Below are 57,671 nucleotides of genomic sequence, written 5' to 3'. Positions count from 1 at the left end.
GGACGCAGCCGGACGGCACGACGAAGGCGAAGCCGGTGGCCCAGGCGCTGTAGCCCTGTACGACCTGCCAGAACTGGGTGAGGAAGTAGGCCAGGGCGCCGAAGGTGGCCATGAACAGGAAGGTGATGACGCTGCCGGTGGACAGGTTGCGGTTGGCGAAAAGGCGTAGCGGGACCAGCGGGGAGCGGGTCTTGGACTCCACGGCGAGGAAGGTCGCGAACAGCGCGGCGGAGACCAGCAGGGACGTGACGATCAGCGGGGAACCCCAGCCGGAGGCCGGCCCCTGGACCAGGGCGAACACCAGCAGGGTGGCGGCCACGGTGGCGCTGAGGGCGCCCGGCAGGTCGAAGGAGCCGTTGCGCGAGGAGGACGTCTTGGGCAGCAGGAACAGGGCGGCGACGGTCGCGGCACCGGCCAGCAGGACGTTGACGTAGAACACCGAGGACCAGCCGAAGGTCTCGGTCAGCAGGCCGCCGAGGATCGAGCCGAGCACCATGCCGGAGCCACCGGCGCCGCCCCAGATCGCCAACGCCCGGTTGCGCTCGGCGCCTTCGGCGAACAGGGTCGTGACCAGGGAGAGCGTGGCCGGGGCGAGGAAGGCGCCGCCGAGGCCCTGCACGGCGCGGGCCGCGATGAGCAGCCAGGGCTCGGTGGCGAGACCGCCGGCCAGCGAGGACGCGGCGTACAGGAACAGGCCGAGGACGAACATGTTCTTGCGGCCGAAGAGGTCGGTGGCCCGCCCGCCGAGCAGGAGGAAGCCGCCGAACGCCACGGCGTACGCCGACACGATCCACTGGAGGTTCTGGGCCGAGAAGCCCAGGTCGCTGCCGATCTCCGGCAGGGACACGAAGACGATGTTGTAGTCGATCGCGATGATCATCTGGGCGAAGGCCAACAGGGCCAGTACGGCTCCCAGTCGGCGCGGCTTGGTGGGCACGCTGAGGGTGGACACGCCGGTGTTCCTTACTGCGGTGGGGTGGGCGGGCTCGGAGGTGTGCGGGGGTCAGTAGCGCAGGGCGTAACCGATCCGTCGGCCCAGGGACTTCTGCCGCTGGGCCTCGTGGAACCGGGCGTCGGCCTTCAGGTCCTCGATGTCGGCGGTCACGCGCCGCTTGGCCTCCTCGATCGCCTCGTCGATGGGAACCACCACGGGCAGGTCGAAGAGTTCGACGATCTTCTCGATGCGCTCGGGGACCGGTCCGCCGACGACGTGGTACGGGATTCCCATGTCGGCGAGGGCCTTGATGAGCAGGTCGTCGGAGAGGCGGCGGAACTTCTCCGAGACGGGACGGTGGCCGTCGGGCTCCATGTCGAACTCGACGGGCAGGTGCACATAGGCGTCGTAGGTGCGCTTGGCGCGGTCACGGGTGATGTCGCCGAGGGTGTCGGTGTAGCGCTGGTAGAAGTGCTTGACCGGCAGCCCCATGACCTGCTTGATGGCCTTGAACCACCAGGTGGCGCCGGGGTTGATGCCCACCTGCATACGGGCTTCGAAGTAGACCCACTCGTGGAAGACACCGCCGTCGGAGATGAAGGCGCCGGTACCGGACTCGTTGGCGACGCGTTCCTCGAAGCGCCGCAGCCCGAGCTTGACCAGCTCCATGGCGTTGAGCTCCATCACCGTCTTGCCGGGGACCAGGTCGACGAGGAGCTCGCGCGAGGTCTTGGCGTGGGTGCGGGGAATGCCGGTGGCGATCGACAGGGCCTCGGTGGTCGTGGACTTTCCGGTCGAATACGTTCCGGATATCGCCAGCTTGAGATTCGGGTTGTCGCTGAACTTCGGAGTTTCCAGCATGGTCGGTCTCGCCTCGTCTAGGGGGAAGTTCGGGGGCAGTCAGCTGTGCGCGGCGCGGATGGCTTCTTCGGTGTCCATCACGGGCGTGAGACCGGTGAGGGCGACGACCTTCTCAAGCCGCTCGGCCAGTGGGCCCGTCACCGTGTGCACGGGAATTCCGCTTTCGTGCAGGGCGGGCAGCATGAGTTCGTCGGACAGACTCCGGAACGCCTCGTTGACGGGCGGGTTGTCCTCGGCCAGGCCGAACTCGATCGGCAGGTGCACGAAGTGCTGGTAGGTCCGCTTGGCGTGGCGTGCGGCCAGGCGCCCGATGTGGTCGGCCACGTCCTCGTAGGCGCGGGTCACCTCGTTGCGGTAGCGCCGGCGCAGGTCCTGGGCGGTGCCGGGGTAGGAGCCGACGACCAGGCGGAGCTTGGCGTAGACCCACTCGTGCAGGACCGAGCCGTCGGAGATGAATCCGGTGGCGCAGGCCTGTTCGCCGAGCAGCCGCTCCGCGTAGCGGTTGACGGTCAGCTGGAGGACTTCGCCGTCGGTCCAGTTGTGGACGGAGTGGCCTTCGCCGCCGATCGGTTCACGCATGGGAGTGCCCTGCGTGCGGGGAATTCCGGTCAGGTGGGAAAGCGCGAGGGACAGGGCCGTCTTGCCCGATCCGTAAGCGCCGGTGATTGCGATCTTTGAACTCACGAGATGATCGTTGCAGTCGCACGCACCTGTTCCCAGACTGCGGTGACCACATGACCAGCCACCATATGACCGTCACCAACAGCCAGTTCGGGGCGGCCGCCGGGAAAACACCGGTACCCGCATCAGGAACTCCTGATGCGGGGAAAATGAACAACCGGCGGACGAGCTGAATGCGCGAACTCGTCACATGACCAAGGTGAGTCGAATACGCCAAATAAAGGGGGCGTCCCGTCAGGTGAGGGGTTCCCAGTTATAGGTGGAGCCGTCCGCCGTCAGCTGTCCGAAGGGGACGTCGGCGAAGTGGTTGGCGAAGGCGAGGGTGCCGGGCCGGGCCAGTTCCGTGAGCACCGCTCGGCGCGTGTCGACACCGGCCTCGGGTCGGGCGTCCATGGTGACCCGCCAGTGGGGGTTGGCCAGTTGGGCCGGGGTGTGGAAGACGTCTCCGAAGGCGATCAGCCGCTGGGGGCCTGCGGAGATCACGTAGCAGGTGTGGCCGGGGGTGTGCCCCGGCGTCAGCCAGGCGGTGACCCCGGGGAAGATCTCCTCGCCGTCGCCGATGCGCCGGATGCCGGTGGTGGGCCGCGTGGGCCAGGACGCCCACTCGGGTGCCGAGGCGATGAGCGTCGCCGAGGCGAGCAGGGCCGGCCGCGGCCGGTCCCGGCTCAGGGCCCAGCCGAAGTGGTCGTCGTGCAGATGGGTGAAGGCGACCGCCTCGATGTCGGCCGGGGTGCGTCCGGCCGCCTCGATGGAAGCGGCGAGACCGCCGCCCGCCAGCCGTCCCAGGCTCGGGTGGGTGTGGGCGGCGGGGATGTCGTACGGGCCGAAACCGGCGTCGATGAGTAGACAGCGGCCGCGGTACTCGACGAGCAGGGCGCCGATGGAAGCGCTGAGGAACCCGGCGCCGTCCAGCAACTCCCCCGCCGGCGCCGACCAGTGGGCGGACCCGGCCTCGGGGAACCAGGCACGGGGGTCGAGCTGTACGGCTCCGTCGGGCAGATAGGTGAGCCGGTACTCGCCCAGGCGCAGGGTGTGGGCGGTGGTGGCCGCGCTGTTCCAGCGGGTCGCGGGGATCGTCTTCATCAGGCCGCCACCTCCAGGGCGGACGCGTCGCGGGCCGTCAGGGGGAGCCGGAGGTTCTTGAGTGCCTCCGCGGTCCCCGATCCCGCGATCGGGTGGAAGACCGTCAGGCGCAGGGCGATGCGGTCGGTGAAGTCGAGGGTGGTGCGCTTGAAGTGCAGTTCACCGGTGTGCGGGTGGTGCAGCAGGGCCGGTCCGCAGGCGTCCTCGGCCACCTCGCGCAGCTCCCACAGACGGGCGAACTCCGGGCTTTCGTGGGTGAGTTGGCGCAGCAGCGTCTTCATGCGGGGCTCTTCGAGATGGTTGACCGCCTGGCCCCGGAAGCGGGCGACGGCCTCCTGCGCGTCGGTGTCCCACCGGGGGTGGCGTGCGGGGGTGTCCGTGCTGGTGAAGAGCTCCCACAGCAGGTTGTCCGAGTCCTGAATGCCCAGCAGCGCCTCGGCGGCGACGTTGGCCACCACGATGTTCCACTGGCGGTCGGCGATGTACGCCGGGTAGCTCCCCCAGTTGTCGACGAAGGGCCGGAACGACTCCGGGTCGGTGATCTGCTCCCGGGCGGTGTACGAGGCGTCGACCCCGGCGAGCTGGCGCAGATAGACGCGCTGGCTCTCCGGCAGGCGCAGGGTGCGCGCGATGGCGTCGAGCACTTCGCCGGAGACGTTCTCCGCGCGGCCCTGCTCGATCCAGGTGTACCAGGACACGCTGACCCCGGCGAGCAGGGCGACCTCCTCCCGGCGCAGGCCCGGCGTGCGGCGGGTACCGGCATCGGGGAGACCGACCTGGCCCGGTGTCACTTCCGCGCGCCTGGCAGCGAGGAACCGGCCGATTTCGATGTGCTGGGGCGACAGTGGCTCAGGGCCCGAGGGACGCTGCTTCATGCCGAGGACGGTAGGGAGACACCGGCGCACGCATCAACGCCCACACCCGCCCCCCGGCGGCTCAAGCCGGCCTCGACCGCCGGTCGACTCCCCCGTACGACTGCCCTGACCTGCGGTGATGCGGATCCCCTTCGGCGACATCCAAGAGTTGCCGCGATCCCTGAGCGTGGTGATTGTGGCAAGTCCGCCGCGTGGCAGCGCTGTTCGCCCGCACACGCCCACCGGCCGGCGAGGGGCGCCGTGGGTGGTGGCAGCACACATATGTCCGGTGCGCACTGGTTGGTCCGGGCGCCCTGTTCGACAGTGAAGTCACCAAGGAAGCCACCGAGTTGAGAGGACTTCGCGGTGACCCCAATCGTCGCTGAAAAGGCGCCCAGCGCGTTCGTGGACTTGCAGGACACCCTGGACCGGCTGAAAGCGGACGGCCTGTACCGCGAGTTCATCCCCTGCTCCTACCTCGCCGAGGACCGCGGGCACGCCCTGCACCAGGGGCGCCGGATCCAGGTCTGGTGCACCAACGACTACCTGGGCATGAGCCAGCACCCCGACGTCATGCAGGCGCAGATCGCCTCCACGCTGCGCCACGGCACCGGCAACGGCGGCTCCCGCAACATCGCCGGCACCAGCGAGGCCCATGTGGAGCTGGAGCGGCGGCTGGCCGACTGGCACGGCATGGCGCGGGCCCTGGTGTTCACCAGCGGTTACGTCGCCAATGTGGAGACGCTGTCCACGCTGCTGAAGGCGGTGCCGCAGACGGTCGTCTTCTCCGACGCGCTCAACCACCGCTCCCTCATCGAGGGCGTCCGGGCGTCGGGCAACACCAAGCACATCTTCGCCCACAACGACCTCGCCGACCTGGAGCAGGCCCTCGCCTCGTACCCGTCGGACCGGCCGAAGCTGATCGTGTTCGAGTCGGTGTACTCAATGGACGGCGACATCGCGCCCATCGCGGAGATCTGCGACCTCGCCGAGCGGTACAACGCGCTGACCTACCTCGACGAGACGCACGCCATCGGAGTCAACGGCGCCACCGGGGCCGGGATCTGCGAGGAGATCGGCGAGAGCCGGGTCACCTTCGTGCAGGGCGTGTTCGGCAAGGCCGTGGGCACCACCGGCGGCTATGTCGCGGGCCCCGACACGGCCCTCGACTATGTGCGCTCGCACGCCCCCGGGTTCATCTTCACCACCACGATCCCCCGCTCCAGCCTGGACGCCACCCTCATGAGCCTGAGCGTGCTCCAGGGCCCGGAAGGGGTGCGGCTGCGCCAGGAGTTGCGCGCCAACGCCGACCTGATGCGCCGACGGCTGCGCGAGAGCGGCATCGACTTCGTCTCCGCCCCCACCCACCTCGTCCCCGTCCTGGTGCCGGGCGGCGAGCGGGTCAAACGGATCTCGCAGCGGCTCCTGCACGAGTTCGGCATCTACGTCCAGCCCATCAACTTCCCCTCGGTGGCACGGGGCGGTGAGCGCTTCCGCGTCACCGTCGCCCCCTTCCGCACCCCCGAACAGATCGACCGGTTCGTCCAGGCGCTCGCGCTGTGCCTGGCCGACGACTGACCCCCTGAAGGAGACATCCCATGCAGACCGCCCACCTGACCCCGTTCATCGGCACCGAGCTGACCGGCGCCACCTATGAGGACCTGCTGCGCCCGGAGGTGTGGGAGGAGATCGTCCGGCAGCTGCACGAGCGTGAGCTGTTCGTCGTACGCGGCCTGGACATCACCCCCGAGCAGCAGATCGAGCTCGCCAGCCGCCTCGGCAGGCCCAAGCCGTTCCTCATGGCCAAGTACCGCCACCCCGAGCACGAGGAGATCATGATCTCCTCGAACGCGACCAACAAGGGCAAGCCGGTCGGCGTCGCCCGCGTCGGCAACTTCTGGCACCAGGACTCCTCGTACCAGAAGGACGCGGCTCCGTACACGATGCTCCACGGCGTGCAGGTGCCGGGCACCAGCGGCCACACCCTCTACGCCAACGCCTGCGACGTGTACGACCGCCTGCCCGAGGAGTGGAAGGCCAAGGTCGAGGGCCGTACCGCGGTCCACACCGTCACCAAGCGCCAGCGCATCGCCCCCGAGCACGCGGGGCTCTCCATCGCCGAGTTCAAGGCGCTGGTGGAGTTCGAGCACCCGATGGTCGAGCACCCGCTGGTCAAGACGGACCCCGGCACGGGACGGCGCTACATCTACGGCGCCCCGGAGTACCTGGACCGCGTGATCGGTTTCGACGCCAACGAGAACGAGGCGTTCTTCGCGGTGCTCGACCAGCTCATCCAGGACCCCGCGCACGTCTACACCCACCGGTGGACCCCCCGCGACCTGGTGATCTGGAAGACCGAGACGACGTATCACGCGGCGACCGCGATCGAGCCGGGCGTCGACCGCACGGTGCACCGCGTCAGCATCGAGGCGAGTGGCTCGTGGGAGGCATAGTCGACTTCGACGTGTGCTTTCCCTCCGCGACGGCCGACATCCACGACATGCATGTCGCCTCGGGTGTCGCCGTCGCGGACCTGGCGGCCATCACGCACACGGAAAGCTTTCCCGTCCTCGCCCCCGACGAGCAGTCCTGGCAGCTCGCCCACCGGGCCGCCGTCCGGCTCCTGGACCGGGTGGAGGTGGAACGCGGCGCGATCCGTCAGGTGATCTACGCGGGATCCGGCGAATGGGACGCCCCGTTCTGGTCGCCGGCCGCCAAGGTCGCCCATGAACTGGGCATCGAGAACGCGCACTGTTTCGAGATAACGAACTTCTGCAATGCCGGCCTCACCGCCATGTGGCTGGCGACGGAGAGCCGAAACCTGAAGCCGGGCGAATACACCTTGGTCCTCATGGGAGACCGGCTGAGCCAGATGTTGGATTACAGTGACCCGGATTCCAAGGCCCTGTTCAATTTTGGCGATGCGGGCGCGGCGGTTCTGCTGGCGCACCACGATCTCTCTTTCCGGCTCCTCCACTCCGAGATGCGCACCGATCCGAGCTGGGTGGACTACTACAAGGGCGAGACACGCGAGGGCCGGGTCGTCATCCGGCGCGGCCCCCACCGGCGGGGCCTGGCCGACGCCTACGTAGAGAACTTCACGAGGCTCGTCGGCGAAACCCTGCGCACCCTGGAACGCGACGTATCCGACGTCTCGTATTTCCTCATCAACCAGGGCGACAAAAGCATGCACGAGCGGATGCTGGACAACCTGGGAATTCCGGCGGACCGCAGCGTCTTCAATTACGACCGGCTCGGCCACATGGGCGGAGCCGACACCCTCATCGCCTTGCAGGACCTCGTCGAACAGCGCCGGCTGCGACGTGGCGATCTGATCCTGCTCGCCACCAGCTCCATGGGATTCACCTGGGGCATCACCGCCTTGGAGTACTCAGGATGAAGATCCTCATCATCCACCAGGTTCCTTATCGGAAGATCGCCTATCACCGCGGCGTCGACCACGACCGGCACGAGGTGACCTACATCGGCCGGGCCCGGGACATCCGGGAGGTGCCCGACGAACTGCGGTGCGTACGCCTGGTCCTGGACGACGGCGAGGACCTGGTGGCCGGGATCACCGCCCGCACCTCACCCGCCGACGGCTACGACAAGGTGCTGTCGCTCTCCGAGTTCGGCATCCTGGAGGCCGCGCGGGTCCGGGCGCACCTGGGCCTGCCCGGCCCCGCGCGGGACGTCCTGGAGCGGGTCCGCGACAAGGTGGCGATGAAGCGGGCACTGGCCGGCTCCGGCATCCGCCACCCGCGCTTCGTGGCCGCTCCGCCCGCCGACGGGGTCCTGCCGTGGAGCGGACGTACGGTTCTGAAGCCGCGTCAGGGAGCGTCCAGCGAGGGCGTGTTGGTGCTCGACAGCGCCCAGGAGGCGGTGTCCGTCCACGGCGCGCTGCCGCGGCCCGAGGAGTACCAACTGGAGGAGCACATCGATGGTGCGATCCTGCACGCGGACGGACTGCTGAAGGACGGCCGGCTGTTTGAGCTGTCGGTGAGCCGTTACGTCAACAAGCCGGTGCAGTACGCCGACGGCACGCCGCTCGGCTCGCACCAGATCCCCGTGACCGAGGAACACCGCCGTTTCGTCGACGGGGTCGTCGAGGCCCTGGGCATCGACGAGGGCTGCATCCACCTGGAGTTGTTCCACACCGCGGACGATTCGTTCGTCTTCCTGGAGATCGCCAACCGGGTGGGCGGCGCCGGCGTCGTCACCGCCCATGAGCGCCACACGGGCATCCATCTCCCCTCCCACGAGATCGCCGTGCGGCTCGGTACCGACCGCCCCAAGTCCCAGGCGCCCAGCGGCCGTTACCACGGCTGGCTGGCCTTCCCCGGCCACCATCTCCCGCAGGATCACGGCCACCGCATCGAGGTGCCCCGCGCCCTGCGCGAACACCCCTGTGTGGAGCGCGTCCACGTCCTGGCCCCGGGGGACCCGCTCCCGGACCACATCACCTACCAGGAGTGGGAGGTGCCCGTCTTCATCGAGGCCTCCCACCCCGATCCCGAGGTGCTCGGCGCGTTCCTGCGCGCGTGCGCCGAGGCCGTCACCGTCCACTCCGCCGCCGTCCCGACCGGGAGCCCGTCATGAGGTTCTACCCCACCGACCTGCTGCTTGCCGTGGAGCACGCGGAAGCCTCGCTGCGCACCGACCCGGCCTCGGCGCTCGGCCACCTCCTTGAGGAGTCCGGCTGGAGCGAGCTCTCCGTCCTCTTCGACAGCACCGCGCTCGCGGCCGCCCTCGACGAGGCGCTCGGCGGGTTGAGCCAGTTCCCCTGGCGGCCGATGACCGACACCGACGACGTGTGGCGTCACGACCCGGCCGGTCTGGTCGCCCTCGACGACGACGCGGCCGGCCCCACCCTGCGTGGGCTCCTGCTGGCCTGGGCGCTCGGCAACGACGTGGTTCTGCGCACCGCGCGGCCCGAGCCGTGGGAGGCGCTGATCGCGCTGCTGCGGGAGGCGGGCGTGCCGCTGCCGGGCGCCCGCACCGCGCCGCTCGACACTCCCGTGGACGGCGCGCGGCACATCCGGGTGCCCGACCTCGTGGTGGAGGGCGACGGCCCGGCCGCCGACGGCGAACTGTTCGTCCGGGCGCCCCGGCCGGGCAGCGCGGCCATCCGCATCCAGGGCGCACCGGGCCTGGACGGGCTGCCGAGCCCGGTCGCCGCACTGGACTGCCGCTCCCCCTGGTTCCAGGAGCTCTTCACCGCCACCTATCTGGCCGGCACCACCTTGGCCCGGGCCCGCGACGACGACCCCCAGCGGGCCGCCCGCCTCGACGCGCGGCTGCGCTATCTGGTGGGCCGGGCCCGCCGCACCCCGCACTACCGCGACCTGCCCCAGGTGAACGGCACCGCCGACCTGGTCCGGCTGCCGATCCTGGACAAGCACACACTGGAGAAGGTCTCGCTGCCGCGCGACCGCGGCCTGTCCAGCGGCGCCCTGCCCTCCGGCGAGGTCCTGCGCAGCGGCGCCTCCAGCGGTGAACCGCGCTACATCGTGTACTCCCGTACGGACTGGGAGAACATGGTGCGCGAGGCGATCCCGCTGATGCGCTCGCTGGGCGTGCGCAACGGCGACCGGGTCGTCAACACCCTGATGGGCGGCGGCCTTTACGGGGGCTTGATCACCACCAGCAGCGAGCTGACCCGGATGCCCGTGGAGGCCTACTCGGCCGGGCAACAGATCACCGCCGACCTGCTGCTGATGCTGGTGCGCGACTTCTCCGCGAACGTCCTGCTCGGCATGCCCGCGCTGATCCTCCCGCTGCTGCGGGAGGCCAAGCAGCTCGACCCGGCGCTGCGCATCGAGAAGGTCGTCTACGGCGGCACCCCGATGACGGAGTCCGACAAGCAGTGGCTGCGCACCGAGCTCGGCACCGAGGTGATCTCCAGCATCCTGGCCGCCAACGACGGCGCCCAACTCGGCCACCAGTGTGCCCACATGGGGCGCACCCTCCACCACATCAACGACGACTACAACCTGATCGAGGTCGTCGACGACGACGGCCGGCCGGTGCCGGACGGGCAGAGCGGCCATCTGCTGATCACCAGCATGCAGAAGTTCGAGGGGCCGCTGATCCGCTACCGCATCGGCGACGTGGGACGCGTCAGCCAACGCGACTGCGCCTGCGGGGTGTCGGGGCGGGTCCTGGAGTACCTCGGCCGCAGCGACGGGCAGATCAAGGTCAAGGCCTGGACGGTTCACTACGGTGAACTGCTCGACGCACTGGAGAAGTTCCAGATCTCCCAGCTCCAGGCGGAGATCCAGACCTGTGACGGCACGGAGACCCTGATCGTGCGCACCGAGGCCCCGCACGAGCTGGACCCCGACGCCCTGCACGCGTTCCTCACGGGGGCGCTGCCCGTCCTCAGCCACCTCCAGGTCTTCGACGACGGCCTGAAGGTCTTCGAACTCCGCGTCGAGTGCCACCCCGAAGGCGCGCTGGACCGCAACCCGGTCAGCGGAAAGATCAAGACGGTGATCGACCGCCGCCTCGACTGACCTTCCCCCCGGCCTCGCCCACCCGCCGTACCGCGCCCGACCGGCGCCGCTTGGAGCCCCCCATGTCCCTTGCCCCTCGCAACACCCTCGTCCACCAGGTGCGCCGCCCTAACGGCCGGCCCACCCCCCAGGACTTCGCCTTCGTGACGGAGGCCGTCCCCACGCCCGGCCCCGGCACCGCCCTCGTCGAGAATCTGCTGCTCTCCGTCGACCCGTACATGCGCGAGTGCATGGACGGCGACTGGGAGCTCGGCGTCCCGCTGGAGGGCCGTTCGATCGGCCGGGTCACCGCCTCGGCCACCCCCGAGTACCGCGAAGGCGATCTGGTCCTGCACCGGCACGGCTGGCGCACCCATGCGCTGATCGCGCCGGGTGAGGCCCGGGTGCTGCCGCAGGTCGACGGCGTGGACCTGTCGGCCTTCCTGGGCATCCTCGGCGGCACCGGCCTCAGCGCGTATGTGGCGCTGACCCGGGTGGCCCGGCTCCGGGCCGGGGAGAGCGTGTTCGTCTCGGCGGCGGCAGGCGGAGTGGGCAGCGCGACCGGTCAGATCGCCCGCCTCCTCGGCGCGGCGCGGGTCGTCGGCAGCGCCGGTTCGGCCGCCAAGGTGGCTTATCTGACCGAGGAGTTGGGCTTCGACGCGGCCTTCGACTACCACGACGGGCCCCTCGCGGAGTCGCTCGCCCGGGCCGCACCCGACGGCTTCGACGTCTACGTGGACAACGTGGGCGGCGACCACCTGGAGGCCGCGATCGGCGGGCTGCGCGAGTACGGCCGGATCGCCTGGTGCGGGGCCATCTCACAGTACAACGCGACCGAGCCGCCCGCCGCCCCGCGCAATCTGTTCGACCTGGTCGAGAAGAGCATCCGGCTCGAAGGCTTCCTGGTCCGCAACCACCGTGCCGTACAAGGAGAGTTGGAGGAGTTCCTCATCCCCCACCTGATCAACGGGACCGTCGTCGATCCCCAGACGGTCACCGACGGGTTCGACGGGATCGTGGACGCCTTCCTCGGCATGCTGGACGGCCGCAACCTCGGCAAGGCCACCGTACGGCTGGGGCTCGCATGATCTGGCGGGACGGCATCGCGCGCACCATGCTCGGCTCGATGCTCATCTCCAGCATCGGCATGGGCCTGTACACCCTGGCCCTGGGGCAGACCCTGTTCCATCTGACCGGTGACGCCCAGGCGTTCGCCGTCATCTTCGCCCTCCAGGGCCTGGGCGCGGTGCTCGTCCTGCCGTTCTCCGGCCCCCTGGTGGACGCCCTGGACTCCCAACGGGTCTACCTGGCGTGCAGCGTGCTGCGCTCGGCGACGGTCGCGCTGATCTTCACCGTGTCGACCCTGCGGATCGGCAACCCGGTGGCGGTGATCGGCACGGCCGCGGTCTTCCTCGCCGTCTTCGACAACGTCCAGCGCACCGCGTTCTTCAAGTTCACCGCCCACCGCATCGACAGCACCCGCGCGGTGGCCTTCAACAGCATGATCGGCATCGCGATCCAGACCGGGCGGCTCGCGGGCATGGCCGCCCTCGGCCTGGTCCTGCTGGTGGGCACCCCCACCCAGGCCCTTCTGGTCGACGTGGCGATGTCCCTCGTCGCGGCGGGGGTCGTCTCGACCCTGCCCCGCGACACGACCGCCTCCGTGGGCGGCGCGCAACTGCCTTCACTGCGCGGGGCGTTGGGCGGGATGGTGGCGGACTGGCGCCAACTGTTCCGCCGGCACCGCTCGGAGCTGGTCGTCTTCGGCATGATCGCGATGTGCGCGGGCGACTTCGTGTTCTCCTACAGCCTGAGCACCCTGGTGGTCCCCCTCGTGGACGCCCACTACGGCGCGGCGTCCTGGGTGGTGTCCGCCCTGGAGGCCACGTTCGGCGCCGGAATGATCACGGCGACGTTCTTCACCCGCTTCACCGTGCGGCAGGCCCTGTTGCCGGGGTGGGTCGCGCTCCAGGGCCTCCTGGCGGCCGCGCTCGCCTTCTCCGGTTCGCCGTGGCTGCACTTCCCCGCGTACTTCCTGGCGGGCTACGCCAACCTCAACACCATCACCTGGCTGTTGACCTCCCTCCAGCAGCACGCCGCGGCCGGTGACAAGGCGAAGATGGCCTCCCTGCGGCTGCTGGCGATCGGCATCGGCACGGCCGCGCTGATGCCCCTGCTGGGCGCCGCCTCGCGCGTCTCCCTGACCGCGGCCTACCTCACCGCGGCGGCCACCTCGGTGCCGTTCCTCGTCTGCGCCGTGTGGGCGGCCCTCCGCTTCCGCCCGGGCACCAAGACACCCGCCCCGGCGCCCGCACCCGCCCTGTCCCGCACCTGAACTCCCATGACCCGCACGGCAGTTGGGCACCCGACCTGAACTCCCGTCGCCCTCACGCCGAAGGAGCCGTGATGTCCCCGCAGACTCCCGCCCCGCAGACCGACCCGCCCCGCTGGGCCGGCGCGTTCGCCGACCGCACCCGGCGGATGGTGCCCTCCGAGACCCGCGCCCTGTTCTCGATGGCCTCCCGCCCCGACGTGGTCTCGCTGGCCGGTGGCATGCCCAGCCCCGAGGCCCTGCCCGTCAAGGTCATGGGTACGGTCCTCGGCGAGGTCCTGGAACGGTACGGAGCCGACGCCCTCCAGTACGGCTCGGCGCAGGGAGAGGCGGGTCTGCGCGAGCGGATCTGCCAGGTGATGGCCGCCGAGGGCATCGCCGCGACCCCGGACGAGGTGATGGTCACCGTCGGCTCCCAGCAGGCCCTCGACCTGGTCACCCGCATCTTCGTCGACCCGGGCGACACCGTGGTGGCCGAGGCGCCCACCTATGTCACCGCCCTCAGCACCTTCGCCGCCCACCAGGCGCGCGTCGTCCAGGTGCCCGTGGACCACGACGGCGTGGTCCCCCAGGCCCTGGAGGAGACGTTCGCCCTGCTCGCCGCCGAGGGCAGGCCCGCGAAGTTCTTCTACACCGTGCCCACCTTCCACAACCCCACCGGCGTCGTGCTCTCCGCCGCCCGGCGGCCCGAGGTCCTGGAGATATGCCGGCGCGCCGGGGTGCTCGTCCTGGAGGACAACCCGTACGGGCTGCTGCACTTCGGGGACCGGCCCGAGCGTGCGCTGCGCGCCGACGACCCCGACGGCGTGGTCTACCTCGGGTCGTTCTCCAAGACCCTCGCCCCCGGTCTGCGCGTGGGCTGGGTGCTGGCCCCCCGGGGGATCATGGACAAGCTCGTCCTGGCCGCCGAGAGCGCCATGCTCTCCCACTCCCTCCTGGCCCAGCGCGCCGTCGACCACTACCTGTCCACCCAGTCCTGGCAGAGCCACCTCACGGCGGCCCGGGACACCTACCGCGAGCGCCGTGACGCGATGCTGCACGAGCTCACCGCCCTGATGCCGCACGGCGTGCACTGGACCGTGCCGCAGGGCGGGTTCTTCGTCTGGATGACCCTGCCGTCCGGGATGGACAGCAAGGCCCTGCTGCCCCGCGCCGTCGCCGGCGGCGTCGCCTACGTCCCGGGCACCGGCTTCTCCACCGCGGGCGGCGAGCGGCACCTACGGCTCTCCTTCTCGCATCCCACCCCGCGACGCATCCGCGAGGGCGTACGCAACCTGGCGGCCCTGTTGCATGCGGAGACGGAACAAGTTCCCCTGAGAGCACGGCAGTTGACGCCCTGCTGAGCCATCACGTCTCAGTACGCCCCGCTGAGCCATCACCTTTCAGTACGCCCCACCTCCAACGCCCCCCGACGGCGCCACCCACCCGGACCTACCCGCACCCATCCGCACCCCGAGGAGCTTCGAACCCATGCATCTGGTCGAGGACGCGCACGAACTCCAGGACGATCTGGTCCGGTTGCGCCGCACCCTGCACGCCGCCCCCGAGACCGGCCTCCACCTTCCCCGTACGCAGGAGACCGTGCTGCGGGCCATCGACGGACTCGGCCTGGAGGTCACCACGGGCCGCGGTCTGAGTTCGGTCACCGCGGTCCTGCGCGGGGCCCGCCCGGGCCCCACCGTGCTGCTCCGGGGCGACATGGACGCGTTGCCCCTCGCCGAGAGGACCGGCCTGGACTACGCGGCGCGGGGCGACGCCATGCACGCGTGCGGGCACGATCTGCACACCGCCATGCTGGCGGGCGCGGCTCGGCTCCTGGCCCAGCACCGCGACCGCCTTGAGGGCGACGTCGTGTTCATGTTCCAGCCCGGCGAGGAGGGGCACGACGGCGCCCGACTCATGCTGGAGGAAGGGGTGTTGGAGGCCTCCGGCACCCGCCCCCGGGCCGCCTACGCGCTGCACGTCACCAGCGCCGGCCACCCCCTCGGGCAGTTCGCGAGCCGCGAGGGGCCCACCATGTCCGCGGTCGCCGTCCTCACCGTCACGGTCCACGGCTCCGGCGGGCACGGCTCCGCGCCGCACCGGGCGAAGGATCCCGTCCAGGCCGCCTGCGACATGGTCACCGCGCTCCAGACGTGGATCACGCGCAGCTTCGACGTCTTCGACCCGGTCGTCCTGTCCGTCGGCACCTTCCACGCCGGGACCCAGCACAACATCATCCCCGAGACCGCCACCTTCGAAGCGAGCATCCGTTCCTTCTCGCCGCAGACGCTGGCGCGGCTCAAGGACGGCACGGTACGGGTCTGCGAGGGCATCGCCGCGGCCCATGGCGTCAGCGTCGACGCCCACTTCGACGAGCTCTACCCCGCCACCGTCAACGACCCCGGCGCGGCGGCCACGGTCGCCGCCACGGTGGCCGAGCTGTACGGCGAGGAGCGCTTCAGCCGGCTTCCCCATCCGCTGCCCGGCTCCGAGGACTTCTCGCGGGTGATCGCCGAGGTGCCCGGCGCGATGGTCTTCCTCGGGGCGCCCGCGGTGGGAAGCGACCATCGCAGTGCGCCCAACAACCACTCTCCTTACGCGGCGTTCGACGACGGTGTCCTGGCGGACGGGGCCGCGCTCTACGCGGCGCTGGCGGTCGAGGCCGTTGCCGCGCCGAACTGAGCCTCAGGAGTCTCTGTGACCCAGATCCACACGGACCGCATGTGGGCCCTGACCGCCTGGCTCTCCCCGCCCGACCCCCCGAGCCGACCCGGGGCCCCCACCCCACACGCACCTGATCGCGCAGTTCCCCGCGCCCCTAAATACCCTCTGCGTCTGCTGACCGTGCGTGGCTGGTCGCGCAGTTCCCCGCGCCCCTAAAACTTTCCCGGCCCAGGACCGTGCAACGTGGCCCGTCCCGCACGCCAGCACTTACCGCCCAGCGCAGCCCGAACCCCCTAAGGGGCGCGGGGAACTGCGCGAGCAACCCACCACGGCCCGCACCCAAAAACGGGGTTAGGGGCGCGGGGAACTGCGCGAGCAACCCAGCACGGCCCACAGGCAAAAGCGGGGTCAGGGGCGCGGGGAACTGCGCGAGCAACCCACCACGGCCCGCACCCAAAAACGGGGTCAGGGGCGCGGGGAACTGCGCGAGCAACCCAGCACGGTCCGGATCTGCCGCGCGCTCAAGCGCTACGTCGTGAGCCCCGCCACCGCCGCCCGAGCCAAATCGTCCAAGTACCCCTTCGGCAAAGGGCCCTTGACCACGACGAGGCGCCAGTACAGCGGACCCACGATGAGGTCGAGCGCCCGCTCGGGATCCGCCCCGGGGGGCAGCTCGCCGCGCGCGACCGCCTCGCGGACGACCACCGCGGCAACCCCCTGCTGCCCATCGAGCAGCGCCGCTTTGATCGCGTCCGCGATCTCGGGGTGGCGTACCGACTCCACCAGCAGGTCGGGAATGACCTGCGAGGCGATCGGGTGGCGCAGGGCGAGCGAGGCGACCGCGAGGAGCGCGCGGATGTCCCCGTACAGCGACCCGGTGTGCGGCACCGGCAGTCCCTGTTCGGCGAAGGCCGACACCAGGTCGAGGACCAGGGCGAGCTTGGACTTCCAGCGCCGGTAGACCGCGGTCTTGCCGACCCCCGCCCGGCGCGCGATGCCCTCGATGGACATCCGGGCGAATCCGACCGCGGCGAGCTCCTCGAAGACGGCCACCCGGATCGCGTCCGTCACGTCCTCGCGCAGCACGGCCGCCCCGGCGGGCGCGCGGCGCGGCCGGGGGCGGCTCGCGGGGGTCTCCGGGTCCTTCTTGGTCATGGCTTGAGCATAGCGTTGCGACGAGACGGTTGCGTTGCGACGTCGAAACGCCCTACTCTCCCCGTAGCGACGATACGGGTCCGTTCCGTCGCGAGTGATCCCCCGACCCGGGAAGCCTCCCGGGACCCCCCGGCGAAAGCGACCGTTGTGAGCCAGACCGCAGCTGCGCGCCCGACCGCAGCACCACCGGCCACGTCGGCCACCATTCCGGCGCAGTCCCGCCGGCCCTCGGGCGACCAGGCCCTGAGCCCGGCCGAGCTGGCCGCCAAGTACGGCCTGAAGGTGAGCGGCGCCCGCCCCTCGCTCGGCGAGTACGTCCGGCAGCTGTGGGCGCGGCGGCACTTCATCACCGCGTTCGCCACCGCCAAGCTGACCGCCCAGTACAGCCAGGCGAAGCTGGGCCAGATCTGGCAGTTGATGACGCCGCTTTTGAACGCGGCGGTGTACTACTTCATCTTCGGCATCCTGATGGGCAACAAGAGCAGCACGCCCGACTACATCCCGTGGCTGGTCACGGGCGTGTTCATCTGGACCTTCACGGCCAACTCGATCATGGCGGGCACCCGCGCGATCACCGGCAACATCGGTCTGGTGCGGGCGCTGCACTTCCCGCGCGCCTCGCTGCCCGTCTCGCTCGCCCTCCAGCAGCTCCAGCAGCTGCTGTTCTCGCTGGCCGCGCTGGCGATCATCATCATGAGCTTCGGCCAGCTTCCGGGCGTCTCCTGGCTGCTGCTGGTTCCGGCGCTGCTCCTCCAGTCGATGTTCAACACGGGTCTGTCCCTGGTGATGGCCCGGGTCACCGCGAAGACCCCGGACATCGCCCAGGTGATGCCGTTCGTGCTGCGCACCTGGATGTACATGTCCGGCGTGATGTGGAACCTCACCCCGCAGCTGAAGAAACTCCCGCACCTGGTGGGCGACTTGCTCCAGCTGAACCCGGCCGCGGTCTACATCGACCTGGTGCGGTTCTCGATGATCGGGAGCTTCCGCGCGTCCCAACTGCCGCCGCACGTATGGCTGGTGGCGGGCGGCTGGGCGTTCGCCGCACTGGCCGTGGGCTTCGTCTACTTCTGGAAGGCAGAGGAGCAGTACGGACGTGGCTGAGACCAGCACCCTGAGCGCGCCGGACACGAGCGCCTCCCTCGGCGAGCCGACCGTGATCGCCGACGACGTCCACGTCATCTACCAGGTCAACGGGACCGGCTCGCGCGGCAGGGGCGGGGCGACCGCCGCGCTGAACCGGCTCGTCTCGCGCAAGCGGCAGAGCCCGGGGATGCGCGAGGTGCACGCCGTCAAGGGCGTCACCTTCGTGGCCCGCCGGGGCGAGGCCATCGGCCTCATCGGCTCCAACGGCTCCGGCAAGTCGACCCTGCTCAAGGCGGTCGCGGGGCTGCTGCCCGCCGCCCGCGGCACGATCTACACCCAGGGCCAGCCCTCGCTGCTCGGCGTGAACGCGGCGCTGATGAACGACCTCACCGGCGAACGCAACGTCACCCTGGGCGGCCTCGCCATGGGCATGACCCGCGAGCAGGTGCGCGAGCGCTATGACGACATCGTCGACTTCTCCGGGATCAACGAGAAGGACGACTTCATCTCGCTCCCCATGCGCACGTACTCCTCCGGCATGAGCGCCCGGCTGCGGTTCTCCATCGCGGCCGCCAAGAACCACGACGTACTGCTCATCGACGAAGCCCTGGCCACCGGCGACGCCCGGTTCCAGCGCCGCAGCCAGGAGCGCATCAACGAGCTGCGCAAGGAGGCCGGCACGGTCTTCCTGGTCAGCCACAGCAACGCCTCCATCAGAGAGACCTGCGAGCGCTCGCTCTGGCTGGAGTCCGGCACGCTGCGGATGGACGGCCCGACGGCCGAGGTGCTCGCCGCGTACGAGCGGTTCACGAAGAAGAAGTAGCCGCCCCGCGCCGCCACCCGTCGCGGCGCCTCGCGAAATCGGGACAAACCGCGCCTAAACTTCGCGCGATGACGCCCTCTCAGACGCCCCCGCCGACCGCCCGGGTCCGCATCCCGGCCCCCGCGCCCGCGCCCGACCCGGGCGCCTTCGGCCGCCGCACCCGGTACGCCGCGCTCGCCGCGAGCTGGCTCGCCACCCGCGCGCTGATGCTCCATCTGCTGGTCACCGACCGGCTCGGGGTGGGCGGGGTGAGCGGCGAGGTGTATGTCCTGTACCGGCGCTGGTACGACCAGCTCACCACGGGCGCCTTCCCCTTCGGCGATCCCACCTGGCAGTACCCGCCCGGCGCGGGCGCCCTCCTGCTGACCCCGCTGATCTTCCCCTTCCTCACCTTCTTCCAGGCCTTCACCGCCGTCACCGTGGTCTGCGACGCGCTGATCGCCCGCGCGCTGGTACGGGCCGGCGCCCGGCCCGGCGGCAGCGCGGCCGGGGCCTGGCTGTGGGTGGGCGGCCTCCCGCTGCTCCTGCACATCCCGTACGCCCGCTACGACGTCCAGGTCACCGCCCTCGCGGTGGGCGCCCTGCTCGCGCTGCGCCGCAGGCCCGGCCTTGGCGGGGTGCTCGCGGGTCTGGGCGCCCTGGTCAAGGTGTGGCCGCTGCTCACCCTGATCGGCGGTCCGCGCGGCCGTACCACCCGCCGCGCCCTGCTCGGCGCGCTCGGCTCGTCGGCCGCGCTGCTCGCCGTGCTCGCCCTGGCCTTCGACCACACCCTGGACTTCGCCCGCCAGCAGGGCGGCCGGGGCCTTCAGATCGAGTCCCTGGGCGGCACCGTCTACCAGCTCGCCCACCTCGCCACGGGCCGTCCCGGACGGGTCGTCTACCGATACGGCGCGATGGAGTTCGTCGGGCCGTATGTGTCCGCGCTCACCGCCCTCAGCCTGGCCCTGACCGGACTCGCCGTCTGCTGGCTGGTGTTCTGGCGGGTACGGGCCCGGCGCTGGACGGTGTCGGTGCCGCTGGACGCGGCCCTGTGCGCGGTGCTCCTGTTCACCGTGACCAGCCGGGTCATCAGCCCCCAGTACCTGGTCTGGCTGCTCGGCCTGGCCGCCGTGTGCCTCACCTCGGGCCGCACCAGCCAGCGTCCGGTGGCCCAACTCCTGCTGCCCGCCGCCGCGTTGAGCGCCCTGGCCTTTCCCTGCCTGTACGGCGAGGTCGTCGCGGGGACGGCCCTGGGCACCACCGTCATGACCGCCCGCAACGCCCTGCTGCTGGCCGCCGCCCTGGTCTCCTGCCGTCGGCTGTGGAGCTCCACGGTGACGGCGTCGACGACCACGGTGAAGGACGCCACCATCAGCGAGCGACGCTGAAGGGGCGCCCACCACACGGTGGACGCCCCTTCTTAGCGCGGTGCCGCAGGATCAGGTGTGGCTGCGCAACAGCGTCCGCATGGTCCGCATGGCGACCGACAGGTTCGCCAGATCGAACGCGTCGGACGACTGGATCTCCTCAAGCGTCGTGCGGGCGCGGCCCAGGATCGCCGCGTTCTTCTCCTCCCACGCCTTGAAGCGCTGCTCCGGCGAACTGGAGCCGTTGTCGGCCGACAGAACGTCCTGGGTCAGACCGGCGTGCGCCGCGAACAGGTCCTCGCGGATCGCGGCACGCGCCATCGACTGCCAGCGGTCGGCCCGCGGCAGCTCGATGATCCGGTCAAGGAGCTGGGTGATCCGCAGCCGGTCGGCGAGGTCGTAGTAGACCTCGGCGACCTGGAGCGGCTCCTTGCCGGTGCGGGCAGCGATGGCCACGATGTCGAGCGCCGGGAAGGCCGAGGAGAACCCGGCGACCCGGCGGGCGAGCTCCTCCGGCACACCCGCGCCGGTCAGCTCGTCCAGGATGCCCTGGTGCCATTCCAGGTCGGCGCCGCGCAGCAGACCCGCGAGCGCGTCCCAGACCTCCCTCACACCGGCCGAGAAGTCCTCGATCGTCTCGGCGATCTGGAGCGGCTGCGGCCGGTTGTTGAGCAGCCAGCGGGTGCCGCGCTCCACCAGTCGGCGCGAGTGCAGCCGGATGCGGGTCTGCACATCGGCGTCGACCTTGTTGTCGAGCGCCTCCACGGCGTCCCACACCTGGTTCACGTCGAAGATCTCGCGGGCCGCGGCGTGCGCCCGCACGATCTCTTCGAGCGAGGCCCCGGTCTCCTCGCGGAGCCGGTGCAGGAAGGTCGAACCACCGATGTTGACGGTGTCGTTGACCAGCACCGTGGTGATGATCTCGCGGCGCAGCGCGTGCCCGTCGACGGCCTCGGCGAACTTCTCGCGCAGCTGCTGCGGGAAGTAGGCGTGCAGCAGCTCGGCCAGGTGCGGATCGTCCGGCAGACCGGTGTGGATCAGCTCGTCGGCCACCGTGATCTTGGTGTACGCGAGGAGCACGGCGAGCTCGGGCTGGCTGAGCCCCTTGCCGCTGTTGAGGAGCTCGCGGATCTGGCGGTCGTTGGGCAGGAATTCCAGGGCCCGGTCGAGATGGCCGTCACGGCCCAGGCGGCGCATGAAGCGCTGGTGGGCGTGGAGCAGCGAGGGCGACTGCGCGACCGCGTTGGCCAGGGCCACGTTCTGCGCGTAGTTGTTGCGCAGCACCAGGTGGCCGACCTCGTCGGTCATCGCCGCGAGGATCTTGTTGCGCTGCTTGACGGTCATGTCGCCGTCGGTGACGAGCCCGTTGAGCAGGATCTTGATGTTCACCTCGTGGTCGGAGGTGTCCACGCCCGCGCTGTTGTCGATGGCGTCGGTGTTGACCTTGCCGCCCTCGCCTTCGGGGCCGCCCTTGCGGGCGAACTCGATCCGGCCGAGCTGGGTCAGACCCAGGTTGCCGCCCTCGCCGACGACCTTGACCCGCAGCTCCTCGCCGTTGACGCGGATCGCGTCGTTGGCCTTGTCGCCGACGTCCGCGTTGGACTCCGCCGAGGACTTCACATACGTACCGATGCCGCCGTTCCACAGCAGGTCGACGGGGGCCTTGAGGATGGCCTGCATCAGATCGGCCGGGGTCAGCTTGGTGACGCCGGAGGCGATGCCGAGGGCCTCGCGGATGTGCGCGTTGACCGGGATCGACTTGGCGGTGCGGGGGTGGATGCCGCCGCCCGCCGAGAGCAGGTCCTTGTTGTAGTCGGCCCAGCTGGAGCGCGGCAGGTCGAACAGGCGGCGGCGCTCGGCGTAGGAGGTGGCCGCGTCGGGCTTCGGGTCGATGAAGATGTGCCGGTGGTCGAAGGCCGCGACCAGGCGGATGTGCTCGGAGAGCAGCATGCCGTTGCCGAACACGTCGCCCGACATGTCACCGACGCCGACGACCGTGAAGTCCTCGCCCTGGGTGTCGTGGCCGAGCTCGCGGAAGTGGCGCTTGACGGACTCCCAGGCGCCGCGGGCGGTGATGCCCATGCCCTTGTGGTCGTAGCCCGCCGAGCCGCCGGAGGCGAAGGCGTCACCGAGCCAGAAGTCGTAGCTGATCGCCACGTCGTTGGCGATGTCCGAGAACGTCGCGGTGCCCTTGTCGGCGGCGACCACCAGATAGGTGTCGTCCTCGTCGTGGCGGACCACGTCGGCCGGCGGGACGACCTCGCCCGCGACCAGGTTGTCGGTGATGTCGAGCAGCGCCGAGATGAACGTCTTGTAGCTCGCGATGCCCTCGGCGAGCCAGGCGTCGCGGTCCACCGCCGGGTCGGGCAGCTGCTTGGCGACGAAGCCGCCCTTGGCGCCGACCGGCACGATGACGGTGTTCTTCACCATCTGCGCCTTGACCAGGCCGAGGATCTCGGTGCGGAAGTCCTCGCGCCGGTCGGACCAGCGGAGCCCACCCCGGGCGACCTTGCCGAAGCGCAGGTGGACGCCCTCGACTCGCGGCGAGTACACCCAGATCTCGAACGCCGGGCGAGGCGCCGGCAGGTCCGGGATCATCTGCGGGTCGAACTTCATCGAGACGTACGCGTGCGGGGCGCCCTCGGCCGACTTCTGCCAGTAGTTGGTCCGCAGCGTCGCCTTGATGACGGTCAGGAAGGAGCGCAGGATGCGGTCCTCGTCCAGGCTCGCCACCTGGTCCAGGGCCCCGTCGAGCTCTTCGAGGATGCCGTCGATGAGCTCGGTGCCGGCCTTCTGGCGGTCCGGCGACAGCCGGGCCTCGAACAGCGAGACCAGCAGCCGGGTGGTGTGGACGTTGTCGCGGAGGGTGTCCTCCATGTAGTCCTGGCTGAAGGTGGAGCCCGCCTGGCGCAGGTACTTGGCGTAGGCGCGCAGCACCATCGCCTGGCGCCAGTTGAGACCGGCGCGCAGGACCAGGGAGTTGAAGCCGTCGTTCTCGGCGGCCCCCGTCCACGTGGCGGCGAACGCTTCCTGGAAGCGCTCGCGGGCGTCGTCGGCCAGGTAGTCGCCGGCGCCGTTGGCCTTCTTCGGCAGGCGCAGGCCGAAGTCGTAGATCCAGGCGTGCGTACGGTCCGCGCAGCGCAGCTCGTAGGGGCGCTCGTCGGTGACCTCGACGCCGAGGCGCTGGAGGACCGGGAGCACCGCGGAGAGCGAGACCTGCTCGCCGATCCGGTAGATCTTGAAGCGGCGCTCGCCAGGCGCTGCGTTGACCGGCTCGTACAGCGAGAGCGCGAAGTCGTTGCGCCCGTGGGTCAGTTGCTCCAGGTGGACGAGGTCGGCGACGGCGGCGCGCGGCGAGTGGTCGGCCTTGTAGCCCTCGGGGAAGGCGTGGCCGTAGCGGCGCAGCAGCTCGGCGGCGCGCTCCTCGCCGCACTCGGCGTTCAGCGCGTCGGAGAAGCCGTCGGCCCAGGAGCGGGCCGCGTCGACCAGGCGGGCCTCGATGCGTTCGGTGTCGGCGTCGGTGAGCGCGGCGAGCTCGGTGCCGGCCGGGACGCGCACCACGAAGTGCAGCCGGGACAGGATCGACTCGGTGTTCCAGGCGGTGAAGTCGACGCTGGTGCCGCCGAGTTCCTCCTTGAGGATGTCGATGAGCCGAAGCCGTACGCCCGTGGTGTAGCGGTCGCGCGGCAGGTAGACGAGGGCCGAGTAGTAGCGGCCGTACTCGTCCTGGCGCAGGTACAGACGCAGCCGGCGCCGCTCCTGGAGGTAGAGCACCGACGTGACGATGGAGCGCAGCTGGTCGGCCGGGGTCTGGAACAGCTCGTCGCGCGGGTAGGTATCCATGATCTGGAGCAGGTCGCGGCCGTCGTGGCTGTTGGGCGAGAAGCCGGCGCCCTTGAGGACTTCCTGCACCTTGCGGCGCACGACCGGCACCCGGCGCACGGATTCGGTGTACGCGGCCGACGAGAACAGGCCGAGGAAGCGGCGCTCGCCGATCACATTGCCCTGCTCGTCGAACTTCTTCACGCCGACGTAGTCGAGGTAGGACGGCCGGTGCACGGTGGCGCGGCTGTTGGCCTTGGTCAGCACGAGCAGCTTGTGCTCGCGGGCCTTGGCGCGGGCGTCGGCGGGCAGCCGGCTGAAGGACGGGGAGACGGGGTGGGCGTCGTCCTCGCCGTGCTGGGGGTCGGAGCGCAGGATGCCGAGGCCGGTGCCGGGGACGGCGGACAGCGAGTCGTCGTCGGTGAGCTGGTACTCGCGGTAGCCGAGGAAGGTGAAGTGGTCGGTGGAGAGCCAGCGCAGCAGCTCCCGGGCCTCGTCGATGTCCTCGTCGAGGAGGTCGCCGGCCTTCGGCTCCTTGGGCAGCTCGTCGGCGATGCGCAGCGCGGCGTCGCGCATCTTCTCCCAGTCCTCGACGGCTTCGCGCACATCGGACAGGACGCGCAGCAGATCGGCGGTGATCTGCTTCAGGTCACCCCGGTCGGTCTCGCGGTCGATCTCGACGTGGATCCAGGACTCGGTGAGCGCGTCGTGCGGCAGCTCGGCGGTCTGGGATCCGGTGTCGAGCACCTCGATGAGCTTGCCGGTCAGATCGCGGCGCACCACGACCTGGGGGTGGATCACGACATGGATGCCACGGTTCTGCCGGGACAGCTCGTTGGTGACCGAGTCGACCAGGAAGGGCATGTCGTCCGTGACCACTTCGACCACCGAGTGGCTGCACGTCCAGCCGTTCTCCTCGACGGTCGGGGTGTGCACCCGGACGTTGGCGGTGCCCTGCGGCCGGTTCTCCGCGAGGCGGTAGTGGGAGAGCGCTGCGCCGAAGACGTCGACCGGGTCGCGGTCGGCCAGGTCCTCGGGGGCGGTGTGCAGGTAGTACCGCTGGAGATACCCGAGGAGGACGCCCTGATCGGGACCTTCCTCGCTCGTGGCCCCAGTCGTGGCTGCCCGGTCGCTCCGGGGGGTGTCCCCCAGGCCTCCGGGCCCCCCGGCCGGGCTGTTCTCAGCTACCCGTGCCGCCCGCGCGAGCAGCTCGGCCTTGGCTTCGTCCAGCTTGGTCTGCATGTCCTCTGGCTCCTGTCGCGCGCCATTGCGTGACGTAGGGGGTAAAAGCGACAAATCTCGGCGGCGCGGGGTATCCGCTCGGTGCCGACGCTATGCCGCAATGAGAGACACCCGGGCGCTTACCAGCCAATTTTGTGGCTTCGGGCCTTGATTTCGGGTGGAGGGAATCAGCGACTGCCCGGGCACCGTGGTGCTCCGGGCGCAGGGCAGAGGCAGTAGTGCCTCCGCGGCATATCGCGCTGATCACGAGACAAGGCTATCGCCCCTTCCCCCCGAACCGTCATGAGCCTTATGTGTACAAAAGCTGGACCCGAAGTTTGACAGTCTGGACAGCGACGCGGCGCGGGAAACGAGCCCCCTTGGCAAACGGGCGCCGCACGGGCAGGTTGGCCGTACGGAACCCGCATGTGCGATCGAGCTCCAGCCGGCTGAGCCCCAGCCCCCTGAGAGGGAGTGCACTCATGGCAGCCAAGATCCTCATCGTCACCGGCGACGCCGCCGAATCCCTGGAAGTCCTCTACCCCTACCAGCGCCTGCGCGAGGAAGGGTACGAGGTCCACATCGCGGCTCCGGCCCGCAAGAAGCTGCGGTTCGTGATCCACGACTTCGAGCCCGGCTTCGACACCTACACCGAGAAACCCGGCTACACCTGGCCCGCCGACCTGGCCTTCTCGGAAGTCGAACCCGGCCAGTACGCCGCTGTGGTGATCCCGGGCGGCCGGGCCCCGGAGTACCTGCGCAACGACCCCGAGCTGAGGAAGATCCTCAAGGCCTTCTTCGACACCGACAAGCCGGTCGCCCAGATCTGCCACGGACCGCTGCTGACCGCGGCGGTCGGCGGCCTGGTCGGACGCCGGGTCACCGCCTATCCCGCCCTGGAGCTGGACGTGCAGACGGCGGGCGCCACCTTCCAGGACACGGAGACGGTGGTGGACGGCACGCTCGTCTCCGCCCGGGCCTGGCCGGACCACTCCAGCTGGATGCGGGAGTTCCTCACGGTGCTGCGGGCGAAGGCGCCGGTGACGTAGGGGGGTGGGCGCGGGGCGTCGGGCGTCGGGCGTCGGGCGTCGGGCGTCGGGCGTCGGGCGTCGGGCGTCGGGCGGGGGCAGCGTCCGCGGGTGGGTGCTCGCGGACCGGCGCGGTCAGCTCACCAGTTCCTCCGCCACGGCGACGGCCTCGGCGAGCGAGTCGACCACCGGCACGCCCGCCGCGGCGAGGCTGGTGCGGCTGTGGGAGCCGCCGGTGAACAGCACCGCCTTGGCGCCGACCGCCGCCGCGGCCACCGCGTCGTCGACCGCGTCCCCGATGACCACGATCCGCTCGCCGGATATCCCTGGGTCCGCCGCCCGCAGCGCGGTCAGGTGGCGGACCATGTGTTCCGCCTTGCTGCCGTGCGAAGGGCCGGTGCGTCCGTCGACCCGTACGAAGTGTTCGGTGATGCCGTGCCGCCGCACGATCGGGACCAGGTGTGCGTGCGGCGCCATGGAGAGCAGCGACTGGCTGTGCCCGGCCGTCCAGCGGGCCGCGAGGAGTTCGGCCGCGCCCTCGGTGAGCCCGCAGGCATCCGCACGCGCCCAGTACTGCTGATGGAAGGCCGCGTCCATGAGCAGCCATTCGGCGTCGGTGGGCAGCCGGCCCATCAGGCGCTGGTAGAAGAGGGGGATCGGCACGCAGTACAGATCGCGGTACCGCTCCAGGGTGATCGCGGGCAGGCCGAGCTCGGCGAAGGCGGCGTTGGTCGCCTCGATGACCGCCGCGATGTCGTCGAGCAGTGTGCCGTTCCAGTCCCAGACGAGATGCGCCGGGCGCTTCCCCGTGTCCTGCCTGCCGTCGTTCCCCATGTCCAAAAGGTACCCACCCCCACTGACAATCGACCACGCGCGGACGTACGGGCCGGTCAGAGGGTCGGAGGACGGGCGGGGGCCGGCTCAGGCGATGAGGTTGGGGATCTCCTGCACGCCGAACCAGAGCAGTTCGTGGTCCTCGGCGCCGTCCACGACGAACTGGGCGTCGTCGTCGCCGTGGTCGGCCGCGCCGAGCGCGTCGGCCGCGGCCGTCACATCGGTCAGCGCGTCCTCGGCGTCCACGTGCACGGCCGCCGCCCTGGTCAGCGCCACCGCGGAGGCGATCTTGACCTCGCCCAGCGAACTCGCGTCCAGGGCGCTGTCCGGGTCGGCGCTCACCAGGGTGTCCGGCACGTCCACGGCGACCACGACCCGGCGCCTCGCGGAGCCGGGGTCTCCCGCGAGCAGCCGGAGCGAGGCGGCCGCGGCACGGCTCAGCGCGGCGTACTCCAGCTCCTCGATGTCGTCGGAGACGTACCACTCGCGCAGCCCGGGCGTGACCGCGTACGCGGTGAGCGGGCCGGGGCCGAGCTCTCCCGCGCCGTGTGCCGTGGCGAGACCGGAGATGGTCAGGGGTACATAGGCGCGCATGGGTGACCGCTCTCTTCTCGTCGTCCCATCCGTCAATGAGACGCGTTCAGGATACGCGCGGGAGTCCCCCTTCGAGCTGCCGGTACCCACTCGGCACCGCCCGGCGTCCATACCCGTACAGACGGCTCTCACCTGCGAAGACGGCCTGTCCGCTCATCCGGATAGGTGAATCCTGTCGACCCTTCGACGCCCCTGCTCCGGTCCTTGCGGCCGCCGTCGCCGCCCCCGTACAAGATCCCCAACGAAAGTTACCCACTGGTATCGAAAGGGGCGGCAGCCATGAGCGGGACCACGACAGGACCGGCCGGACGCGGCGACCAGCGCAGGCCCGGCGGCACCGGAATCCGGCGGCCGCGACGGCTTGCCCCGCACGAGCTGTTCGCCCAGAAGCTGCTCGCCGTCCTCAGCGGTGAGCGCCCCGTGCACTGGATGCTGGGCCTCACCGTCGGGGACGCCTACGAGCAGTTGGTGCGGCTCGCCCCACGCACCCCCTTTCGCACCCGCGGCGTCCGCCCGGTCGTACGGTCCTGCCGCGCGAACCCGCCGGCCCACGGGATCGTCGAGGCGGCCGCGTGCATCGCGGCGGGCGAGCAGGTGCGCGCCATGGCCTTCCGCCTGGAACGCGGCGCCGACCTGCGCTGGCGGTGCGCCGCGGTCGAGCTGGGCGACGAAAGGGTCCCGGCCCAGCGCGGGGCCACCAGAGAGGGGGTCCGGGCATAGCGGGGCCGGGCAGAGCGAAGGCTTGGGGCCTCCCGGACATAGCGAGGGGCGCGGCATGGCGAAGGGCCCCCGGCACAGCGAGGGGCCCGGCACCTTCCCGGTGTCGGGCCCCTCGGCGGCGTACGAGCGCCGGCTACTTCTTGCGGCGACGGCCACCCGTGGTCTTCTGCGCCTTGCGGCGCTCCGCGCGCGTCAGGCCGTCCGCCTCCGAGCGGGCCGGCTCGTCGTCCCCGTTGTCGAAGTCGCCCTCGACGACACCGCCCTCGCCGTCCACCGTCGGCGCCGAGAAGTGCAGCCGGTCCGGGCGCTGCGGGGCGTCCAGGCCCTTGGCCCGGATCTCCGGACGCGCGGCCGGGATGGTGTCCTCCTTGGTGAGCGAGGGGGCGTCGGCGGGCGCGGCGTCCGCGATCGGGACCTCCTCGACCTGCTGCTCGACCTGGACCTCCAGGTTGAACAGATAGCCGACCGACTCCTCCTTGATGCCCTCCATCATGGCGTTGAACATGTCGAAGCCCTCGCGCTGGTACTCGACCAGCGGGTCCTTCTGCGCCATGGCCCGCAGGCCGATGCCCTCCTGGAGGTAGTCCATCTCGTAGAGGTGCTCGCGCCACTTGCGGTCCAGGACCGACAGGACCACGCGGCGCTCCAGCTCGCGCATGATGTCGGAGCCGAGCTGCTCCTCACGGGCGGCGTACTGCTCGTAGATGTCGTCCTTGACGGACTCGGCGATGAACTCGGCGGTGATGCCCGCCCGGTCGCCCGCCGCGTCCTCCAGTTCCTCCACGGTGACCTTCACCGGGTAGAGCTGCCTGAAGGCGCCCCACAGCCGGTCCAGGTCCCACTCCTCGGCGAAGCCCTCGACGGTCTCGGCCTGGATGTAGGCGTCGATCGTGTCGTCCATGAAGTGCCTGACCTGCTCGTGCAGGTCCTCGCCCTCCAGGACGCGGCGGCGCTCGCCGTAGATGACCTCGCGCTGGCGGTTGAGCACCTCGTCGTACTTCAGGACGTTCTTGCGCGTCTCGAAGTTCTGCTGCTCGACCTGCGACTGGGCGGACGCGATCGCACGCGTCACCATCTTGTTCTCGATCGGCACGTCGTCCGGCACGTTCGCCATCGACATGACGCGCTCGACCATCTGGGCCTTGAACAGGCGCATCAGGTCGTCGCCGAGCGACAGGTAGAAGCGGGACTCGCCCGGGTCGCCCTGGCGGCCGGAGCGGCCGCGCAGCTGGTTGTCGATGCGCCGCGACTCGTGCCGCTCGGTGCCGAGCACGTACAGGCCGCCGAGCTCCTTGACCTCTTCGAACTCGGCCTTGACGGCCAGCTCGGCCTTCTCCAGGGCGGCGGGCAGCGCCGCGGCCCACTCCTCGACGTGCTCGACCGGGTCGAGGCCCGCCTGGCGCAGCTCGGCCTCGGCGAGGTCGTCCGGGTTGCCGCCGAGCTTGATGTCGGTGCCTCGGCCGGCCATGTTGGTGGCGACGGTGACGGCGCCCTTGCGGCCGGCCTGGGCGACGATCGTCGCCTCCCGGTCGTGCTGCTTGGCGTTGAGCACCTCGTGCTGGATGCCGCGCTTGGAGAGCTGCTGCGAGAGGTACTCGGACTTCTCGACCGAGGTGGTGCCGACCAGGATCGGCTGGCCCTTCTCGTGCTTCTCGGCGATGTCGTCGACGACCGCGTCGAACTTGGCGACCTCGGTGCGGTAGATCAGGTCCGACTGGTCCTTTCGGACCATGGGCTTGTTCGTCGGGATCGGCACGACGCCCAGCTTGTAGATCTGGTGGAACTCGGCGGCCTCGGTCATCGCCGTACCGGTCATGCCCGACAGCTTGTCGTAGAGGCGGAAGAAGTTCTGGAGGGTGATCGTGGCGAGGGTCTGGTTCTCGTCCTTGATGTCCACCCCTTCCTTCGCCTCGATCGCCTGGTGCATGCCCTCGTTGTAGCGGCGGCCGGCGAGGATACGGCCGGTGTGCTCGTCGACGATCATGACTTCGCCGTCGATGACGACGTAGTCCTTGTCCTTCTTGAACAGTTCCTTCGCCTTGATGGCGTTGTTCAGATAACCCACGAGTGGGGTGTTCACCGACTCGTAGAGGTTGTCGATGCCCAGCCAGTCCTCGACCTTGGCGACGCCCGGCTCGTGGATGGCGACGGTGCGCTTCTTCTCGTCGACCTCGTAGTCGCCGGTCTCCTCGATGCCCTTGAGCGGGTTGCCCGGCTCGCCCTTGGTCAGGCGGGTGACCAGCTTGGCGAAGTCGCCGTACCACTTGGTGGCCTGGTCGGCCGGGCCGGAGATGATCAGCGGCGTACGGGCCTCGTCGACGAGAATCGAGTCGACCTCGTCGACGATCGCGAAGTTGTGGCCGCGCTGGACGAGCTCGTCCTGGGCCCACGCCATGTTGTCGCGCAGGTAGTCGAAGCCGAACTCGTTGTTCGTGCCGTACGTGATGTCGCAGTTGTACTGGGCACGGCGCTCGGCGGGCGACATGTTGGCGAGGATGCAGCCGACCTCGAGGCCGAGGAACTTGTGCACCCGGCCCATCATCTCGGAGTCGCGCTCGGCCAGGTAGTCGTTGACCGTGATCAGGTGCACGCCCTTGCCGGACAGCGCGTTCAGATAGGCCGGAAGCGTGCCGACGAGGGTCTTGCCCTCACCGGTCTTCATCTCGGCGACGTACCCGAGGTGCAGGGCCGCGCCACCCATCATCTGGACGTCGTAATGGCGCTGGCCCAGGACGCGCTTGGCGGCCTCGCGCACGGTCGCGAAGGCTTCGGGGAGCAGGTCGTCCAGGCTCTCGCCGCCCGCGTACCGCTCCTTGTACTCGTCGGTGAGGGCACGCAGCTCGGCGTCGGAGAGGTTGACGAAGTCCTCTTCGATGGAGTTGACCTGGTCCGCGATGCGGTGCAGCTTGCGCAGGATCTTGCCTTCGCCTGCACGCATGATCTTTGAGAGGACGGACACGGGGGTTGGTCTCCTTGCCGGTCGGGCCTGGCGCGGTCGAGTGGCTATGGGTGTGGATACAGCAACGGTCATCGTATGCGAGGACCCGGCCGCGCCGGGAGGTCTGCTGTCACGACAACGGACGGGACTGTCCGAAGGTGCCGGGGCAGCGGCGAAATGAGGTGGTTGCCGCGGCCACGGCCCCACAGAATCGGGCGATGGACCCCGTGACGCTGACCACCGAACGCCTCCTGCTGCGCCCCGTCGGGCCCGAGGACGCCGACGCCACCCATGCCGCTTGCCAGGACCCCGCCATCCAGCGCTGGACCACCGTCCCCTCGCCGTATCTGCGCGAGCACGCGGAGAGCTTCACCTCGGCGCAGGCCCCGGACGCCTGGCGCGACGACAGCGGCTACACCTTCGCAGTACTTACTGCCGACGGCACGGCTCTGGTAGCGATGCTCGGCGTGACGAGGCGCGGCCCGGGCCTCGCCGAGCTGGGTTTCTGGACGGCCAAGGAGCACCGGGGCCGCGGCTACATGGTGGAGGCCGCGACCAGGGCGGCCCGCTGGGCCTTCGAGGCGGCCGCGGTGGACCGGCTGGAATGGCGGGCCGAGGTGGGCAACGAGGCGTCCCGGGCGGTCGCCCTGAAGGTGGGCTTCGTCATGGAGGGCACCCTGCGCTCGGCGACCGTGCACCAGGGCGTACGCCGGGACGCCTGGGTGGGCGCCCTGCTCCCCTCGGACCTGGGGCTGCCCGGCGTCCTGCCCTACCTTCCCGCGCGGGGCTGACCGCCCGGAGCCGATCACCCCGCCGCGTTGTCAGTGGCGGCCACTATCGTGCGGAGCATGACGAGTTCCCCGCCTCCCGCCGCCGAACTGTCCGCCGACGAGGCCCGCCGCATAGCCCTGCGCGCCCAGGGATTCCTCGGCGCGGCCGACCGGCGGGGCGGGGTGCGCGGGGTGCTGCGTCACCTGGGCGCGGTCCAGCTCGACACCATCTCGGTGCTGGCCCGCTCGCACGAACTCGTCCCGTACGCGCGCCTCGGGGCGGTCGGCCGCACGGCCGTGGAGGAGGCGTACTGGGGCGGTGGCCACTCCTTCGAGTACTGGTCGCACGCGGCCTGTGTGCTCCCCGTCGAGGAGTGGCCGCACTTCGCGTTCCGCCGTCGCGCCTACCGCTCACGGCCGCACTGGGGGCACGAGCTGCCGGACGGCGCCTATGAGCAGGTGATCAAGCAGCTGCGCGCCGAAGGCCCGCTCACGGCAACGGACTTGGGCGGCGCCAAGAACAAGGGCGAGTGGTGGGACTGGTCGGCGTCCAAGGTCGCCGTCGAGCGGGCGCTGATGTACGGCGAGGTGGTGTGTACGCAGCGGCGCGGCTGGAAGCGGGTCTACGACCTGGCGGAGCGGGCCATTCCGGACGCGCTGCTCCACGACGACCTGGACGACGCCGAGTGCCTGCGCCGCCTGGTGCGGCTCGCCGGGCAGTCGCTCGGCGTGGGCACCCGCGCGGACATCGCGGACTACCACCGGCTCAAGGGCGAGCAGTTCGACGCGGTGGTCGCCGAATCGGGCCTCGTGCCGGTCACCGTGCAAGGCTGGTCCAAACCCGCCTGGGCGGATCCCCTGGCGCTGGCCACCGAGCCGCGCGGCCGTCACCGCACCACGTTGCTGTCCCCGTTCGACTCACTGGTCTGGGACCGCGCCCGCACCGAGCGCATCTTCGGCTTTGCCCACCGCCTGGAGGCGTACGTCCCCAAACCCAAGCGGATTCACGGGTACTTCGCGATGCCGCTGCTCTCCGGCGGGCGGCTGGTGGGGCGGGTGGACCCGGCGCGCGAAGGCCGCACCCTGGTCGCCAAACAGGTCTCGCTGGCCTCGCCGAAGGCCGTCCGGCCCATGGCGCAGGCCCTGTTGGAGGCGGCGGCGTGGGTGGGGTGCGAGACCGTACGCGTCGAGCGGGCCGGGACACCGCGGGAGGCGGCGGCGCTCACCGAGGCGCTGGCTATCTGATCTCCAGGATCTTCTCGCGCATCGCGTAGACCACCGCCTCCATCCGGGAGTGCAGCTGAAGCTTCTCCAGGATGTTGCGCACATGGTTCTTCACGGTGTTCTCGGAGATGAACAACTGCTTGGCGATGTCACGGTTGTTCATCCCCGTGGCGACCAGTTTGAGCACCTCCAACTCACGGTCGGTGAGCCGGGGCGCCGGCACCAGGCGGCGCTCGTCGGTGCGCTGGATCATCGACTTGAACTCGGTGAGCAGCTTGGAGGCCATCGAGGGGCTGATCTGCGACTGGCCGTCGGCCACCGCCCGGATCGCGGTCGAGACCTCGTCGGTGGAGATCTCCTTGAGGAGATAGCCGGTCGCGCCCGCCTTGATCGCGTCGTAGAGGTCGGCCTCCTCGTCACTGATCGTCAGCATGATGATCTTCGCGCTGGGGGCCACCTCCTTGATGGAGGTGCAGGCCTCGATGCCGCCACGGCGAGGCATCCGTACGTCCATCAGCACGATGTCCGGCAGCAGGTCGGCCGCCTTGTCCACCGCTTCCGCGCCGTCCCCGGCCTCGCCGACGACCTGGATGTCCTCCTCGGCGGCCAGCACGATCTCAAGGCCCCGGCGGAAGAGCGCGTGGTCGTCGACCACCAGGACCCGGATCGGCTCCTTGCGCGGGTCGCCGAGATCCATGCCGCAGTCGCGGTCACCGCCGTTCGGGCTGTCGGCATAGGAACCGTCGTGCACCGGCCCGAAGCTGTCCGCCATCGTTCCTCCCCCTGAAGGCCGTGGCCCGAGTTGGTGTGCTGCACCAACCCCGCTCCAGGGAGCTGCGGTTGGCGTGCGACGCCATGATTTCATGCCTGGCCGACAGAAGGGTGTTCCCGTGGTGGCACGGTGGTGCCCCTGGGGGCGCACAGGGCTTCCAGGGGCACCTTCACTCGTGGGTACGGAGCGCCGTTCTCAGACGTTCAGCGCGCCGGCCGACGATTTGTTCGCAAGCCTTCCGGGCGGGCCTCAGCCGCCCAGCGCACCGCCCGCGCCGCTCGCGTCCTCACCGGAGAGGGGGTCGCTCTCCAGGCGGATGACGCCGTAGTCGTAGGCGTGTCGCCGGTAGACGACGCTGGGGTGCTTGGTTTCCGAGTCGACGAACAGATAGAAGTCGTGCCCGACCAGTTCCATCTCGTACAGCGCCTGGTCGAGCGTCATCGGGGCTGCTGTGTGTGTCTTCTCGCGCACCACCAGCGGTCCTTCGCCCTGTACTTCGAGCGAGCCGATCCTGGTGGTGGGCACGCGGTCTTCGTCCGAAGCGTCCACAGGCTTGCCGTTTCCGTTCAACTCCGCGACACCCGGCACGACATCGACGACCTCGGCGGCGGAGAGACGGCCGTTGCCGCGGCGCGTGTAGCGCTTGTCGTGCTGCTTGCGCAGCCGGGCCTCCAGCTTGCCCGTCGCCAGGTCGAGCGCCGCGTACGGGTCCGCCGCCGCCGCCTCCGCACGGATCACCGGGCCTCGCGAGTGGAGGGTGATCTCCACCCGGTCCGAGCGGTCCGCCTGCCGCGGGTTGTGTTCCTTGGACACCTCGACGTCGAGGCTGATTACCTTGCCGTCGAGCTTCTGGATCTTCTCCAGCTTCAGCTTCTCGGCCACGTGCTTGCGGAACCGCTCGGGCACCTCGGTCTTGCGGCCCTTGACGACGATGTCCACGCAGAACTCCGTTCCCGGATCACTCCGCCTCTGGCGGAGCTGCTCCCTTTTGCACCAGACCCCGGTGAGTGCCGGGGCGTCGGACTCGGTGACGTATCACCTCCTCCCCCGTCGAGAAGATCCCCACCCCACCCACTCGGGGGTAAGTGAAAACGCGCCGAAGCTCAGCCGTGCATTAAGTGAACGGGCTTTCGCCATTCCTCACAACCGAACATAGCTCTCTCGGCCGCTTGTCGGCACCCGCTACCCGCACGTACCTCCACTCGAGTGCTCCTGCCCTCTCCCTACCTGCAACGATGCAGATTCTCGGTCAGTTCCGGTTTATCGCGAACGATTCCGGAGTGGCCGCGACGACGGCGGCCACCGGGCGCGGAACGTCGCCGTCCCACGCCACCGATCCGGCTCCCCGGCGACCGAGCCCGGCGCCCGCCCGGGGAAATCCCGGAATTTCCCGCGACGGGCTCCGACCACCGCCGGAGGCGTCCGTGTGACGACCGCCTACCCCAGCCGCACGGATCGCACGCGCCGCATCCACCAGAGATGCCCCCGTGGTCATCAGATCGTCCACCACGACCACCTGACCGCCCGCCAGCAGCCCCGCGCCGCCGCCCGCGACCACCAGAGCACCGGAGAGATTCGCGAGCCGCTGGCGGGCGCTCAGGCCCGCCTGGTCGGCGACGGCGCGACGCTGGCGCAGGACCGCGGCCACCCGGGCGTCGGTCCCCGTCCGGCGCAGCTCGGCGGCGGCCGCCAGCGCCATGCGCCGGGTCGCGTCATGTCCACGGGCCCGCACCGCACGCCGCGACGACGGCACCGGGACCAGCAGCAGCGGCCCCCGCTCCCCACGGGCGGAACCGGCCGCGGCCAGCGCCGCACCCGCCAGCGCCTGACCGAGCACCCCGGCGAGAGCGAGGGCGCCCCGCTCCTTGTGGCCGAGCAGCACCGCGCGCACCGCGTCCTCGTAGGGCGCGGCCGCGTACACCGGGGGCAGCCCGACTGGCGCCGGCACCGGACGCACCCGGCGTGCGGGGGCCTCGGTCAGCGCCGCCCGGCATCCCTCGCACAGCGCCGTGTGCTGCCTGCCGCAGCCGCCGCAGGCGGTCGGCAGCACAAGGCCGGAGAACTCCCGCCACCACCCCCGCATGGCCTCCACTGTGCCAAGGGGGTCGGTGGGCGGCCACCCCTGTGGACAACTCGCCTGTGGACAACTCGTCCACAGCCCCGGCGGTCAGCCCGGATAGGCGGGGGTCAGCCCGGATAGGCGGGCGCGGAGCCCTTCTTGACGGCCGTCCGCCAGTTCGCGCCGGGCGGCAGCCGGACGATGCCGTCCTCCTGCGAGTGCGCCACCAGCGGCATCCGGTCGTCGTCGGTGGCCGCGACATCGGTGACCTTGTTGACGCTCGGCAGCGTGCCGGCGGCCGACGTCGACCCGTCCGTCTGCACATAGCGCAACTGCTGGGATACCCCGCCGGTCTCCTTGCCGACGACCACGAGCCGGCTGCGACCGGCCCAGGACACGGCCGTCACATCCTCCATCTGCGGCGCCCCGGGCCGTAGTTCGACGACCGAGACCACGCTCTTGTCGCCCTCACCACTGCGCTCGACCCGGCCAATCCTCAGCGTCGTACGGCTGCCGTCGGACACGAGCAGCGCGGCGCGCACGCCGTCCGCCGACATCCGCACCTGCTGGACGCGCGCGCCGTTGAGCCCGGCCACGTCGACCGTCTGCGGCTCCCCCTGGCCCCGCACCAGGCGCAGCAGGCGCGGTTTGGCCGCGTCGCGGTCGGCCACCCACAGATCGCCGCGCCCGTCCCAGCTCGGCGCCGAGAGGCCGCCGTCCTTCGCGTTCTTGTCGTCGCTGGTCACCAGGGTGCGCACCAGGGCGCTCCCGGAGGCGAGCGGGGCCACCAACAGCGACCTGCCGTCCGGCGACACCCCCGCCGCGCGCTTCTCGTCCCGCGAGACCGCGACGGTACGCACCTGCTGCTCGCCCTTGCCGAACGGGCCCTGCACCGGCTCCGTCATCACCGAGGCGTCCGAGCCGTCGGAACTGTCGGAGCCGTCCGAGGCGGCGCCCGAGCCGCCCGCGTCGGGCCGCATCCGCTCCACGTGCCCGGCCGCGTCCACGAAGTACTGGCCGGGACTGGTCGACATCCGGTCGGGCGCGTACGTCTCTGCCTGGTCGCCGCTGAGCACACAGAGCTGGGAGCCGTTGGAGCGGTCGAGCTCCACCTGGCCGACCCGTGCCGTCGTCAAGTCCCGCAAGGTGAACAGGAGTTGGGCCGCCATGCGCTTGCACTGCGCCTCGTCGGCGTTGGAGGCCCGGTCGTTCAGCGGCACCTTCAGGGCGTTGCGGTCGTCCAGGGCGAGCGTCTTGGTGTCGCCCTTCAGCGCCGTCCCCGAGGGAAACTTCGAGGCGACCACGGGTTTCAGCCAGTTCGTCGGGCCGTCCAGGACCGACTGCACCGTCTGCGCGATCAGGTTCATCTGCGTCTCGGGGTCCGTGCGCTGGCGCACGTACACCGGGTCGGCGACGAGACGGTCCTGCCCCGCCGCGAAGTAGTACTTGTTCACGGAGCGGTAGATGCGCTGGAAGTCGGACTGGCCGAGCAGCAGCCCCTCCGGCAGCGCGTCGATGCGCCACTCCCGGCCCGTTCCGTCGCCACCGCTCTGGCGCACCAGGTGAATGGTCTGGGTGTAGGCCTCCTGCGGCGCGGTCGGCAGATAGGCGTGGTGCTTGTCGATGACGGCGACGCGCTTGCCGGAGACCGTGAAGGTGAAGCCGTTCGCGTCCGCGCCCCGGTCGGCGGACCGGGTGGGCTGCGGGTCGGGTCCGTCGGCGAGCACGGTGACCTCGGTCGCCCGCCAGTCGGTCGCGGCCTTCGGCGTCAGATACTGACGGGCCATCGCGAACTGAGGGTCGTCGCTGGTCATGGCCTCCAGGAAGCCCGAGACGATCTCGCTCGGCTCGGCCCCGGGCCGCGGCGGGACGGCGTACACCTGCACCTGCGAATCGGCCCGCTGGGACGCCGACACCGAGTGCACATCGCCGCTGCTGGGCATGGACGCGCAGCCCGACACCAGCAGCGAACCGCTGCCCAGCACGACCACCGACCCCAGCAGCTTGCCGCGGGCCCTCCCCCGGTCAGCGCCCACGGGCCGATCCCTCCTGGTCAGTCGTTTCGGCGAGCCGCTCCGGGCTCGCCATGCCGTCCCCCGGCCCGTCCCCGCGCCCGTTTCCCGCCCGTGTGCCCGGCTCCGTGTCGGGGAGCCGCGCCACCACCCGGCCACCGCCGCCTCCGGGCAGCCCGGCGGGGCTCGCCCCCGGTCCCGAGGTGCGCGGGCGCACCGGGGCCGTGGGCGGCACGGGCAGCGCCGAACGGTCCAGGCGGGGCGTCGGCACGGTGGAGAGCCGGTTGCCCTGCGTCTGTGAGGACGCCGACTCGGTCCTGGCCCGCTCCCGGGCGGCCCGTGAGTCCTCCGGCTCCAGCGGTATCGGCGATCCGCGCAGCGGCTCGTCGGCGGTACGCGGCAGCGTCAGCCGGAACTGGGAGCCACCGCCCGGCTCGCCCCAGGCCTGGAGCCAGCCGCCGTGCAGGCGCGCGTCCTCGACGGCGATCGACAGGCCGAGCCCGGTGCCGCCGGTGGTACGGGCGCGCGCCGGGTCGGCCCGCCAGAAGCGGTTGAACACCCGGGTCGCCTCGCCCGGCTTGAGCCCGACGCCGTAGTCCCGTACCGCGACGGCGACGGCGCCGCCGGCCGCCGCCAGGCGAACCACCACGTCCCGGCCCTCGCCGTGCTCGACGGCGTTGACGACCAGGTTGCGCAGCACCCGCTCGACGCGGCGCGCGTCGGCCTCGGCGACCACGGGCTGTTCGTCGCCGGCCACCCGTATCCGGGTGCCCTTGCGTTCGGCCAGCGGCTCGGCGCCCTCGATCACGCGGCGCACGACCTCGCGCAGGTCTATCGGCTCGGCCTCCAGGGCGGCCGCGCCCGCGTCGAACCGGCTGATCTCCAGGAGGTCGGCGAGCAGCGACTCGAAACGGTCGAGCTGACCGGCGAGGAGCTCGGCCGAGCGGGCCGTGACCGGATCGAAGTCGGCCCGCGCCTCATGGATGACATCGGCCGCCATCCGTACGGTCGTCAGCGGGGTGCGCAGCTCGTGCGAGACGTCGGAGACGAACCGCCGCTGCATCCGCGACAGCTCCTCCAGCTGGTTGATCTTGACCTGAAGGTTCTGGGCCATCTTGTTGAAGGCCTCGCCGAGCCGCGCGATGTCGTCCTCGCCGGTGACCTTCATGCGCTCTCTGAGCACGCCCGTGGAGAGCCGTTCGGCGACTCCGGCCGCCATCCGCACCGGCGTGACCACCTGCCGCACCACGAGCCAGGCGATCGCCCCGAGCAACACCACGACGAACAGGCCCGCGGTCGCCAGCGTGGTCTTGACCAGGGTGAGCGACTTCTCCTCCTGGACCAGCGGGAAGAGGTAGTAGAGCTGGTAGGACTGCCCGTCGACGTCCTTGAGCCGGGTGCCCACGACAAGCCCGGGCTCGGCTTCCTGGCCGTCGGTGAACTTGATCGAGGTGTACGTCTTGAACGCGCCGACACCCGCGTCGACGTTGTCCCGCAGGCTCTGGGGAACGCTCGCGCGGGGGTCGACGTAGCCGGAGGCGCGCGGCCCCCGGTTACTGGAGGCCGAGTCCGAGTCGGAGGAGGCCGAGCCCAGGGCCACGACGTAGAAGGCGCCCTGGCCGCTGCTCGCGAGCTGGGTCACCAGGTCGTTGCGCCAGCTCACCGAGGAACCCGATCCCCGGCCGCCCGAGGCGCTGTCGTCGCCGGAGGAGACCGGGGAGCCGGCCTTGTCCTTGGCGACCGCGAACCCGCCCGCGGACTGGCTCTCGGCCGCCTTCTCCTTCGTTTCGAGCAGGCCGTTGCGCACCGCCCCGATGACCACGAAGCCGAGCAGCACGACCACGCCCAGCGACATCAGCAAGGTGGCCGCGACCACCCTCAGCTGGATGTTGCGCCGCCACAACCGTGCGGCGGGCAGCAGCGGACGCCGCAACCAGCGCACGACGAGGCGCAGCACCGGACCGCCGGGCGCCCCGTCCTGGAGCAACCGGCCGCCCCAGGACGTCTTGCGCCCAGCTTCTTGGGTCATCTCAGCTCGGTCCTGCCTTGTAACCGACCCCGCGGACGGTCACCACGATCTCCGGCCGCTCGGGGTCCTTCTCGACCTTCGAGCGGAGCCGCTGGACATGCACATTGACCAGGCGGGTGTCCGCCGCGTGACGGTAGCCCCAGACCTGTTCGAGGAGTACTTCTCGAGTGAACACCTGCCACGGCTTTCGGGCGAGCGCGACCAGCAGGTCGAACTCGAGTGGGGTCAGTGCGATCGACTGCCCGTCCCGCTTCACCGAGTGACCGGCCACGTCGATGACCAGATCGCCGATGGCGAGCTGCTCCGGTGCCGGCTCCTCGGACCGGCGCAGCCGGGCCCGGATCCGGGCGACCAGCTCCTTCGGCTTGAACGGCTTCACGATGTAGTCGTCGGCCCCTGATTCCAGGCCGACCACCACATCCACGGTGTCGCTCTTGGCGGTGAGCATGACGATCGGCACACCCGACTCGGCCCTGATCAGCCTGCACACCTCGATGCCGTCCCGTCCGGGCAGCATGAGATCGAGCAGCACCAGGTCGGGCTTGGCGTCACGGAATGCCGCCAGTGCCTTGTCGCCATCCGCTACGAACGACGGCTCAAAACCTTCTCCACGCAACACAATGCCGAGCATCTCGGCCAGTGCGGTGTCGTCGTCGACGACAAGGACGCGTCCCTTCATAAACGTCATCATCCCATTAGCTAATCGTTACCTGGCGTGACCTGGCACACAGCTCCCTCAGCCCGCCGCCTGTCACCGGGGACAGCACACCCTCCTCCGTGACGATCGCCGTGACCAGTTCCGGCGGTGTCACATCGAAGGCGGGGTTGTACGCCTGGGTCCCCAGCGGGGCCACGGAGTGTCCGGAACCGGACCCCCAGCCACTGCCCGGAACCTGCGGCGCAGTGAACTCTGTCACCTCTTGGCCGGGCCGCTGTTCGACCTCGATCGAAGCGCCGTCCGGGGTCTCCAGATCCACGGTGGTGACGGGCGCGACCACGATGAACGGCACGTGGTGGTACTTGGCGAGCACGGCGAGCGGATAGCTTCCCACCTTGTTCGCCACCGAGCCGTCGGCGGCGATGCGGTCGGCGCCGATGAGGACGGCGTCCACCTCCCCCGCCGCGAACAGGGAGCCGGCCGCATTGTCGCTCAGCAGGCTGTACGCCATCCCGCTGCCCGCCGCCTCGTACGCCGTCAGCCGCGCGCCCTGGAGCAGCGGCCGCGTCTCGTCGACCCACAGGCGACGCAACCGGCCGGCCCGGTGCGCGGCCAGCGCGACCGCGAAGGCGGTGCCCTCGCCTCCGGACACCAGTCGGCCGGTGTTGCAGTGGGTGAGGACGCGGTGGCTGCCGCCCGGCAGCAGCTCGTCGAGGAGCGCGAGCCCATGCCGCGCCATCCGGGCGCTGGCCTCGGCGTCCGCACGGTGCAGTGCCTTGGCGGCTCCCAGCGCCGCGGCCCCGGCCTCGGCAGGTCCCGCGCCCTTCTCCGCCGCGGCCCGGTACGCCCCGGCGGCCAGCCGCACCCCGTACCCCAGGTTGACCGCGGTGGGCCGTGCCCCCGCGAGCAGCGCCGCCGCCTCATCCACGTCGTAGCCGCGGGCCGCGGCCAGCGCCACCCCGTAGGCCCCGGCGATGCCGAGCAGCGGGGCGCCGCGTACCGCCAGCTTCTGGATGGCCAGCACCAGCCCCGGCACATCCGTGCAGACCAGCTCGACTTCCTCTGCGGGCAGCCGGGTCTGGTCCAGCAGGACCAGCACGGGCCCCTCCGGTGGCTCGTCCCAGCGCAGCGACGGTATTCCCGAGGGGCCGGGCCCCATGGTGGTTCGCACGTCCTGATCAGCCATCCGCCCAGTCTGCCCCGTAAGCAGCCGACAAAAGAAGGTGCCAGCGGGATACGGGGGGTACGGGGGCCGGTCACTGGCCGGGATCCACGTGACACCATGGCAGCCAACCCGAAGCAACCGGCGTGCGCAGCCGGTTCCGCGACCAAGCCACGAGGTGGACGACCGTGAATGACTCCCCGGGCTGGGCCTCGCCCGGATCGGCCCCCTCCGACGGTGACCACTCCGGCACGCCCGCGACACCGGAGCCCTCGGACGACCGGGCCCGCGCCGCCTCCAAGTGGTCGCAGGAGCAGCCCCCGGCCGCCCAGTGGTCCTCGCCGGGCGCCGACCCGTCGTCCCCGCAGCAGGGCCAGGGCCAGGGCTGGGGCACACCGCCGCAGGGCCCGGGCTGGGGACAGGTGCCGACGCAGCCGCCGGGCGGCAACTGGAACCAGAACTACGGCCGTCCGCCCGCCGCCAAGCCGGGCGTCATCCCGCTGCGTCCCCTGGGCGTCGGCGAGATCCTCGACGGCGCGGTCTCCAGCGCCCGCGCCCACTGGCGGACGGTTCTCGGCCTCACCCTGGTCGTCGCCGTGGTCTCCCAGATCGCCCAGATCCTGGCCACCCGCTTCATCCTGCCGACGCCGACCGCGTTCGACCCGGACGCCACCGGCAGCGAATCCGTCCGCCAGGCCTTCGACGCCATGCTGTCCGGCCTGGTCGACCTCGTTCCGCCCCTGATCATCGGTCAGTTCGCCACGCTGTTCACGACGGCCGTGCTGACCATCGTGGTCAGCCGCTCCGTGCTCGGCCGGCCGGTGTCCCTGGGCGACGCCTGGGCCGAGGCCCGCCCCCGGCTGCTGAGCCTGCTCGGTCTGCTGGCCCTCGTGTTCGTCATGTGCGGCGGAATCATCGCCATCGGCGTGCTGCCCGGGGCGCTCCTCGGCGGGGCCGGCGGCGCCGCGCTGGCCGTGCTCGGCGGTCTGGCCACGTCCGTGGTCGCGCTGTGGCTCTACATCCGCTTCTGCCTCGCCGCCCCGGCCCTGATGCTGGAACGGCAGAGCATCGTCCAGTCCCTGCGCCGCTCCGCGAAGCTGGTCAACGGCTCCTGGTGGCGCATCCTGGGCGTCACCCTGCTGACGTCCGTCCTGGTCTCCATCGTCTCGATGATCATCATGATGCCGTTCACCTTCGGTGCGGCCGCGGCGGACAGCAACTCCCTTCGCAGCCTCCTCGACGGAAACACCCCCGATTTCAGCTGGCCCTACCTGATCATCTCCGGCGTGGGAGCCGTGATCGGGTCCGCGATCACCTACCCCATCGTGGCCGGCGTCAGCGTCCTGCTCTACATCGACCAGCGGATCCGCCGCGAGGCCCTCGACATGGAACTGGCGCGCGCCGCAGGCATTCCCGGCTACGAAACACCCGGGAGCTGATGCAGTGTCAGGAGCGGGGGGGTTCATCACGGCACGAGTACTGACCGGCGCTTCCGGCACGCCTCCGGTGGACATCGGACGCGATCGGGCACGCGAGGCGGCCCAGCGCGAACTGTCCGACCCGGCGTACCACCAGCACGACCCGAGTCTCCTCCAGCGTGCCCTCGACAAGTTCTGGGACTGGATCGGATCGCTCTTCGACTCGGCGTCCGGGGCCACCCCGGGCGGTCCGCTCGGCCTGATCGTGCTCGCCGTCTTCGTCATCGGCCTGGTCGCCGCCCTGTGGTGGCGGCTCGGCACCCCGCAGCGGGCCATCTCCTCGGGCGGCACCGTCTTCGACGACCGCCCGCGCAGCGCCGCGGAGCACCGCGCCGCGGCCGAGGCACATGCCAACGCCTTCCGCTGGAACGCGGCCGTCCAGGAGCGGATGCGCGCCATCGTCCGCGCACTCGAAGAACGCGCCCTCCTCGATCCCCGCCCCGGCCGGACCGCCGACGAGGCCGCCGCCGAAGCGGGCCGCCCGCTGCCCGGCCATGCCGTCCGACTCCGCGCCGCAGCCCGGGCGTTCGACGACGTCACATACGGCGGCCGCACCGCCGACGAGGCGACATACATACGGCTGCGCGACCTCGACCGGGACCTCGACGCCGCGAAGCCCGCGCTGAGCGACGCACCCCAAGGGGCCACCGCATGACCGCCACGACGGCCGCCCCCACCTCCACCTCGGCCACCGCCCGCCAGGTGTGGACCCGCACCCGCGGACTCGTCCTCGCTCTCGTCATCCTCATAGCCGCCGGCATCGCCATCGCCGCACTGCACACCACCAACTCCCAGCACGGCGGCCTCGATCCGCGCTCCGCGGACCAGAACGGCACCCGGGCCGTCGCTCAGCTCCTCACCTCCCAGGGCGTGTCCACCCGCGTGGTCACCACCCTCGACGAGGCGACGGCCGCCGCCGGCCCCGACACCACCCTCCTGATCACGGTCCCCGACCTCCTGACCGAGGGCCAGCAGCGCCAACTCCGCGCCGCCACCGCCGAATCCGGTGGCCGTACGATCCTCATCGCCCCCACCGCGCCGTCGCTCGGCGTCCTCGCCCCTGACGTACACGCCGAGGGCCCCGCCTCCGTCAAGCCGCGCGACCCCGGCTGCACCCAGCCCGCCGCGACCAAGGCGGGCCGCGCGAGCACCGGAGGCGTCCGCTACTCGGCCCCCGACGAGCGCAGCGACGGCTGCTACCCGGCCGCCGGCCTCCCCACCGTGCTCCGCATCCCCGGCCCCGGCCAGGGCGACACCGTCCTGCTCGGCGCCCCGGACCTTCTCGTCAATGACCACCTCGACGAGGAGGGCAACGCCTCCCTCGCCCTGCACCTGCTCGGCACTCGCCCCCATCTGGTCTGGTACCTCCCCTCCCTGGGTGACGCTTCGGCCACCGACGGCGGCACACGCTCGTTCTTCGACCTGATCCCGTCCGGATGGCTCTGGGCCACCCTCCAACTCGCCCTCGCCGCCGCACTGGCCGCGATCTGGCGGGCCCGCCGACTCGGCCCGCTCGTCACCGAGCGACTCCCGGTCGCCGTCCGCGCCTCCGAGGCGACCGAAGGCCGCGCCCGCCTCTACCGCAAGGCCAACGCCCGCGACCGCGCGGCCCAAACCCTGCGCTCCGCCAGCCGCACCCGCCTGGCTCCCCTCCTCGGCGTCGCCGCCTCGGCAGCGCACTCCCCCGACGTTCTCATCCCGGCCGTCTCCACCCGGATCCCCGCGACCGGCCGTGACCCCCTTTCCCTGCTCTTCGGCCCAACCCCGGCCGACGACGCCGCACTTGTCCGCCTCGCGGACGAACTGGACGCCCTCGAAAGAGAGGTACGCACTTCATGAGCGACCGCACCCCGGAGCCCACAGCGACCCCGGACGACGCCCGCGCTTCCCTCGAAGCCCTGCGCGCCGAGATCGCCAAGGCCGTCGTCGGCCAGGACTCCGCCGTCACCGGCCTCGTTGTCGCCCTCCTGTGCCGCGGCCATGTGCTGCTCGAAGGCGTACCGGGCGTCGCCAAGACCCTCCTGGTGCGGGCCCTGGCCGCCTCCCTCCAACTCGACACGAAGCGCGTCCAGTTCACCCCCGATCTGATGCCGAGCGACGTCACCGGCTCGCTCATCTACGACGCCCGTACGGCGGAGTTCTCCTTCCAGCCCGGGCCGGTGTTCACCAATCTGCTGCTCGCGGACGAGATCAACCGGACCCCGCCGAAGACCCAGTCGTCCCTGCTCGAAGCCATGGAGGAGCGTCAGGTCACGGTGGACGGCACGCCGCGTCTCCTGCCCGACCCGTTCCTGGTGGCCGCCACCCAGAACCCGGTCGAGTACGAGGGCACGTACCCTCTGCCCGAGGCCCAACTGGACCGCTTCCTGCTGAAGTTGACGGTCCCGCTGCCCTCCCGCCAGGACGAGATGGACGTCCTGGCCCGGCACGCGATCGGCTTCAACCCCCGCGACTTGAAGGGGGCGGGGCTGCGCCCCGTGGCCGGCCCGGCAGACCTCGAAGCCGCCCGCGCCGCCGTCGCCAAGACCTCGGTCTCACCCGAGATCACCGGCTATGTCGTCGATATCTGTCGTGCCACGCGTGAATCCCCCTCGCTCAGCCTCGGGGTCTCCCCGCGAGGCGCCACCGCCCTGCTCTCCACGGCCCGGGCCTGGGCCTGGCTCACCGGACGGGACTACGTCATCCCGGACGATGTGAAAGCCCTGGCACTCCCCACACTTCGCCACCGCGTCCAACTGCGCCCAGAAGCCGAGATGGAGGGCGTCACCGCCGACTCCGTCATCACTTCCGTCCTCGCCCACGTCCCCGTGCCCCGCTGAGGCGACCCCATGGCCCTCACCGGACGCTCCGCACTCCTGGCCGCCATCGGTTCCCTCCCGGTCGGTGTCTTCGCCCCGGGCTGGACCGGGATGCTCGCGGTCAATGCTCCCCTTGCACTCGCAATTCTGTGCGACTACGCCTGCGCCGCGCCAGTGCGAAAGCTCCAGTTCACCCGAAGTGGTGATACATCCGTTCGACTGGGTGACGCGGCCACGGTGTCCCTCACCGTCACCAACCCGTCGAACCGGCGCCTCCGCGCCCAGCTCAGAGACGCCTGGCCCCCCAGCAGCTGGTCGTCCGAAGCCGAACAGGCCGCCTCCCGGCACCCGTTGACGGTCCCGGCCGGCGAACGCAGCCGCTTGACCACACCCCTGCGTCCAACACGCCGGGGCGACCGCCAGGCGGACCGCGTCACGGTCCGCTCGTACGGCCCCCTCGGCCTGGCCGCCCGCCAGGGCAGCCATCAGGTCCCCTGGTCGGTACGCGTCCTACCGCCGTTCACCAGCCGCAAGCACCTGCCGTCCCGCCTGGCCCGGCTCCGCGAACTCGACGGCCGCACCAGTGTGTTGACCCGCGGCGAAGGCACCGAATTCGACAGCCTCCGCGAGTACGTTCCCGGCGACGACACCCGCTCCATCGACTGGCGGGCCACCGCCCGCAACAACAACGTCGCCGTACGCACCTGGCGACCGGAACGCGACCGCCATGTCCTCATCGTCCTCGACACCGGCCGAACCGCAGCCGGCCGCGTCGGTGACGTACCCCGTCTCGACGCTGCCATGGACGCCGGACTCCTCCTCGCCGCCCTCGCCTCCCGAGCCGGCGACCGGGTCGACCTCCTCGCCTACGACCGACGCGTACGCGCCCGGGTCCAGGGACGAGCCGCAGGCGAGCTGCTGCCCGCGCTGGTCAACGCGATGGCCCCGCTCGAAGCGTCCCTGATCGAAACCGACGCCCGCGGCCTCAGCGCAGCGGCCCTCACCCACGCACCCCGCCGCTCCCTCATCGTCCTGCTCACCAGCCTGGACACCGCGGCGGTCGAGGAGGGCCTGCTCCCCGTACTGCCCCAACTCACCCAGCGTCATACGGTCCTGGTGGCAGCGGTGGCCGATCCGTACATCAAGCACATGGCGGCCGCGCGCGGGGACGTCGAGGCGGTGTACGCGTCCGCAGCAGCCGCCCAAACACAGGAACAGCGCCGCCGCACGGCCGACAAACTGAGGCGCCACGGCGTCACCGTGGTCGACGCCACCCCCGACGAACTGGCCCCCGCTCTGGCCGACGCCTACCTCGACCTGAAAGCGGCGGGCCGCCTGTAGCACGCGAGAAGACGGAGGAGGGGGCGGGGCTTTCCCCGCCCCCTCCTCAAAAAGCAACGCTTGACAAATTACCCGCCGTGAACGCGAAAAAGCCCCGCACCGTGACCGTATTTCTACGGTCTGGTGCGGGGCTTTCCCCTAAAATTTGTTCGGCGGCGTCCTACTCTCCCACAGGGTCCCCCCTGAAGTACCATCGGCGCTGAAAGGCTTAGCTTCCGGGTTCGGAATGTAACCGGGCGTTTCCCTAACGCTATGACCACCGAAACACTATGAAGTTGAACTCAACCGGCACACACCCAACAGGGCATGCGGGAGTTCATTGCTTCAGAACAAACACAGTGGACGCGAGCAACTGAGGACAAGCCCTCGGCCTATTAGTACCAGTCAGCTCCACCCGTTACCGGGCTTCCACATCTGGCCTATCAACCCAGTCGTCTACTGGGAGCCTTACCCTCTCAAGGAGGTGGGAACACTCATCTCGAAGCAGGCTTCCCGCTTAGATGCTTTCAGCGGTTATCCTTTCCGAACGTAGCCAACCAGCCATGCCCTTGGCAGGACAACTGGCACACCAGAGGTTCGTCCGTCCCGGTCCTCTCGTACTAGGGACAGCCCTTCTCAATGTTCCTGCGCGCGCAGCGGATAGGGACCGAACTGTCTCACGACGTTCTAAACCCAGCTCGCGTACCGCTTTAATGGGCGAACAGCCCAACCCTTGGGACCGACTCCAGCCCCAGGATGCGACGAGCCGACATCGAGGTGCCAAACCATCCCGTCGATATGGACTCTTGGGGAAGATCAGCCTGTTATCCCCGGGGTACCTTTTATCCGTTGAGCGACGGCGCTTCCACAAGCCACCGCCGGATCACTAGTCCCGACTTTCGTCCCTGCTCGACCCGTCGGTCTCACAGTCAAGCTCCCTTGTGCACTTACACTCAACACCTGATTGCCAACCAGGCTGAGGGAACCTTTGGGCGCCTCCGTTACTCTTTAGGAGGCAACCGCCCCAGTTAAACTACCCATCAGACACTGTCCCTGATCCGGATCACGGACCGAGGTTAGACATCCAGCACGACCAGAGTGGTATTTCAACGACGACTCCACAACCACTGGCGTGGCCGCTTCAAAGTCTCCCACCTATCCTACACAAGCCGAACCGAACACCAATATCAAACTGTAGTAAAGGTCCCGGGGTCTTTCCGTCCTGCTGCGCGAAACGAGCATCTTTACTCGTAGTGCAATTTCACCGGGCCTATGGTTGAGACAGTCGAGAAGTCGTTACGCCATTCGTGCAGGTCGGAACTTACCCGACAAGGAATTTCGCTACCTTAGGATGGTTATAGTTACCACCGCCGTTTACTGGCGCTTAAGTTCTCAGCTTCGCCACACCGAAATGTGACTAACCGGTCCCCTTAACGTTCCAGCACCGGGCAGGCGTCAGTCCGTATACATCGCCTTACGGCTTCGCACGGACCTGTGTTTTTAGTAAACAGTCGCTTCTCGCTGGTCTCTGCGGCCACCCCCAGCTCACCGAGTAAATCGGATCACCAGTGATGGCCCCCCTTCTCCCGAAGTTACGGGGGCATTTTGCCGAGTTCCTTAACCATAGTTCACCCGAACGCCTCGGTATTCTCTACCTGACCACCTGAGTCGGTTTAGGGTACGGGCCGCCATGAAACTCGCTAGAGGCTTTTCTCGACAGCATAGGATCATCCACTTCACCACAATCGGCTCGGCATCAGGTCTCAGCCTTAATGTGCGACGGATTTGCCTACCGCACGGCCTACACCCTTACCCCGGGACAACCACCGCCCGGGCTGGACTACCTTCCTGCGTCACCCCATCGCTTACCTACTACAAGTCTGGGTCACCGGCTCCACCACTTTCCTTTCCCCGAAGGGTCCGGAACGGCTTCACGGGCTTAGCATCGCCTGATTCGATACTGGGCGTTTCAAAGCGGGTACCGGAATATCAACCGGTTGTCCATCGACTACGCCTGTCGGCCTCGCCTTAGGTCCCGACTTACCCTGGGCAGATCAGCTTGACCCAGGAACCCTTAGTCAATCGGCGCACACGTTTCTCACGTGTGTATCGCTACTCATGCCTGCATTCTCACTCGTGAACCGTCCACCACTAGCTTCCGCTGCGGCTTCACCCGGCACACGACGCTCCCCTACCCATCCCAGCCCCCGTTGGGGGTATGTGCTGGAATGACACGACTTCGGCGGTACGCTTGAGCCCCGCTACATTGTCGGCGCGGAATCACTTGACCAGTGAGCTATTACGCACTCTTTCAAGGGTGGCTGCTTCTAAGCCAACCTCCTGGTTGTCTCTGCGACTCCACATCCTTTCCCACTTAGCGTACGCTTAGGGGCCTTAGTCGATGCTCTGGGCTGTTTCCCTCTCGACCATGGAGCTTATCCCCCACAGTCTCACTGCCGCGCTCTCACTTACCGGCATTCGGAGTTTGGCTAAGGTCAGTAACCCGGTAGGGCCCATCGCCTATCCAGTGCTCTACCTCCGGCAAGAAACACACGACGCTGCACCTAAATGCATTTCGGGGAGAACCAGCTATCACGGAGTTTGATTGGCCTTTCACCCCTAACCACAGGTCATCCCCCAGGTTTTCAACCCTGGTGGGTTCGGTCCTCCACGACCTCTTACAGCCGCTTCAACCTGCCCATGGCTAGATCACTCCGCTTCGGGTCTAGAGCGTGCAACTCAATCGCCCTGTTCGGACTCGCTTTCGCTACGGCTTCCCCACACGGGTTAACCTCGCTACACACCGCTAACTCGCAGGCTCATTCTTCAAAAGGCACGCAGTCACGACTGTATGTGCAAGCACATACAGCGACGCTCCCACGGCTTGTAGGCACACGGTTTCAGGTACTATTTCACTCCGCTCCCGCGGTACTTTTCACCATTCCCTCACGGTACTATCCGCTATCGGTCACCAGGGAATATTTAGGCTTAGCGGGTGGTCCCGCCAGATTCACACGGGATTTCTCGGGCCCCGTGCTACTTGGGTGTCTCTCAAACGAGCCGTTGATGTTTCAGCTACGGGGGTCTTACCCTCTACGCCGGACCTTTCGCATGTCCTTCGCCTACACCAACGGTTTCTGACTCGCCTCACAGCCGGCAGACTGTGAAAGAGAGATCCCACAACCCCGCATGCGCAACCCCTGCCGGGTATCACACGCATACGGTTTGGCCTCATCCGGTTTCGCTCGCCACTACTCCCGGAATCACGGTTGTTTTCTCTTCCTGAGGGTACTGAGATGTTTCACTTCCCCTCGTTCCCTCCACATACCCTATGTGTTCAGGTATGGGTGACAGCCCATGACGACTGCCGGGTTTCCCCATTCGGAAACCCCCGGATCAAAGCCTGGTTGACGGCTCCCCGGGGACTATCGTGGCCTCCCACGTCCTTCATCGGTTCCTGGTGCCAAGGCATCCACCGTGCGCCCTTAAAAACTTGGCCACAGATGCTCGCGTCCACTGTGCAGTTCTCAAACAACGACCAGCCACCCACCACCCCGAACCAAACGGTTCGAGTTCACTGGGGCCGGCACTGAAGGCAGCCTTTCGGCCGTACCTTCAGATACCCAACAGCGTGCCCGGTCCAGCCAGTTGATGTGTTCGCTTTCCACGCCGAAGCAGTACTCGCAAACCCACCGATCCAACTGGTGCCGAATAGTCAACGTTCCACCCATGAGCTGACCGTGTAGAACATGTGTCTACAGACGGTGCTGTGCTCCTTAGAAAGGAGGTGATCCAGCCGCACCTTCCGGTACGGCTACCTTGTTACGACTTCGTCCCAATCGCCAGTCCCACCTTCGACAGCTCCCTCCCACAAGGGGTTGGGCCACCGGCTTCGGGTGTTACCGACTTTCGTGACGTGACGGGCGGTGTGTACAAGGCCCGGGAACGTATTCACCGCAGCAATGCTGATCTGCGATTACTAGCAACTCCGACTTCATGGGGTCGAGTTGCAGACCCCAATCCGAACTGAGACCGGCTTTTTGAGATTCGCTCCGCCTCGCGGCATCGCAGCTCTTTGTACCGGCCATTGTAGCACGTGTGCAGCCCAAGACATAAGGGGCATGATGACTTGACGTCGTCCCCACCTTCCTCCGAGTTGACCCCGGCAGTCTCCTGTGAGTCCCCATCACCCCGAAGGGCATGCTGGCAACACAGAACAAGGGTTGCGCTCGTTGCGGGACTTAACCCAACATCTCACGACACGAGCTGACGACAGCCATGCACCACCTGTATACCGACCACAAGGGGGCGACTATCTCTAGCCGTTTCCGGTATATGTCAAGCCTTGGTAAGGTTCTTCGCGTTGCGTCGAATTAAGCCACATGCTCCGCTGCTTGTGCGGGCCCCCGTCAATTCCTTTGAGTTTTAGCCTTGCGGCCGTACTCCCCAGGCGGGGAACTTAATGCGTTAGCTGCGGCACCGACGACGTGGAATGTCGCCAACACCTAGTTCCCAACGTTTACGGCGTGGACTACCAGGGTATCTAATCCTGTTCGCTCCCCACGCTTTCGCTCCTCAGCGTCAGTAATGGCCCAGAGATCCGCCTTCGCCACCGGTGTTCCTCCTGATATCTGCGCATTTCACCGCTACACCAGGAATTCCGATCTCCCCTACCACACTCTAGCTAGCCCGTATCGAATGCAGACCCGGGGTTAAGCCCCGGGCTTTCACATCCGACGTGACAAGCCGCCTACGAGCTCTTTACGCCCAATAATTCCGGACAACGCTTGCGCCCTACGTATTACCGCGGCTGCTGGCACGTAGTTAGCCGGCGCTTCTTCTGCAGGTACCGTCACTTTCGCTTCTTCCCTGCTGAAAGAGGTTTACAACCCGAAGGCCGTCATCCCTCACGCGGCGTCGCTGCATCAGGCTTTCGCCCATTGTGCAATATTCCCCACTGCTGCCTCCCGTAGGAGTCTGGGCCGTGTCTCAGTCCCAGTGTGGCCGGTCGCCCTCTCAGGCCGGCTACCCGTCGTCGCCTTGGTAGGCCATTACCCCACCAACAAGCTGATAGGCCGCGGGCTCATCCTTCACCGCCGGAGCTTTTAACCCCTCAAGATGCCCTGAGGAGTGTTATCCGGTATTAGACCCCGTTTCCAGGGCTTGTCCCAGAGTGAAGGGCAGATTGCCCACGTGTTACTCACCCGTTCGCCACTAATCCACCCCGAAGGGCTTCATCGTTCGACTTGCATGTGTTAAGCACGCCGCCAGCGTTCGTCCTGAGCCAGGATCAAACTCTCCATGAATGTTTACCCGTAATCGGGTGCACACATCACGTAAGAGCGGGACGGAACCGCCGGAATAAGGCGGCCCGTCCACAGCGTCCTCGCTGTGTAATCGCCTGCCGACCGTGAAGGCCGACAGGACTTTTCAAAGGAACCTCGATCCACCGGAGTGGATACGGGGTTGTCAATCTGGCGTTGACTTTTGGCACGCTGTTGAGTTCTCAAGGAACGGACGCTTCCTTTGTACTCACCCTCTCGGGCTTTCCTCCGGGCGCTTCCCTTCGGCATTTCGTGTTTCCAGCTTAGCAGATCCGATTTCCGTTTCTGCCACCCGCTGGAGCGGGCTGCCGAATTGGTTTTGGCTTTCGCGTTTTCCTTTCCGGCGATTCCGACTCTATCAGAAGTCATTCGACCGATCGAATCGGCTTCATTTGCTTCGAATGGTGAATCGGAATGGCTCATCACTCGGAAATTCAATTTCCGGGGAGAGCGAGAGAGATGTTAGTCAGTGCTGTCGAGCTTGTCCAGCCCGTGGCAACCGTTTGAATCTACCTCCCCACGCGAACCGTGTCAACGGTTTTTGTGGGCGAAGGGGACAGTAGCAGGTCAGAGGCGTCGTACGCACATCACGCGGCCGTCGGGAGTTCGGCGCTGCGGCCCGTTTCCTCGACGTCGCCCACCTCCCCGGCCCGTACGGCTCGGCCGCCCAGGACGTAGACGTAGACCAGGAACGCCAGCTCGGCGGCGATGCCCAGGGTGATTCGGGCCCAGGTCGGGAGGCCGGAGGGGGTCACGAAGCCCTCGATCATCCCGGAGACGAACAGCACCAGGGCCAGTCCGATCGCCATGCCCAGCGCTGCCCGGCCCTGTTCCGCCAGGGCCGCTCGGCGGGTGCGCGGGCCCGGGTCCACCACGGTCCAGCCGAGACGCAGGCCCGTACCCGCGGCGACGAAGACCGCCGTCAGCTCCAGGAGGCCGTGCGGCAGGACCAGGCCGAGGAAGGTGTCGAGGCGGCCGGCCGAGGACATGAGGCCGATGCCGACGCCCAGGTTGAGCATGTTGAGGAGCAGGATCCAGAGGACGGGGATGCCCAGGAACGCGCCCAGGACCAGGCACATCGCGGTTGCCTGGGCGTTGTTCGTCCAGACCTGCGCCGCGAAGGATGCCGCCGGGTGGCTCGAGTAGTAGGTCTCGTACTCGCCGCCCGGCCTAGTCATCTGGCGCAGGGCGTCAGGGGCGGCGAGCGCGGACTGGACCTCGGGGTGGGTGGCGATCCACCAGCCGATGACCGCGGAGACCCCGATGGAGATCAGGGCTGTCGGGATCCACCAGCGGCGCGAGCGGTAGACGGCCGCGGGGAAGCCCGCCGTGAGGAATCGGGCCGCGTCACGCCAGCTCGCGCGGCGGGTGCCGGTCACGGTGGAGCGTGCGCGGGCCACCAGTTGGGTCAGCCGGGCCGTGAGCTGGGGGTCCGGGGCGGTCGTCTGTATGAGGGAGAGATGGGTCGAGGTGCGCTGGTAGAGCGTCACCAACTCGTCCGCCTCGGCGCCCGTGAGGCGGCGGCCGCGGCGCAGGAGGTGTTCGAGTCGGTCCCACTCCGTGTGGTGGGCGGTCACGAAGACGTCGAGGTCCATGTTCTGCTGCTGCTCCAGGCACTGGGTGCGTACGGTCCGTACTACTGCGGCGCGCTGCGGGCCAGCTTGGCAGACTGGGGGGATCCGAGGGTGGGGCAGGTCGTCGTGTGTGAGGGGTGGGGTATCGAGTGAGCGCGCTGGTCACGGGGGATGCGGTCGTACTGGGGCTGCGGCCTGCGCGGTTGCCGAGTCGGGCATTGGCGTTGGTGATTGATCTGGCTGTGGTGTGGGCGGCCTACATATTGGTTTCGTTGATCATGTTGCTGGCCACCGCTTCCATGGATGACGCCGCCCAGGCTGCGATAACGGTGTCCCTCTTCCTGCTCGTGCTGGTCGGTGCGCCCATCGCCGTCGAGACGCTGACGCACGGGCGGTCGCTGGGGAAGCTGGCCTGCGGACTGCGAGTGGTGCGGGACGACGGCGGGCCCATCCGGTTTCGGCACGCGCTGGTGCGCGGGGCCATGGGGGTCGTCGAGATCCTGCTGACGTTCGGGATCGTGGGCTGCATCGCCTCGCTCGTCTCCGCACGCGGGCGGCGCCTCGGGGATGTGTTCGCGGGGACGTTGGTCGTGCGCGAGCGGGTTTCCTCGGGATGGGCCGCGGCCGTTCCGCCGCCCCCGCCGTGGCTGGTGGGGCGGTTCGCCGGGCTTGATCTGTCGCGCGTGCCGGACGGGCTGTGGCTGGCGGTGCGCCAGTACCTGACGCGGATGCGGCAGCTCGACCCGCAGGTGAGCTGGACGATGTCGGTTCGCCTGGCCGAGGAGATGGCGGCTTGCACGGGTGCGCCGGCGCCCGGAGGTGTACCGCCTGCCGCGTATCTGGCCGCTGTGGTGAGTGAGCGTCAGGCTCGTGATGCACGGCGGGCGTTCGGGTCGGTACGTCCGGGCGTCGTCGGGCCGGGAGTTCAGGGGGCGTGGGCGGGGCAGGGCATCGCCGCGGGCCCGCCCCTGCCGACCGCGCAACCCGGCGCAGGCGCGCCCCCGCAGGCCGCTCAACCTGCTCAACCCGCTCAGAGCTGGGCGCCATTGGGCCGGTCCGCGTCGGGTGGTTCGGGTGGGGCTGGCAGGCCTGAGGTGGTGGCTGGGGCAGGCAGTTGGGCTGGGCCGGGCGCCATGGTCGCGTCGCATGAGACGGACGCGTCGGCGGAACGGGCGGGCCGGGAAGGCGCCGAGGGCCCGGTGCGTTCGACCGGGTTCGCCCCGCCCGCCTAAGCCCGCCCAGGCCCGCACTGGGTTCGCCCTGGCCGCGTAGGCCCGGCCAGGCCCGCGCTGGGTTCGTCCCGGCCGCGTAGGCCCGGCCAGGCCCGCGCTGGGTTCGCCCCGGCCGCGTAGGCCCGCCCAGGCCCGCTGGGTTCGTCCTGGCAGCCGGCCGGGCCGGCCGTGCCAGTTACGGCACCGGGAACGTCGAGGGTGGGGATTCCAGGGATTCCAGCTCGATGCCGGGCGCCGCGAGGACGACGTCGCCGGCGATGTGGATGTTGTGCTGCTCCCCCGTGTCCAGGGCGCTGACCTGGTACTCGTCCACGATCAGGGGGCCATTGTCAGTGGCGTGCGCTTCACTTTTCAGCAGGGACCAGGACTGGTCGATCGTTCGGGGGGCGAGGACCGGGTCCGTGAAGGTGACGAGGCGGACGCGCGTCGTCGGGGACTGCGGGGTCAGGCGGAGCAGACGGGAGGTGGCGACGAGAAACGCGGGGGAACCGCCGGCGAAGGCGTGGGCGCGCACATTGCCTTCGGTGGCATGGGTCCCGGAAGGGTCCGTACGGACCCAGGTGACGCCGTCGAGCGCGGCGCCTCGTACCTGCCAGGCCGCGGCATGGAGTTCGAGGCGGATCGGTCGCCCGAGCTCGTCGAGTGCGAGGTCTACGGAGCCCGCGTGGTCTCCGGAGGGGGTGGTGCGCTGGGATACGTAGCGCCAGCCGGAAGGGCCGGGCGCGCAGTGGAAGTGTTCTTCGCCGAGAGGGGTGTGGTCGTGGGGATCGTGAAGCGAATATCGGCCGCGGGGCATGGGGTCTCGGGGTCCTCGGGAGTCAGGCGCTGACTCGGTGTGGAGCGGTATGGGGCAGGCCCCCGTCACGGGGGTGCGGGGGCCTGCCTCAGTACCGATGACATACCCGATGACGTACCGGTGGAGCCCGAGTGCCGGCGGAGGCCGGGTCGGCGGTGCCGTCAACTCCGGTGACTACAGGGCCCGTTGGGCCTGGCGGCCCTGTAGTCCTCGGGGTGTCGGGGCTCAGTAGCGGTAGTGGTCCGGCTTGTACGGGCCGTCGACCTCGACGCCGATGTACGCGGCCTGCTCCGGGCGGAGTTCGGTGAGCTTGACGCCCAGCGCGTCCAGGTGGAGGCGGGCGACCTTCTCGTCGAGGTGCTTGGGCAGCACGTAGACGTCGGTCGGGTACTCGGACGTCTTGGTGAACAGCTCGATCTGGGCCAGCGTCTGGTCCGCGAAGGAGTTGGACATGACGAAGGAGGGGTGACCGGTCGCGTTGCCGAGGTTCAGCAGGCGGCCCTCGGAGAGGACGATCAGCACCTTGCCGTCGGGGAAGGTCCAGGTGTGCACCTGGGGCTTGACCTCGTCCTTGACGACGCCGGGGATCTTGGCCAGGCCGGCCATGTCGATCTCGTTGTCGAAGTGGCCGATGTTCCCGACGATCGCCTGGTGCTTCATCTTGGCCATGTCGGCGGCCATGATGATGTCCTTGTTGCCCGTCGTGGTGATGAAGATGTCCGCCTTGTCGACGACCTCGTCAAGGGTCGTGACCTGGTAGCCGTCCATCGCCGCCTGGAGCGCGCAGATCGGGTCGATCTCGGTGACGATGACGCGGGCGCCCTGGCCGCGCAGGGACTCGGCGCAGCCCTTGCCGACGTCGCCGTAGCCGCACACAACCGCGGTCTTGCCGCCGATGAGGACGTCGGTGGCGCGGTTGATGCCGTCGATCAGGGAGTGGCGGCAGCCGTACTTGTTGTCGAACTTCGACTTCGTCACGGCGTCGTTCACGTTGATCGCCGGGAAGAGGAG

Annotated in this window: 42 protein-coding genes and 3 rRNA genes (2 of these 45 cut by a window edge); 22 read left to right on the top strand and 23 right to left on the bottom strand. The window is 69.5% G+C overall.

All coding sequences use genetic code 11. The features are described from left to right. The 5 genes from DWB77_RS23320 to DWB77_RS23300 all read right to left on the bottom strand — a co-directional run. Positions 1–952, bottom strand: partial view of an MFS transporter gene (locus DWB77_RS23320; RefSeq protein ID WP_246033615.1) — the 5' portion only. It extends 503 nt beyond the left edge of the window; the window shows 952 of its 1,455 coding nt (coding positions 1–952); the start codon lies at positions 950–952; the stop codon falls past the left edge of the window. Between the two features lie 51 nt (positions 953–1,003). Further along, a complete protein-coding gene (locus tag DWB77_RS23315) occupies positions 1,004–1,795 on the bottom strand; it encodes an ATP/GTP-binding protein (RefSeq protein WP_120723099.1) in 792 nt (263 codons plus the stop codon). Positions 1,796–1,834: 39 nt separating this feature from the next. Beyond that, a complete protein-coding gene (locus tag DWB77_RS23310; protein WP_162952594.1) occupies positions 1,835–2,479 on the bottom strand; it encodes an AAA family ATPase in 645 nt (214 codons plus the stop codon). A 231-nt stretch (positions 2,480–2,710) separates the two neighbouring features. Beyond that, the gene (locus DWB77_RS23305) at positions 2,711–3,559 is read right to left on the bottom strand and encodes an MBL fold metallo-hydrolase (RefSeq protein WP_174248611.1); all 849 of its coding nucleotides are present in this window, start codon (positions 3,557–3,559) and stop codon (positions 2,711–2,713) included. Beyond that, a complete protein-coding gene (locus DWB77_RS23300; protein ID WP_120723097.1) occupies positions 3,559–4,434 on the bottom strand; it encodes a helix-turn-helix transcriptional regulator in 876 nt (291 codons plus the stop codon). Before DWB77_RS23300 ends, DWB77_RS23305 begins: the two co-directional genes overlap by 1 nt. A 345-nt stretch (positions 4,435–4,779) precedes the next feature. Between DWB77_RS23300 and hemA the strand changes: the two genes are divergently transcribed. The 9 genes from hemA (at position 4,780) to DWB77_RS23255 (ending at position 15,903) form a co-directional block, all read left to right on the top strand. Beyond that, on the top strand, positions 4,780–5,991 hold the full coding sequence (gene hemA, locus DWB77_RS23295; RefSeq protein WP_120723096.1) for a 5-aminolevulinate synthase: 1,212 nt from the start codon (positions 4,780–4,782) through the stop codon (positions 5,989–5,991). A gap of 20 nt (positions 5,992–6,011) precedes the next feature. After that, positions 6,012–6,866 (top strand): TauD/TfdA dioxygenase family protein, encoded by an 855-nt coding sequence (locus DWB77_RS23290; protein WP_120723095.1) that lies wholly within the window; start codon positions 6,012–6,014, stop codon positions 6,864–6,866. Then, a complete protein-coding gene (locus DWB77_RS23285; protein WP_120723094.1) occupies positions 6,854–7,813 on the top strand; it encodes a 3-oxoacyl-ACP synthase III family protein in 960 nt (319 codons plus the stop codon). The genes DWB77_RS23290 and DWB77_RS23285 overlap by 13 nt, the downstream gene beginning before the upstream one ends. Continuing rightward, complete coding sequence (locus DWB77_RS23280; protein ID WP_120723093.1) at positions 7,810–9,012, top strand: ATP-grasp domain-containing protein; 1,203 nt, start codon at positions 7,810–7,812, stop codon at positions 9,010–9,012. Before DWB77_RS23285 ends, DWB77_RS23280 begins: the two co-directional genes overlap by 4 nt. Further along, positions 9,009–10,928, top strand: a complete 1,920-nt coding sequence (locus DWB77_RS23275; RefSeq protein ID WP_120723092.1) for a phenylacetate--CoA ligase family protein — start codon at positions 9,009–9,011, stop codon at positions 10,926–10,928. The genes DWB77_RS23280 and DWB77_RS23275 overlap by 4 nt, the downstream gene beginning before the upstream one ends. Positions 10,929–10,990: 62 nt before the next feature. Next, a complete protein-coding gene (locus DWB77_RS23270; protein WP_120723091.1) occupies positions 10,991–11,995 on the top strand; it encodes an NADP-dependent oxidoreductase in 1,005 nt (334 codons plus the stop codon). Continuing rightward, positions 11,992–13,242: an MFS transporter gene (locus DWB77_RS23265; RefSeq protein WP_120723090.1), complete on the top strand. Its 1,251-nt coding sequence runs from the start codon at positions 11,992–11,994 to the stop codon at positions 13,240–13,242. The genes DWB77_RS23270 and DWB77_RS23265 overlap by 4 nt, the downstream gene beginning before the upstream one ends. A gap of 71 nt (positions 13,243–13,313) precedes the next feature. Next, a complete protein-coding gene (locus DWB77_RS23260; protein ID WP_246033614.1) occupies positions 13,314–14,582 on the top strand; it encodes a PLP-dependent aminotransferase family protein in 1,269 nt (422 codons plus the stop codon). Positions 14,583–14,709: 127 nt separating this feature from the next. Continuing rightward, on the top strand, positions 14,710–15,903 hold the full coding sequence (locus DWB77_RS23255) for a M20 metallopeptidase family protein (RefSeq protein ID WP_120723089.1): 1,194 nt from the start codon (positions 14,710–14,712) through the stop codon (positions 15,901–15,903). Between the two features lie 510 nt (positions 15,904–16,413). Here the strand turns inward: DWB77_RS23255 and DWB77_RS23250 are convergent. Continuing rightward, complete coding sequence (locus tag DWB77_RS23250) at positions 16,414–17,040, bottom strand: TetR/AcrR family transcriptional regulator (RefSeq protein WP_120723088.1); 627 nt, start codon at positions 17,038–17,040, stop codon at positions 16,414–16,416. A 147-nt stretch (positions 17,041–17,187) separates the two neighbouring features. Here DWB77_RS23250 and DWB77_RS23245 point away from each other — a divergent pair, with 147 nt between their 5' ends. The 3 genes from DWB77_RS23245 to DWB77_RS23235 all read left to right on the top strand — a co-directional run bounded on the left by DWB77_RS23245 (position 17,188) and on the right by DWB77_RS23235 (position 20,316). After that, positions 17,188–18,144 (top strand): ABC transporter permease, encoded by a 957-nt coding sequence (locus DWB77_RS23245; protein WP_428985141.1) that lies wholly within the window; start codon positions 17,188–17,190, stop codon positions 18,142–18,144. Beyond that, complete coding sequence (locus DWB77_RS23240; protein WP_246033613.1) at positions 18,137–18,949, top strand: ABC transporter ATP-binding protein; 813 nt, start codon at positions 18,137–18,139, stop codon at positions 18,947–18,949. Before DWB77_RS23245 ends, DWB77_RS23240 begins: the two co-directional genes overlap by 8 nt. 68 nt (positions 18,950–19,017) lie before the next feature. After that, a complete protein-coding gene (locus tag DWB77_RS23235) occupies positions 19,018–20,316 on the top strand; it encodes a glycosyltransferase 87 family protein (RefSeq protein ID WP_120723087.1) in 1,299 nt (432 codons plus the stop codon). A 51-nt stretch (positions 20,317–20,367) separates the two neighbouring features. On the opposite strand, the gene DWB77_RS23230 is transcribed toward DWB77_RS23235, so the two are convergent. Next, the gene (locus tag DWB77_RS23230) at positions 20,368–25,359 is read right to left on the bottom strand and encodes an NAD-glutamate dehydrogenase (protein ID WP_120723086.1); all 4,992 of its coding nucleotides are present in this window, start codon (positions 25,357–25,359) and stop codon (positions 20,368–20,370) included. Between the two features lie 461 nt (positions 25,360–25,820). Between DWB77_RS23230 and DWB77_RS23225 the strand changes: the two genes are divergently transcribed. Then, positions 25,821–26,387, top strand: a complete 567-nt coding sequence (locus tag DWB77_RS23225) for a DJ-1/PfpI family protein (RefSeq protein WP_120723085.1) — start codon at positions 25,821–25,823, stop codon at positions 26,385–26,387. 114 nt (positions 26,388–26,501) lie between these two features. On the opposite strand, the gene DWB77_RS23220 is transcribed toward DWB77_RS23225, so the two are convergent. Continuing rightward, positions 26,502–27,200, bottom strand: coding sequence for an HAD family hydrolase (locus tag DWB77_RS23220; RefSeq protein ID WP_120723084.1), 699 nt, complete (start codon positions 27,198–27,200; stop codon positions 26,502–26,504). Positions 27,201–27,287: 87 nt separating this feature from the next. After that, a complete protein-coding gene (locus DWB77_RS23215) occupies positions 27,288–27,794 on the bottom strand; it encodes a DUF6912 family protein (protein ID WP_120723083.1) in 507 nt (168 codons plus the stop codon). A gap of 279 nt (positions 27,795–28,073) precedes the next feature. On the opposite strand from DWB77_RS23215, the gene DWB77_RS23210 reads away from it, so the two are divergent. Then, entirely contained in the window at positions 28,074–28,514 is a 441-nt protein-coding gene (locus DWB77_RS23210; RefSeq protein WP_120723082.1) for an Rv3235 family protein, read from the top strand. Positions 28,515–28,647: 133 nt separating this feature from the next. Here DWB77_RS23210 and secA read toward each other — a convergent pair whose 3' ends face one another. Next, positions 28,648–31,473 carry a preprotein translocase subunit SecA gene (gene secA, locus DWB77_RS23205; protein ID WP_120723081.1) on the bottom strand — a complete coding sequence of 942 codons (2,826 nt, stop codon included), beginning with the start codon at positions 31,471–31,473 and terminating at the stop codon, positions 28,648–28,650. A 197-nt stretch (positions 31,474–31,670) separates the two neighbouring features. On the opposite strand from secA, the gene DWB77_RS23200 reads away from it, so the two are divergent. Next, positions 31,671–32,243, top strand: coding sequence for a GNAT family N-acetyltransferase (locus DWB77_RS23200; protein ID WP_120723080.1), 573 nt, complete (start codon positions 31,671–31,673; stop codon positions 32,241–32,243). Positions 32,244–32,300: 57 nt separating this feature from the next. Further along, entirely contained in the window at positions 32,301–33,467 is a 1,167-nt protein-coding gene (locus DWB77_RS23195; protein ID WP_120723079.1) for a winged helix-turn-helix domain-containing protein, read from the top strand. On the opposite strand, the gene DWB77_RS23190 is transcribed toward DWB77_RS23195, so the two are convergent. The 7 genes from DWB77_RS23190 to mtnA form a co-directional block, all read right to left on the bottom strand. Next, positions 33,460–34,218 (bottom strand): response regulator, encoded by a 759-nt coding sequence (locus tag DWB77_RS23190; protein ID WP_120723078.1) that lies wholly within the window; start codon positions 34,216–34,218, stop codon positions 33,460–33,462. The genes DWB77_RS23195 and DWB77_RS23190 overlap by 8 nt on opposite strands. Positions 34,219–34,467: 249 nt before the next feature. Then, positions 34,468–35,157: a ribosome hibernation-promoting factor, HPF/YfiA family gene (hpf, locus tag DWB77_RS23185; RefSeq protein ID WP_120723077.1), complete on the bottom strand. Its 690-nt coding sequence runs from the start codon at positions 35,155–35,157 to the stop codon at positions 34,468–34,470. A 310-nt stretch (positions 35,158–35,467) separates the two neighbouring features. Further along, entirely contained in the window at positions 35,468–36,301 is an 834-nt protein-coding gene (locus DWB77_RS23180) for a ComF family protein (RefSeq protein WP_120723076.1), read from the bottom strand. A gap of 104 nt (positions 36,302–36,405) precedes the next feature. Beyond that, the gene (locus DWB77_RS23175) at positions 36,406–38,313 is read right to left on the bottom strand and encodes an LpqB family beta-propeller domain-containing protein (protein WP_428985140.1); all 1,908 of its coding nucleotides are present in this window, start codon (positions 38,311–38,313) and stop codon (positions 36,406–36,408) included. Continuing rightward, positions 38,303–40,318 carry an MtrAB system histidine kinase MtrB gene (gene mtrB / locus DWB77_RS23170; RefSeq protein ID WP_174248610.1) on the bottom strand — a complete coding sequence of 672 codons (2,016 nt, stop codon included), beginning with the start codon at positions 40,316–40,318 and terminating at the stop codon, positions 38,303–38,305. Before mtrB ends, DWB77_RS23175 begins: the two co-directional genes overlap by 11 nt. A gap of 1 nt (position 40,319) precedes the next feature. After that, positions 40,320–41,009 carry a two-component system response regulator MtrA gene (mtrA, locus tag DWB77_RS23165; protein WP_189389435.1) on the bottom strand — a complete coding sequence of 230 codons (690 nt, stop codon included), beginning with the start codon at positions 41,007–41,009 and terminating at the stop codon, positions 40,320–40,322. Between the two features lie 4 nt (positions 41,010–41,013). After that, positions 41,014–42,162 (bottom strand): S-methyl-5-thioribose-1-phosphate isomerase, encoded by a 1,149-nt coding sequence (gene mtnA / locus DWB77_RS23160; protein WP_120723075.1) that lies wholly within the window; start codon positions 42,160–42,162, stop codon positions 41,014–41,016. A gap of 164 nt (positions 42,163–42,326) precedes the next feature. On the opposite strand from mtnA, the gene DWB77_RS23155 reads away from it, so the two are divergent. Genes DWB77_RS23155 through DWB77_RS23135 form a run of 5 tightly spaced genes read left to right on the top strand, consistent with a single transcriptional unit; the run spans position 42,327 to position 47,755 of the window. Beyond that, the gene (locus DWB77_RS23155) at positions 42,327–43,577 is read left to right on the top strand and encodes a glycerophosphoryl diester phosphodiesterase membrane domain-containing protein (protein WP_120723074.1); all 1,251 of its coding nucleotides are present in this window, start codon (positions 42,327–42,329) and stop codon (positions 43,575–43,577) included. A gap of 4 nt (positions 43,578–43,581) precedes the next feature. After that, the gene (locus DWB77_RS23150) at positions 43,582–44,271 is read left to right on the top strand and encodes a DUF4129 domain-containing protein (protein WP_120723073.1); all 690 of its coding nucleotides are present in this window, start codon (positions 43,582–43,584) and stop codon (positions 44,269–44,271) included. Further along, a complete protein-coding gene (locus tag DWB77_RS23145; RefSeq protein ID WP_120723072.1) occupies positions 44,268–45,455 on the top strand; it encodes a DUF4350 domain-containing protein in 1,188 nt (395 codons plus the stop codon). The genes DWB77_RS23150 and DWB77_RS23145 overlap by 4 nt, the downstream gene beginning before the upstream one ends. Next, complete coding sequence (locus DWB77_RS23140) at positions 45,452–46,435, top strand: AAA family ATPase (protein WP_120723071.1); 984 nt, start codon at positions 45,452–45,454, stop codon at positions 46,433–46,435. Before DWB77_RS23145 ends, DWB77_RS23140 begins: the two co-directional genes overlap by 4 nt. A gap of 9 nt (positions 46,436–46,444) precedes the next feature. Then, entirely contained in the window at positions 46,445–47,755 is a 1,311-nt protein-coding gene (locus tag DWB77_RS23135; RefSeq protein ID WP_120723070.1) for a DUF58 domain-containing protein, read from the top strand. Between the two features lie 147 nt (positions 47,756–47,902). On the opposite strand, the gene rrf is transcribed toward DWB77_RS23135, so the two are convergent. The 4 genes from rrf to DWB77_RS23115 form a co-directional block, all read right to left on the bottom strand. Then, a 5S ribosomal RNA gene (rrf, locus tag DWB77_RS23130) occupies positions 47,903–48,019 on the bottom strand. Between the two features lie 90 nt (positions 48,020–48,109). Next, positions 48,110–51,233 (bottom strand): 23S ribosomal RNA (locus tag DWB77_RS23125). 281 nt (positions 51,234–51,514) lie between these two features. Next, a 16S ribosomal RNA gene (locus tag DWB77_RS23120) occupies positions 51,515–53,040 on the bottom strand. Together the 16S, 23S and 5S rRNA genes form the textbook arrangement of a ribosomal RNA operon. Positions 53,041–53,645: 605 nt before the next feature. Then, complete coding sequence (locus tag DWB77_RS23115) at positions 53,646–54,653, bottom strand: stage II sporulation protein M (RefSeq protein WP_120723069.1); 1,008 nt, start codon at positions 54,651–54,653, stop codon at positions 53,646–53,648. Positions 54,654–54,781: 128 nt separating this feature from the next. Here DWB77_RS23115 and DWB77_RS23110 point away from each other — a divergent pair, with 128 nt between their 5' ends. Then, positions 54,782–55,864, top strand: a complete 1,083-nt coding sequence (locus DWB77_RS23110; RefSeq protein WP_120723068.1) for an RDD family protein — start codon at positions 54,782–54,784, stop codon at positions 55,862–55,864. Between the two features lie 175 nt (positions 55,865–56,039). On the opposite strand, the gene DWB77_RS23105 is transcribed toward DWB77_RS23110, so the two are convergent. Together DWB77_RS23105 and ahcY are read right to left on the bottom strand one after the other, a co-directional pair. Then, entirely contained in the window at positions 56,040–56,660 is a 621-nt protein-coding gene (locus DWB77_RS23105; protein ID WP_120723067.1) for a hypothetical protein, read from the bottom strand. A 225-nt stretch (positions 56,661–56,885) separates the two neighbouring features. After that, positions 56,886–57,671 carry the 3' portion of an adenosylhomocysteinase gene (gene ahcY / locus DWB77_RS23100; RefSeq protein ID WP_120723066.1) on the bottom strand. Its footprint extends 678 nt past the window's final position, so 786 of the gene's 1,464 nt are visible here — the last part of the coding sequence; its start codon lies beyond the right edge, outside the window; its stop codon occupies positions 56,886–56,888.

Source organism: Streptomyces hundungensis (genome assembly GCF_003627815.1).
In the GTDB taxonomy this organism is placed as follows: domain Bacteria; phylum Actinomycetota; class Actinomycetes; order Streptomycetales; family Streptomycetaceae; genus Streptomyces; species Streptomyces hundungensis_A.
The sequence above is the reverse complement of the archived record's forward strand: the minus strand, read 5'-3'. Positions and strand labels throughout refer to the sequence as shown.

Excerpts from the sequence above, each read along its gene's own strand:
- DWB77_RS23305 (WP_174248611.1), bottom strand. The coding sequence starts at position 3,559 with ATGAAGACGATCCCCGCGACCCGCTGGAACAGCGCGGCCACCACCGCC.
- DWB77_RS23260 (WP_246033614.1), top strand. The coding sequence starts at position 13,314 with ATGTCCCCGCAGACTCCCGCCCCGCAGACCGACCCGCCCCGCTGGGCC.
- DWB77_RS23105 (WP_120723067.1), bottom strand. The coding sequence starts at position 56,660 with ATGCCCCGCGGCCGATATTCGCTTCACGATCCCCACGACCACACCCCT.
- DWB77_RS23250 (WP_120723088.1), bottom strand. The coding sequence starts at position 17,040 with ATGACCAAGAAGGACCCGGAGACCCCCGCGAGCCGCCCCCGGCCGCGC.
- DWB77_RS23300 (WP_120723097.1), bottom strand. The coding sequence starts at position 4,434 with ATGAAGCAGCGTCCCTCGGGCCCTGAGCCACTGTCGCCCCAGCACATC.
- mtrB (WP_174248610.1), bottom strand. The coding sequence starts at position 40,318 with ATGACCCAAGAAGCTGGGCGCAAGACGTCCTGGGGCGGCCGGTTGCTC.
- DWB77_RS23265 (WP_120723090.1), top strand. The coding sequence starts at position 11,992 with ATGATCTGGCGGGACGGCATCGCGCGCACCATGCTCGGCTCGATGCTC.
- DWB77_RS23195 (WP_120723079.1), top strand. The coding sequence starts at position 32,301 with ATGACGAGTTCCCCGCCTCCCGCCGCCGAACTGTCCGCCGACGAGGCC.
- DWB77_RS23200 (WP_120723080.1), top strand. The coding sequence starts at position 31,671 with ATGGACCCCGTGACGCTGACCACCGAACGCCTCCTGCTGCGCCCCGTC.
- DWB77_RS23135 (WP_120723070.1), top strand. The coding sequence starts at position 46,445 with ATGGCCCTCACCGGACGCTCCGCACTCCTGGCCGCCATCGGTTCCCTC.
- DWB77_RS23230 (WP_120723086.1), bottom strand. The coding sequence starts at position 25,359 with ATGCAGACCAAGCTGGACGAAGCCAAGGCCGAGCTGCTCGCGCGGGCG.
- DWB77_RS23255 (WP_120723089.1), top strand. The coding sequence starts at position 14,710 with ATGCATCTGGTCGAGGACGCGCACGAACTCCAGGACGATCTGGTCCGG.
- DWB77_RS23280 (WP_120723093.1), top strand. The coding sequence starts at position 7,810 with ATGAAGATCCTCATCATCCACCAGGTTCCTTATCGGAAGATCGCCTAT.
- DWB77_RS23220 (WP_120723084.1), bottom strand. The coding sequence starts at position 27,200 with ATGGGGAACGACGGCAGGCAGGACACGGGGAAGCGCCCGGCGCATCTC.
- DWB77_RS23215 (WP_120723083.1), bottom strand. The coding sequence starts at position 27,794 with ATGCGCGCCTATGTACCCCTGACCATCTCCGGTCTCGCCACGGCACAC.
- DWB77_RS23275 (WP_120723092.1), top strand. The coding sequence starts at position 9,009 with ATGAGGTTCTACCCCACCGACCTGCTGCTTGCCGTGGAGCACGCGGAA.
- DWB77_RS23315 (WP_120723099.1), bottom strand. The coding sequence starts at position 1,795 with ATGCTGGAAACTCCGAAGTTCAGCGACAACCCGAATCTCAAGCTGGCG.
- DWB77_RS23145 (WP_120723072.1), top strand. The coding sequence starts at position 44,268 with ATGACCGCCACGACGGCCGCCCCCACCTCCACCTCGGCCACCGCCCGC.
- DWB77_RS23210 (WP_120723082.1), top strand. The coding sequence starts at position 28,074 with ATGAGCGGGACCACGACAGGACCGGCCGGACGCGGCGACCAGCGCAGG.
- DWB77_RS23180 (WP_120723076.1), bottom strand. The coding sequence starts at position 36,301 with ATGCGGGGGTGGTGGCGGGAGTTCTCCGGCCTTGTGCTGCCGACCGCC.
- DWB77_RS23140 (WP_120723071.1), top strand. The coding sequence starts at position 45,452 with ATGAGCGACCGCACCCCGGAGCCCACAGCGACCCCGGACGACGCCCGC.
- DWB77_RS23115 (WP_120723069.1), bottom strand. The coding sequence starts at position 54,653 with ATGGACCTCGACGTCTTCGTGACCGCCCACCACACGGAGTGGGACCGA.
- mtrA (WP_189389435.1), bottom strand. The coding sequence starts at position 41,009 with ATGATGACGTTTATGAAGGGACGCGTCCTTGTCGTCGACGACGACACC.
- DWB77_RS23235 (WP_120723087.1), top strand. The coding sequence starts at position 19,018 with ATGACGCCCTCTCAGACGCCCCCGCCGACCGCCCGGGTCCGCATCCCG.
- DWB77_RS23270 (WP_120723091.1), top strand. The coding sequence starts at position 10,991 with ATGTCCCTTGCCCCTCGCAACACCCTCGTCCACCAGGTGCGCCGCCCT.
- mtnA (WP_120723075.1), bottom strand. The coding sequence starts at position 42,162 with ATGGCTGATCAGGACGTGCGAACCACCATGGGGCCCGGCCCCTCGGGA.
- DWB77_RS23225 (WP_120723085.1), top strand. The coding sequence starts at position 25,821 with ATGGCAGCCAAGATCCTCATCGTCACCGGCGACGCCGCCGAATCCCTG.
- DWB77_RS23290 (WP_120723095.1), top strand. The coding sequence starts at position 6,012 with ATGCAGACCGCCCACCTGACCCCGTTCATCGGCACCGAGCTGACCGGC.
- DWB77_RS23190 (WP_120723078.1), bottom strand. The coding sequence starts at position 34,218 with ATGGCGGACAGCTTCGGGCCGGTGCACGACGGTTCCTATGCCGACAGC.